The 55,748-nt window shown below is 68.2% G+C and carries 54 protein-coding genes and 1 tRNA gene (2 of these 55 running past the window's edge); 22 read left to right on the top strand and 33 right to left on the bottom strand.

Annotated elements, in window-relative coordinates; all coding sequences use genetic code 11:
* The 4 genes from ACTMTI_RS36870 to ACTMTI_RS36855 form a co-directional block, all read right to left on the bottom strand.
* On the bottom strand, nt 1-133 hold the 5' end (the start) of the coding sequence (locus ACTMTI_RS36870) for an MBL fold metallo-hydrolase (RefSeq protein WP_441125317.1). It extends 659 nt beyond the left edge of the window; only the first 133 of its 792 coding nucleotides appear in the window; it begins with the start codon at nt 131-133; its stop codon lies off the left edge, out of view.
* A gap of 138 nt (nt 134-271) precedes the next feature.
* The gene (locus ACTMTI_RS36865; RefSeq protein WP_441125316.1) at nt 272-1,075 is read right to left on the bottom strand and encodes an NUDIX hydrolase; all 804 of its coding nucleotides are present in this window, start codon (nt 1,073-1,075) and stop codon (nt 272-274) included.
* A 24-nt stretch (nt 1,076-1,099) separates the two neighbouring features.
* Nucleotides 1,100-1,558, bottom strand: a complete 459-nt coding sequence (locus tag ACTMTI_RS36860) for a RidA family protein (RefSeq protein WP_441125315.1) — start codon at nt 1,556-1,558, stop codon at nt 1,100-1,102.
* Nucleotides 1,555-1,710 carry a DUF4177 domain-containing protein gene (locus ACTMTI_RS36855; protein WP_217708645.1) on the bottom strand — a complete coding sequence of 52 codons (156 nt, stop codon included), beginning with the start codon at nt 1,708-1,710 and terminating at the stop codon, nt 1,555-1,557. Before ACTMTI_RS36855 ends, ACTMTI_RS36860 begins: the two co-directional genes overlap by 4 nt.
* A 77-nt stretch (nt 1,711-1,787) precedes the next feature.
* Here ACTMTI_RS36855 and ACTMTI_RS36850 point away from each other — a divergent pair, with 77 nt between their 5' ends.
* Nucleotides 1,788-2,789 carry an ArsA-related P-loop ATPase gene (locus tag ACTMTI_RS36850; RefSeq protein ID WP_441125314.1) on the top strand — a complete coding sequence of 334 codons (1,002 nt, stop codon included), beginning with the start codon at nt 1,788-1,790 and terminating at the stop codon, nt 2,787-2,789.
* On the top strand, nt 2,786-3,913 hold the full coding sequence (locus tag ACTMTI_RS36845; protein WP_441125313.1) for an ArsA family ATPase: 1,128 nt from the start codon (nt 2,786-2,788) through the stop codon (nt 3,911-3,913). The genes ACTMTI_RS36850 and ACTMTI_RS36845 overlap by 4 nt, the downstream gene beginning before the upstream one ends.
* Nucleotides 3,914-3,963: 50 nt before the next feature.
* On the opposite strand, the gene ACTMTI_RS36840 is transcribed toward ACTMTI_RS36845, so the two are convergent.
* Nucleotides 3,964-4,260 (bottom strand): WhiB family transcriptional regulator, encoded by a 297-nt coding sequence (locus ACTMTI_RS36840; RefSeq protein WP_441125312.1) that lies wholly within the window; start codon nt 4,258-4,260, stop codon nt 3,964-3,966.
* Nucleotides 4,261-4,503: 243 nt separating this feature from the next.
* Here ACTMTI_RS36840 and ACTMTI_RS36835 point away from each other — a divergent pair, with 243 nt between their 5' ends.
* Nucleotides 4,504-6,792: a transglycosylase domain-containing protein gene (locus ACTMTI_RS36835; protein WP_441125311.1), complete on the top strand. Its 2,289-nt coding sequence runs from the start codon at nt 4,504-4,506 to the stop codon at nt 6,790-6,792.
* A 436-nt stretch (nt 6,793-7,228) separates the two neighbouring features.
* Here ACTMTI_RS36835 and ACTMTI_RS36830 read toward each other — a convergent pair whose 3' ends face one another.
* On the bottom strand, nt 7,229-7,687 hold the full coding sequence (locus ACTMTI_RS36830; protein WP_441125310.1) for a GatB/YqeY domain-containing protein: 459 nt from the start codon (nt 7,685-7,687) through the stop codon (nt 7,229-7,231).
* Nucleotides 7,688-7,776: 89 nt separating this feature from the next.
* On the opposite strand from ACTMTI_RS36830, the gene ACTMTI_RS36825 reads away from it, so the two are divergent.
* Together ACTMTI_RS36825 and ACTMTI_RS36820 are read left to right on the top strand one after the other, a co-directional pair.
* Nucleotides 7,777-8,640 carry a metallophosphoesterase gene (locus tag ACTMTI_RS36825; protein ID WP_441125433.1) on the top strand — a complete coding sequence of 288 codons (864 nt, stop codon included), beginning with the start codon at nt 7,777-7,779 and terminating at the stop codon, nt 8,638-8,640.
* Between the two features lie 64 nt (nt 8,641-8,704).
* Nucleotides 8,705-8,778: transfer RNA gene (locus tag ACTMTI_RS36820), tRNA-Pro, on the top strand.
* A gap of 78 nt (nt 8,779-8,856) precedes the next feature.
* On the opposite strand, the gene ACTMTI_RS36815 is transcribed toward ACTMTI_RS36820, so the two are convergent.
* Complete coding sequence (locus ACTMTI_RS36815) at nt 8,857-8,982, bottom strand: hypothetical protein (RefSeq protein WP_441125309.1); 126 nt, start codon at nt 8,980-8,982, stop codon at nt 8,857-8,859.
* A 91-nt stretch (nt 8,983-9,073) separates the two neighbouring features.
* Nucleotides 9,074-9,199, bottom strand: coding sequence for a hypothetical protein (locus tag ACTMTI_RS36810; RefSeq protein ID WP_269433553.1), 126 nt, complete (start codon nt 9,197-9,199; stop codon nt 9,074-9,076).
* Between the two features lie 249 nt (nt 9,200-9,448).
* On the opposite strand from ACTMTI_RS36810, the gene ACTMTI_RS36805 reads away from it, so the two are divergent.
* Nucleotides 9,449-10,078: a class I SAM-dependent methyltransferase gene (locus tag ACTMTI_RS36805; protein WP_185110958.1), complete on the top strand. Its 630-nt coding sequence runs from the start codon at nt 9,449-9,451 to the stop codon at nt 10,076-10,078.
* Nucleotides 10,079-10,135: 57 nt separating this feature from the next.
* On the opposite strand, the gene ACTMTI_RS36800 is transcribed toward ACTMTI_RS36805, so the two are convergent.
* The 10 genes from ACTMTI_RS36800 to ACTMTI_RS36755 all read right to left on the bottom strand — a co-directional run bounded on the left by ACTMTI_RS36800 (nt 10,136) and on the right by ACTMTI_RS36755 (nt 22,690).
* Complete coding sequence (locus ACTMTI_RS36800) at nt 10,136-12,601, bottom strand: tyrosine-type recombinase/integrase (protein WP_375133449.1); 2,466 nt, start codon at nt 12,599-12,601, stop codon at nt 10,136-10,138.
* Entirely contained in the window at nt 12,598-13,887 is a 1,290-nt protein-coding gene (locus ACTMTI_RS36795) for a tyrosine-type recombinase/integrase (protein WP_375133450.1), read from the bottom strand. The genes ACTMTI_RS36800 and ACTMTI_RS36795 overlap by 4 nt, the downstream gene beginning before the upstream one ends.
* Nucleotides 13,888-13,896: 9 nt before the next feature.
* A complete protein-coding gene (locus ACTMTI_RS36790) occupies nt 13,897-14,808 on the bottom strand; it encodes an endonuclease domain-containing protein (RefSeq protein WP_441125308.1) in 912 nt (303 codons plus the stop codon).
* 77 nt (nt 14,809-14,885) lie between these two features.
* Nucleotides 14,886-16,040, bottom strand: a complete 1,155-nt coding sequence (locus ACTMTI_RS36785) for a tyrosine-type recombinase/integrase (protein WP_441125307.1) — start codon at nt 16,038-16,040, stop codon at nt 14,886-14,888.
* Complete coding sequence (locus tag ACTMTI_RS36780) at nt 16,040-16,261, bottom strand: helix-turn-helix domain-containing protein (protein ID WP_350759781.1); 222 nt, start codon at nt 16,259-16,261, stop codon at nt 16,040-16,042. Before ACTMTI_RS36780 ends, ACTMTI_RS36785 begins: the two co-directional genes overlap by 1 nt.
* On the bottom strand, nt 16,258-17,391 hold the full coding sequence (locus tag ACTMTI_RS36775; RefSeq protein ID WP_441125306.1) for an AAA family ATPase: 1,134 nt from the start codon (nt 17,389-17,391) through the stop codon (nt 16,258-16,260). Before ACTMTI_RS36775 ends, ACTMTI_RS36780 begins: the two co-directional genes overlap by 4 nt.
* On the bottom strand, nt 17,388-18,275 hold the full coding sequence (locus tag ACTMTI_RS36770; protein ID WP_441125305.1) for a bifunctional DNA primase/polymerase: 888 nt from the start codon (nt 18,273-18,275) through the stop codon (nt 17,388-17,390). Before ACTMTI_RS36770 ends, ACTMTI_RS36775 begins: the two co-directional genes overlap by 4 nt.
* 16 nt (nt 18,276-18,291) lie before the next feature.
* A complete protein-coding gene (locus tag ACTMTI_RS36765; RefSeq protein WP_441125304.1) occupies nt 18,292-18,543 on the bottom strand; it encodes a hypothetical protein in 252 nt (83 codons plus the stop codon).
* Between the two features lie 141 nt (nt 18,544-18,684).
* The gene (locus ACTMTI_RS36760; protein ID WP_441125303.1) at nt 18,685-20,883 is read right to left on the bottom strand and encodes a cell division protein FtsK; all 2,199 of its coding nucleotides are present in this window, start codon (nt 20,881-20,883) and stop codon (nt 18,685-18,687) included.
* 217 nt (nt 20,884-21,100) lie between these two features.
* Nucleotides 21,101-22,690, bottom strand: coding sequence for a DUF2637 domain-containing protein (locus tag ACTMTI_RS36755; RefSeq protein ID WP_441125302.1), 1,590 nt, complete (start codon nt 22,688-22,690; stop codon nt 21,101-21,103).
* A 210-nt stretch (nt 22,691-22,900) separates the two neighbouring features.
* Here ACTMTI_RS36755 and ACTMTI_RS36750 point away from each other — a divergent pair, with 210 nt between their 5' ends.
* Together ACTMTI_RS36750 and ACTMTI_RS36745 are read left to right on the top strand one after the other, a co-directional pair.
* The gene (locus ACTMTI_RS36750; RefSeq protein ID WP_441125301.1) at nt 22,901-23,662 is read left to right on the top strand and encodes a GntR family transcriptional regulator; all 762 of its coding nucleotides are present in this window, start codon (nt 22,901-22,903) and stop codon (nt 23,660-23,662) included.
* Nucleotides 23,659-24,447 (top strand): hypothetical protein, encoded by a 789-nt coding sequence (locus ACTMTI_RS36745; RefSeq protein WP_441125300.1) that lies wholly within the window; start codon nt 23,659-23,661, stop codon nt 24,445-24,447. The genes ACTMTI_RS36750 and ACTMTI_RS36745 overlap by 4 nt, the downstream gene beginning before the upstream one ends.
* A gap of 221 nt (nt 24,448-24,668) precedes the next feature.
* Here ACTMTI_RS36745 and ACTMTI_RS36740 read toward each other — a convergent pair whose 3' ends face one another.
* Nucleotides 24,669-24,926: a hypothetical protein gene (locus tag ACTMTI_RS36740; RefSeq protein WP_441125299.1), complete on the bottom strand. Its 258-nt coding sequence runs from the start codon at nt 24,924-24,926 to the stop codon at nt 24,669-24,671.
* A gap of 104 nt (nt 24,927-25,030) precedes the next feature.
* Between ACTMTI_RS36740 and ACTMTI_RS36735 the strand changes: the two genes are divergently transcribed.
* The 3 genes from ACTMTI_RS36735 (at nt 25,031) to ACTMTI_RS36725 (ending at nt 29,175) form a co-directional block, all read left to right on the top strand.
* Nucleotides 25,031-26,254 (top strand): XRE family transcriptional regulator, encoded by a 1,224-nt coding sequence (locus ACTMTI_RS36735; protein ID WP_441125298.1) that lies wholly within the window; start codon nt 25,031-25,033, stop codon nt 26,252-26,254.
* Nucleotides 26,255-26,637: 383 nt separating this feature from the next.
* Nucleotides 26,638-28,140, top strand: coding sequence for a HEPN domain-containing protein (locus ACTMTI_RS36730; RefSeq protein ID WP_441125297.1), 1,503 nt, complete (start codon nt 26,638-26,640; stop codon nt 28,138-28,140).
* Between the two features lie 237 nt (nt 28,141-28,377).
* Nucleotides 28,378-29,175 (top strand): hypothetical protein, encoded by a 798-nt coding sequence (locus ACTMTI_RS36725; RefSeq protein ID WP_441125296.1) that lies wholly within the window; start codon nt 28,378-28,380, stop codon nt 29,173-29,175.
* A 412-nt stretch (nt 29,176-29,587) separates the two neighbouring features.
* Here the strand turns inward: ACTMTI_RS36725 and ACTMTI_RS36720 are convergent, their stop codons facing one another.
* A complete protein-coding gene (locus ACTMTI_RS36720; RefSeq protein ID WP_441125295.1) occupies nt 29,588-30,124 on the bottom strand; it encodes a tyrosine-type recombinase/integrase in 537 nt (178 codons plus the stop codon).
* Here ACTMTI_RS36720 and ACTMTI_RS36715 point away from each other — a divergent pair.
* The 3 genes from ACTMTI_RS36715 to ACTMTI_RS36705 all read left to right on the top strand — a co-directional run bounded on the left by ACTMTI_RS36715 (nt 30,114) and on the right by ACTMTI_RS36705 (nt 32,089).
* Nucleotides 30,114-30,326, top strand: coding sequence for a hypothetical protein (locus ACTMTI_RS36715; RefSeq protein ID WP_441125294.1), 213 nt, complete (start codon nt 30,114-30,116; stop codon nt 30,324-30,326). The two genes, ACTMTI_RS36720 and ACTMTI_RS36715, sit on opposite strands and share 11 nt — an antisense overlap.
* Before the next feature lie 383 nt (nt 30,327-30,709).
* Nucleotides 30,710-31,156, top strand: coding sequence for a hypothetical protein (locus tag ACTMTI_RS36710; protein WP_441125293.1), 447 nt, complete (start codon nt 30,710-30,712; stop codon nt 31,154-31,156).
* A gap of 6 nt (nt 31,157-31,162) precedes the next feature.
* Complete coding sequence (locus ACTMTI_RS36705) at nt 31,163-32,089, top strand: hypothetical protein (protein ID WP_441125292.1); 927 nt, start codon at nt 31,163-31,165, stop codon at nt 32,087-32,089.
* 18 nt (nt 32,090-32,107) lie between these two features.
* Here ACTMTI_RS36705 and ACTMTI_RS36700 read toward each other — a convergent pair whose 3' ends face one another.
* From ACTMTI_RS36700 to ACTMTI_RS36680, 5 genes are all read right to left on the bottom strand, one after another.
* Entirely contained in the window at nt 32,108-32,590 is a 483-nt protein-coding gene (locus ACTMTI_RS36700; protein WP_441125291.1) for a PadR family transcriptional regulator, read from the bottom strand.
* 438 nt (nt 32,591-33,028) lie between these two features.
* Nucleotides 33,029-33,913: a hypothetical protein gene (locus ACTMTI_RS36695; RefSeq protein WP_441125290.1), complete on the bottom strand. Its 885-nt coding sequence runs from the start codon at nt 33,911-33,913 to the stop codon at nt 33,029-33,031.
* Nucleotides 33,910-34,488 carry an RNA polymerase sigma factor gene (locus ACTMTI_RS36690; RefSeq protein ID WP_441125289.1) on the bottom strand — a complete coding sequence of 193 codons (579 nt, stop codon included), beginning with the start codon at nt 34,486-34,488 and terminating at the stop codon, nt 33,910-33,912. Before ACTMTI_RS36690 ends, ACTMTI_RS36695 begins: the two co-directional genes overlap by 4 nt.
* A 43-nt stretch (nt 34,489-34,531) precedes the next feature.
* Nucleotides 34,532-34,729 (bottom strand): hypothetical protein, encoded by a 198-nt coding sequence (locus tag ACTMTI_RS36685; protein WP_441125288.1) that lies wholly within the window; start codon nt 34,727-34,729, stop codon nt 34,532-34,534.
* A complete protein-coding gene (locus tag ACTMTI_RS36680; protein ID WP_441125287.1) occupies nt 34,726-35,727 on the bottom strand; it encodes a threonine ammonia-lyase in 1,002 nt (333 codons plus the stop codon). The genes ACTMTI_RS36685 and ACTMTI_RS36680 overlap by 4 nt, the downstream gene beginning before the upstream one ends.
* 122 nt (nt 35,728-35,849) lie before the next feature.
* Here ACTMTI_RS36680 and ACTMTI_RS36675 point away from each other — a divergent pair, with 122 nt between their 5' ends.
* On the top strand, nt 35,850-36,323 hold the full coding sequence (locus ACTMTI_RS36675) for an Lrp/AsnC family transcriptional regulator (protein WP_441125286.1): 474 nt from the start codon (nt 35,850-35,852) through the stop codon (nt 36,321-36,323).
* A gap of 725 nt (nt 36,324-37,048) precedes the next feature.
* Complete coding sequence (locus ACTMTI_RS36670) at nt 37,049-37,633, top strand: hypothetical protein (protein WP_441125285.1); 585 nt, start codon at nt 37,049-37,051, stop codon at nt 37,631-37,633.
* A gap of 99 nt (nt 37,634-37,732) precedes the next feature.
* Here the strand turns inward: ACTMTI_RS36670 and ACTMTI_RS36665 are convergent, their stop codons facing one another.
* Nucleotides 37,733-38,386: a class I SAM-dependent methyltransferase gene (locus tag ACTMTI_RS36665; RefSeq protein ID WP_441125284.1), complete on the bottom strand. Its 654-nt coding sequence runs from the start codon at nt 38,384-38,386 to the stop codon at nt 37,733-37,735.
* Between the two features lie 216 nt (nt 38,387-38,602).
* Between ACTMTI_RS36665 and ACTMTI_RS36660 the strand changes: the two genes are divergently transcribed.
* A complete protein-coding gene (locus ACTMTI_RS36660) occupies nt 38,603-39,775 on the top strand; it encodes an MFS transporter (RefSeq protein ID WP_441125283.1) in 1,173 nt (390 codons plus the stop codon).
* Nucleotides 39,776-40,028: 253 nt separating this feature from the next.
* Here the strand turns inward: ACTMTI_RS36660 and ACTMTI_RS36655 are convergent, their stop codons facing one another.
* From ACTMTI_RS36655 to ACTMTI_RS36645, 3 genes are read right to left on the bottom strand one after another with little or no spacing between them, the layout of a single operon-like run.
* Nucleotides 40,029-40,343, bottom strand: a complete 315-nt coding sequence (locus ACTMTI_RS36655; RefSeq protein ID WP_441125282.1) for a peptidoglycan-binding domain-containing protein — start codon at nt 40,341-40,343, stop codon at nt 40,029-40,031.
* Nucleotides 40,344-40,399: 56 nt separating this feature from the next.
* Nucleotides 40,400-40,747, bottom strand: a complete 348-nt coding sequence (locus ACTMTI_RS36650; RefSeq protein WP_441125281.1) for a hypothetical protein — start codon at nt 40,745-40,747, stop codon at nt 40,400-40,402.
* Nucleotides 40,744-40,911 (bottom strand): hypothetical protein, encoded by a 168-nt coding sequence (locus ACTMTI_RS36645; protein ID WP_441125280.1) that lies wholly within the window; start codon nt 40,909-40,911, stop codon nt 40,744-40,746. The genes ACTMTI_RS36650 and ACTMTI_RS36645 overlap by 4 nt, the downstream gene beginning before the upstream one ends.
* 730 nt (nt 40,912-41,641) lie before the next feature.
* On the opposite strand from ACTMTI_RS36645, the gene ACTMTI_RS36640 reads away from it, so the two are divergent.
* Together ACTMTI_RS36640 and ACTMTI_RS36635 are read left to right on the top strand one after the other, a co-directional pair.
* A complete protein-coding gene (locus tag ACTMTI_RS36640; protein ID WP_441125279.1) occupies nt 41,642-41,941 on the top strand; it encodes a hypothetical protein in 300 nt (99 codons plus the stop codon).
* 123 nt (nt 41,942-42,064) lie between these two features.
* Nucleotides 42,065-43,069: a carboxymuconolactone decarboxylase family protein gene (locus tag ACTMTI_RS36635; protein ID WP_441125278.1), complete on the top strand. Its 1,005-nt coding sequence runs from the start codon at nt 42,065-42,067 to the stop codon at nt 43,067-43,069.
* A gap of 31 nt (nt 43,070-43,100) precedes the next feature.
* On the opposite strand, the gene ACTMTI_RS36630 is transcribed toward ACTMTI_RS36635, so the two are convergent.
* On the bottom strand, nt 43,101-44,456 hold the full coding sequence (locus ACTMTI_RS36630) for an ATP-binding protein (protein WP_441125277.1): 1,356 nt from the start codon (nt 44,454-44,456) through the stop codon (nt 43,101-43,103).
* Nucleotides 44,457-44,691: 235 nt separating this feature from the next.
* On the opposite strand from ACTMTI_RS36630, the gene ACTMTI_RS36625 reads away from it, so the two are divergent.
* From ACTMTI_RS36625 to ACTMTI_RS36615, 3 genes are read left to right on the top strand one after another with little or no spacing between them, the layout of a single operon-like run.
* Nucleotides 44,692-48,327 (top strand): nSTAND1 domain-containing NTPase, encoded by a 3,636-nt coding sequence (locus ACTMTI_RS36625; RefSeq protein ID WP_441125276.1) that lies wholly within the window; start codon nt 44,692-44,694, stop codon nt 48,325-48,327.
* 29 nt (nt 48,328-48,356) lie between these two features.
* Nucleotides 48,357-49,007 (top strand): hypothetical protein, encoded by a 651-nt coding sequence (locus tag ACTMTI_RS36620; protein WP_441125275.1) that lies wholly within the window; start codon nt 48,357-48,359, stop codon nt 49,005-49,007.
* Entirely contained in the window at nt 49,007-51,499 is a 2,493-nt protein-coding gene (locus ACTMTI_RS36615; RefSeq protein WP_441125274.1) for an NACHT domain-containing protein, read from the top strand. Before ACTMTI_RS36620 ends, ACTMTI_RS36615 begins: the two co-directional genes overlap by 1 nt.
* Nucleotides 51,500-51,521: 22 nt before the next feature.
* Here the strand turns inward: ACTMTI_RS36615 and ACTMTI_RS36610 are convergent, their stop codons facing one another.
* The 3 genes in view from ACTMTI_RS36610 to ACTMTI_RS36600 are tightly spaced (at most 5 nt apart) and all read right to left on the bottom strand, a layout consistent with a single transcriptional unit that may run on beyond the window.
* Nucleotides 51,522-52,898 (bottom strand): NADH-quinone oxidoreductase subunit N, encoded by a 1,377-nt coding sequence (locus tag ACTMTI_RS36610; RefSeq protein WP_441125273.1) that lies wholly within the window; start codon nt 52,896-52,898, stop codon nt 51,522-51,524.
* Nucleotides 52,899-52,903: 5 nt separating this feature from the next.
* On the bottom strand, nt 52,904-54,361 hold the full coding sequence (locus tag ACTMTI_RS36605; RefSeq protein WP_441125272.1) for a complex I subunit 4 family protein: 1,458 nt from the start codon (nt 54,359-54,361) through the stop codon (nt 52,904-52,906).
* Nucleotides 54,362-54,363: 2 nt separating this feature from the next.
* On the bottom strand, nt 54,364-55,748 hold the 3' portion of the coding sequence (locus ACTMTI_RS36600) for an NADH-quinone oxidoreductase subunit 5 family protein (RefSeq protein WP_441125271.1). 427 nt of this gene lie beyond the right edge of the window; only the last 1,385 of its 1,812 coding nucleotides appear in the window; its start codon lies beyond the right edge, outside the window — the gene reads right to left on this strand; its stop codon occupies nt 54,364-54,366.

Genomic DNA, 55,748 nt, shown 5'->3' with positions numbered 1-55,748 from the left:
CTTCGCCCGTGCCGATGACCCAGGTGTTGGTGCCGTCGAGCGTCATGATCGACGGATTGGGGGCGAGCAGGTTCTCCGCGTGCTCGGTACGGGATCCGTCGGGCGTGCCGATCGGGATGTGCAGTCCGCTCATGGGGCCGCCTTCGCCGGCCCCATGAGCGACAGGCCGACTGCGCTGATTGATCGCTCGCTGCGCTCGCTCATGGGGCCGCCTTCGCCGGCCCCATGAGCGGCAGGCCGACTGTGTTGATCGGTCGCTCGCTGCGCTCGCTCATGTGGTCACCAGCCGCATCTCACCCTCGATCTCCACCGCCCTGGGCATGATGGGGACGATCTCCCGGTGCGCGGCCAGGACGTCCGCCACGCCACCGTACGCCGACAGCTCGGTCAGCGTGCGGTACGTGGGCGGCAACAGGAAGATCTCCCCCTGGTGCGCCAGCTCGACGGCCTCGGCGGGGCGCCGCCACGCGACCTGGTCGGCCTCCCCGCCGACATCGCGGGTGCGCTGCCCCTCGGGGAGCACGGCGACGAAGAACCGCGTGTCGAAGCGGCGCGGCTCGATCTCCGGCGTGATCCAGTGCGCCCATGGCTTGAGCAGGTCGGAACGGAGCACCAGTCCGCGCCCGGCGAGGAAGTCGGCGAAGGCCAGGCTCCGGTCGATCAGCGCCAGCCGGTCGGCCTCCCAGTCGTCACCCGTCGTGTCCGAGACCACGGAATCGGGCCCCGGACCGGCCAGCAGCACGCCGGACTCCTCGAACGTCTCGCGCACGGCCGCGCACACCAGCCCGCGCGCCACCTGCTCGCTCGCGTGGAAGACCGCGCCCCACTCCGCCGGGGACGGGCCGGCCCAGGCGACGTCGTGGTCGGTGTCGCGGACGTCCACCGACCCGCCGGGGAAGACGTACGCCCCCGCCGCGAAGGCCATGGTGGCCTTCCGCCGGAGCAGATAGACCTCGGGCCCGTCACGCAAGATCACCACCGTGGCGGCGTCCCGCGTCGGAGCCGGCTCGACCCGTCCGGCGATAACGTCCCGCGCCCGCGCGGCGAGCTCGGCTGCAAGCGGAAATCCGGTCACTCCGTTATCGTGACATATCCCCACTCACTCCACCTCGGCGATCAACTCCACCTCTACGGGGACGTCGAGCGGGAGTGAGGCCACCCCCACCGCGCTGCGCGCGTGCCTGCCCGCCTCACCGAGCACGTCGACCAGCAGCTCGCTGGCGCCGTTGCCGACCTGCGGCTGCTCGGTGAAGGCCGGATCACTGGCCACGAACACCACGACCTTGACGATGCGCACGACCTTCGCCAGGTCGCCGACCTCCGTCTTCAGCGCGGCCAGGGCGTTGAGCGCGCAGATGCGGGCCAGCGCGGCGCCCTCCTCGGTGGTCACCCCGGCGCCCAGCTTGCCGGTCCCCGCCAGCTTGCCCTCGACGAAGGGCACCTGGCCCGAGGTGTAGACGAGGTTGCCCGTGCGCACGGCCGGGACGTAGGCCGCCACCGGCTTCGGCACCTCGGGCAGCTTCAGGCCCAGCTCCGCGATCCGCTGCTCCGGGGTCACTGCTTCTCCCGCTTGAAGTAGGCGACGAGCTGCTCGGGCGAGGCACCCTGGACGATCTGGACCAACTCCCAGCCGTCGGCCCCGAAGTTGTCAAGGATCATCTTGGTGTTGTGGATGAGCACGGGGGCGGTGAGGTACTCCCATTTCTTCATGAACGTCAGGGTAGTGTGACCAACGTCAAAGGGTGGTCACCGGCGTTCGGCAAGTAACCGTTCGGTAGCCTCGAAACGTGGACTCTCCGGACACGGACTGGCATGACGTACGACTGCACGTCGTCACCGGAAAGGGCGGCACGGGCAAGACGACCGTGGCCGCCGCTCTTGCTCTCGCCCTGGCCTCGGGCGGCCGCAAGGTGCTGCTGGTCGAAGTAGAGGGCCGGCAGGGCATCGCGCAGATCTTCGACCTGCCGCCGTTGCCCTACGAGGAGCGCAGGATCGCCGTGGCGCCGTCTGGCGGCGACGTGTACGCGCTGGCCATCGATCCCGAAGAAGCCATGCTCGAGTACATGGAGATGTTCTACGGGATGCGCAGGGCCGGGCGGGCGCTGACCAAGATGGGCATCGTCGACTTCGCCACCACCGTGGCGCCGGGCTTCCGCGACGTGCTCGTCACCGGCAAGACGACCGAGGCGGTGCGCAGGCGGGCCAAGAACGGCCGCAGGGTCTACGACGCGGTCGTGCTCGACGCGCCGCCCACCGGCCGCATCACGCGCTTCCTCAATGTCACGCAGGAGGTCGCCGGGCTGGCCAAGGTGGGACCGATCAAGAACCACTCCGACTTGGTCAGCAATGTAGTGAAATCTCGCGAGACGGCGGTGCACTTCGTGACGCTGCTGGAGGAGATGCCCGTCCAGGAAACCCTCGACGGCGTCGCCGAATTGCGTGCCGCGGGGCTTCCGCCCGGCGGCATCTTCATCAACATGGTGAGCGAGTCACTGCTCCCGCAGACCGCCCTTGACACGGCTGTCAAGGGCCGTTTCGACGTCGGGGAGATCGCGCTCGGGCTCAAGGCCGCCGGAGTGGCCGACGGCGCCCGCGCCACGGCGCTGGCCGAGGCGCTCGCCGAAGAGGTGGCCGAGCACGCGCACCGTACCGAATTGGAGCGCGCCGAGCGCGAGTCACTGGCCGCGGCCGGGCTGCCGAGCTACGAGCTGCCGCTGCTGGCCGACGGCGTGGACCTGGCCGGCCTGTACGAGCTGGCTGAGAGCATCCGCACCCAGGGAGCAGCGTGAAGAAGCCCACCAGACTGGACATCGACGCGATACTCGACGACGGAGGCACCAGAATCATCGTCTGCTGCGGCGCCGGCGGGGTGGGCAAGACCACGACCGCCGCGGCGCTCGGGCTGCGCGCGGCCGAGCGCGGCCGGTGCGCGGTCGTGCTGACCGTGGACCCCGCGCGGCGGCTGGCCCAGTCCATGGGGCTCAGCGAGCTGGACAACACCCCGCGCCTGGTCAACGAGGCCGGGAACGGCGGCCAGCTGTACGCCATGATGCTCGACATGAAGCGCACGTTCGACGAGATCATCGAGGCGCACGCCGATCCCGAGCGGGCCCGCCAGATCCTGTCGAACCCCTTCTACCAGTCGCTCTCCTCCAGCTTCTCCGGCACGCAGGAGTACATGGCGATGGAGAAGCTGGGCCAGCTCCGCCGCTCCGACGAGTGGGACCTGATCATCGTGGACACGCCGCCGTCGCGGTCCGCGCTCGACTTCCTCGACGCGCCGGAGCGGCTCGGGCGTTTCCTGGACGGCCGGTTCATCCGGCTGCTGACGGCGCCCGCGAAGGCCGGAGGGCGCAACGCGTTCCGGCTGCTCAACGCCGGGTTCGGGTTGGTGGCCGGGGCGATGACCAAGCTGCTCGGCGCGCAGGTGATCAAGGATCTGCAGACGTTCGTGTCCGCGCTCGACGCCGTGTTCGGCGGGTTCAGGCAGCGCGCCGAGATGACGTACAAGCTCCTGCAGGCCCCGGGCACGGCCTTCCTCGTGGTGGCCGCGCCCGAGCGCGACGCGATGCGCGAGGCGTCCTACTTCGTCGAACGGCTCGCCGAGGAGCGCATGCCCCTGGCCGGCCTGGTGGTCAACCGGGTGCACCTGGCGCCCGCCGTCGCGCTCTCCGCGGCCCGCAGCGCCGCCGCGGCCGAGGACCTGGAGTCCAGGGGCGAGCATGAGCTGACCGCCGCCGTGCTGCGGCTGCACGCCGGGCGGATGCAGCTCACCGCTCGCGAGAGCCGCGAGCGGGAACATTTCATCTCCGCACATCCCACCGTCCCCGTGGCACAGGTCCGCGCCATGCCCGAGGACGTTCACGATCTTGCCGGCTTGCGGCAGATCGGGGAACTGCTGGCGAGCTCATGAAAGTACGGCCGGCGGACGGCGCCGGCCGTACTCGGCTCGCCGGGCTAGGGTCAGCCCGCGATCAGCTCATTGGTTCGTTCGTACTGTTCCTTGGCGGACTCGAGCAGCTCTCGCCACGAGTCCACGTCAGGCCGCCGTCGAAGCAGCGCGCGACGTTCCCGTTCGGTCATACCGCCCCATACCCCGAACTCGATGCGATTGTCCAGCGCATCGGCGAGGCATTCGGTGCGGACCGGGCAACCCCGGCAGATGAGCTTCGCCCTGTTCTGCGCGGCGCCCTGCACGAACAGGGCATCCGGATCCGCACCCTTACAGGCGGCACGGGAGGTCCAATCCGTGATCCACATTTTTCGACCCCACTCCCCTTAGGTGGTCAGTCGTCATTTGGGGCCGACGGGCGCGGGCGCCGAGCCTCCGTATTCAGTTGCCGCAGAGGAGAACGTACGCAACTTCACGTTCGGGCCGACAGACCCCAGAGGACCAAATTCTCGCGGCGCTCTTGACCGGGAATGACTAGTCACCCCCACCAGTCAAGGCGAAATGGCGTCCGGCTACCGATAAGGTCAGTCTTTCGACGTACCCTTGGTAGCGTGCAAGCGCAGCGCAAAGATCGCTCCAATCCCATCCTGGCCATCCTGCGTCTCATCATCGCCGGGACGGCCGCTGGGGTGCTCGCGGCCGCCGTGGCCCTCCCCGCGGTCGGCGGGGCCGGAGTGTCGGCGAAGAGCGCGGTGGAAGGGCTCAATCTCAAGCCCGAAGACCTCGACGAACCCCCGCTTCCCGAGCGCACGAGGCTGGTCGACGCCAACGGCAAGGAGATCGGGCGCTTCTACTACGAGAACCGCCAGTCCGTACGCCTTGACCAGGTCTCCCCGATCATGCAGACGGCGCTGATCTCGATCGAGGACTTCCGTTTCTACCAGCACGGGCCGATCGATGTGGAGGGAACGGCCAGAGCGCTGGTGAAGAACCTCACCACCGGTGGTGTGACGCAGGGCGGTTCGTCGCTCACCCAGCAGTACGTCAAGCAGGTGCTGGTCAACAAGGCCGAGACGCCGGAGGAGCAGGCGGCGGCCATCGCCCCGACGCTCTCCCGCAAGCTGTCCGAGCTGCGCTACGCGATGGCGATCGAGAAGAAATACAACAAGAACCAGATTCTCGAGAAATATCTGAACATCGCCTACTTCGGTGCCGGCGCCCACGGCATCCAGGCCGCGGCCAGGCGCTTCTTCGACAAGCCCGCCTCCGAGCTCAATCTCGTCGAGGCTGCCACGCTGGCCGGCGCTGTGCAGAACCCCGCCAGGACCGACCCCAACGTCGGCCCCGAATCGCGGGAGCGGCTGCTGCAGCGGCGCAACACCGTGCTCGACAGGATGCTCCAGCTCGGGAAGATCACGCCGCAGCAGGCCACCGAGGCCAAGGCGAAGAAGCTGGGCTACAAGGACGTCAAGTTCCCGGGCGGCTGCGAGGCCAGCAAATATCCGTACTTCTGCCTGTACGTCCAGTACGAAATCCTCAACAACGAGGAGTTCGGCAAAAATCCGGACGAGCGCCGGAAGCTGCTCCAACGGGGCGGTCTGACGATCAAGACCACAATCGACCCCAAGATGCAGGCCGCCGCCGAAAAGGCCATCAAGAAGTACGTCTCCACAAAGGACAAGCCGGTGGCCTCGCAGGCCATGGTCGTCCCGGGCACCGGCGAGATCAAGGCGATGGCGGCCTCGCGCAAGTTCGGCGGCAGCAAGAAGAAGAACGAGATGAGCTACAACATCGTGGCCGACGCGGCGCACGGTGGCGGGCGCGGGTTCCAGCAGGGCTCGACGGCCAAGGTCTACACGCTGGCCACGGCGCTGGAGGAGGGCCTGAAATACGGCGACGGCTTCCCCTCCCCGGCCGGATACAAGGCCGGCGGCTACAGCACGTTCAAGAACTGCAAGGGCCAGAACGTCGGAGACCCGTCGCACGAGGTGCGCAACTCCAGCGAGGGCGGCGGCGGCTTCAAGACCCTGGAGAGCGGCACCTGGGGCTCGGTCAACACCTTCTTCGTCAAGCTGGAGGAGAAGGTCGGGCTCTGCGACGTCGTCAAGATGGCCAAGAAGCTCGGCGTCAAGCGCTCCGACGGGCAGAAGCTGTCCGAGGTCGAGACGTTCACGCTGGGGGTCAACGAGGTCGACCCGGTCACGATCGCGAGCTCGTACGCGGTGTTCGCCTCGCGCGGGAAATACTGCAAGCCGCTGGCCATCACGGAGATCAAGGACCGCAACGGCACGGCCAAGCAGTACAAACCCAAGTGCTCGCAGGTCCTCGAGGAAGAGGTCGCGGACGCGGTCAACGGCATCCTGTCCGGCGTGTTCACCAAGGGCACGATGCAGGAAGTGGGCGGCATCGGCCGGGACGCTGCCGGCAAGACGGGCACGACCGACAATTACATGTCGGCGTGGTTCGCCGGCTACACGCCCAACCTGGCCTCCGCGGTCAGCCTGGGCGACCCGCGCGGCACCAAGAACAACGAGCTGATCAACATCACGATCGGCGGGCGCCACTACCAGTACGTGTACGGCGCGTCGATCTCTGGGCGGATCTGGAAGGACTCCCTGATCTCCGCCTTGAAGGGCATCGAGGCGGTGGAGTTCACGCCGGTGGATCGGTCGCGGTTCGGCGGGTGCACGGAGCACTGCGCGCCCAAGCCCAAGAAGGAGAAGAAGGACGACGAACGGCCCTGGGGGGACGGGGACCCGTTCGGAGACTTCGATCCCCGGGATAACGGGGACGGGCCGCCGGACGGCGGCGGGCCGGACAACGGCGGGCAGGACGGCGACGGGCCGGGCAACGGGCGGGGCCAATTCGGCGACGCGGGACCGATCGTTCCCGGCGGTTGATCCCCCGCCGTCCAGGAGCGCCGGGCGCCTTCACGACACGCCCGGCTTCCCGGACGGCGAGAAAAGGAACCCGGCGCGGGCGCCCCGGACGTCACGCCGGCGCCGGGCTTGCCCAGAGGCGGCGCCCGGCGCCAGACACACCCGGGCGCGAGGCCGGCTCGGTGGGCGCGCTCCCCAGCCAGAGACGCCCGCACGCGGGTATGGCCCTCAACGCCGCCCTGAGCGTCCCTGAGCCGCCCCGAGGGGCCGCCCGGCAGCGGAGTCAACGGCGACGGCAGGGCACCTCTCAGGAGGACGTCAGCCGCAACGAGAGCCCACAGCGAGCAGCCGAACCGTGAACCCGACCAGGACAAGGCCGTGCAACCGGAACTGGAACCCGAAGCCGCGACCGGACCGGTATCGGGACCTGGAACAGGAACAGGAGCCCGGACCGGGGCTAGGAGGCGGCGAGGCGGGCGCGGACGGCGGCGGCGACCCGACCGCCCTCTGCCCGCCCGGCGACCTTCGGATTGACGACCTTCATGACCTGCCCCATGGCCTGCGGCCCGGAAGCACCGGTCTCGGCGATGGCGGCATCGACCAGGGCGGCGAGTTCCTCATCGGACAACTGCGCCGGCAGGTATGCCTCCAGCACCGCCTGCTCGTCCAGCTCCGCCTGGGCCTGCTCGGCGCGCCCCGCGTTGCTGAACGCCTCGGCCGCCTCCCGCCGCTTCTTGGCCTCCTTGGTCAGGACCTTGATGATCTCGTCGTCGCTCAACTCCCTGGCCGCCTTGCCGGCGACCTCCTCGACGTTCACGGCGGCCAGTGCCATCCGAATCGTCCGGAGACGTACCTCGTCTCGGCTCTTCAGCGAGGCCGTGAGGTCGGCCTTCAGCTTGTCTTTCAGTGCGCTCATGCGCTCCATCTTGCCGTCTGTACGAACGCCTCGCGCCTGATGTCGTGCATCATGAGTAGGTGAGGAAAGCCGTCGCAGTGCCCTTGTCCATGCTCGGTCTCGGCCTGGCCGGGCTGGGTTACGCCTCCGTGGTGGAGCGCAACTGGTTCCGCCTGCGCCGCTTCGACGTACCCGTGCTGGAGCGTGGCCAGCGTCCGGTGCGCATCCTCCACCTGTCGGACCTGCATCTGACGCCGCGCCGTACGATGCTCATCAACTGGGTTCGCTCGCTGGGCGCGTTGAAGCCGGACCTGGTCGTCAACACCGGCGACTCGATCGCGCACCCGGACGCCGTACCCTCGCTCCTGCACGCCCTGGAGCCCCTGCTGTCCCGCCCGGGCCTGTTCGTGTACGGCTCCAACGACCTTTACGCGCCGAAGCCGAAAAACCCGGCCCGCTACCTGTGGCGCACATCCAGGAACGAGCGCCGCCAGCACGTGCCCACGCTGCCGTGGGAGGAGCTGGGGGCGGGCATGGCGGCCGAGGGCTGGCTGGACATGAACAACACCACGGCCCGCATCAAGGTGGGCGAGCTGGACGTGGCGGTGGCCGGCATCCACGACTCACACATCTCCCGCGACCGCTACGACCTGGTGGCCGGCCCGGCCCCGGCCGATGCCGACCTCCGCCTGGGCGTCATGCACTCCCCGGAGCCGCGCAACATGAGCCTGTTCGCCGCGGACGGCTACCAGTTCCTGCTGGCCGGCCACACGCACGGCGGCCAGCTCTGCGTCCCCTTCTACGGCGCCCTGGTGACGAACTGCGGCATCGACCGGGCCAGGGTCAAGGGCCTGAGCCGCCACGACAGCTCCTGGCTGCACGTCTCGGCCGGCCTCGGCACCTCGCCGTACGCCCCGGCCCGCTTCGCCTGCTTCCCCGAGGCCTCGCTCCTCACCCTCGTGCCCCGCCGCTAAAGGCGGTCACAACCACCTTGGGAGTCCGCTAGACTTTTCCAAGCACGCGCAAGACGGCGTGCGCCGGGGTGTAGCGCAGCTTGGCAGCGCGCTTCGTTCGGGACGAAGAGGTCGTGGGTTCAAATCCCGCCACCCCGACAGAGTTGCCGCAGGTAGAAGGCCGCTTCCGAAGATCGGAAGCGGCCTCTCTTGTCTCCTGAGTGACTACCTGCGTGACTACGCTTCTGCGACGTCTGGAGCCCGAGTCCCGGACCTGTGCAGCAAAATGTAATCGATCATGCGCTGCATGGTCTCCACGTTCTCGTAGAGGAGACCGAGCGCCTTGTTGCACTGCTGGCACAAGATCCCTTCTCCGAACTACCAGTGCGATCTTCCTCGTTGAGGTCGAGATGCACCGGGGTCGTCCGTCTGCCGGGTTCTGAGAGAGGGGCGGTCAGAGGGTGCTGGACCGCCCGGCGATCTGGTTGAAGGTGGGCAGGCCCAGGTGGATCACAGAAGGCTTGAGTGCGGCATCGAGCTGAGTCAGCTTCTCCTCGGCGCCCGCCAGGCTGATCTCCAAGCCCTCGACCTCGCCGAGCCAGCCTTCACGCTGAGCTTCGGCGATCCGATCAAACAGGTTGTCGCGGATCTCGATCAGGCGGTCACGCTGGGACGGTTCAGGCCGGAGGAGCGAACATCGGACGCAAGCTTCTCTGAACCAACGAGAGTGTGCCCTGTGATCAGGTGACGGGACGATCAGTCCTGAAGGGGAGATCCGGTGTGGGGCCGGAGAACGGGTGCGAATGGCGCGGGTGTTAGTTTCCTTCCCGTGTTAAAACACCAGGACGAGACCAGGGCGGCCTACGACGGGGTCGTCGAGCTGTACGCGTCGATGTTTGCTAATCGGTTGGAGACGCAGCCGTTCGCGCGGAACATGATCGGCACCTTCGCCGAGCTCGTGCGTGGCACGGGGAACCTGCGTGCAGCCGACGTCGGGTGCGGACCCGGGCATCTGACAGCCATGCTGCACGACTTGGGGCTGGACTCCTTCGGGCTCGACCTCTCCCCGGCTATGGTCGCCCACGCCCGGCGGGCCCATCCGACGCTGCGGTTCGACGAAGCGCGAATGGAGGCCCTGCCGATCGAGGACGGCGCGCTCGGCGGAGTGCTGGCCCACTACTCGATGATCCATACCCCACCTGGAGAATTGCCCGCGCTGCTCGCCGAACAGGTGCGTGTCCTGACGCCAGGGGGCCTGCTCCTGGTGTCCTTCTTCGGGACCGAGGGACCGGAGCCGGTCCGCTTCGACCACAAGGTGGCGCCCGCCTATAGCTGGCCGGCGGAGCAGTTTGCCGAGTTGCTGACCGGGGCCGGACTCGTCACGGTTGCTCGGTTGCTCCACGACCCAGCGTCCGAGCGGGGCTTCCTCGACACCCATTTGCTGGCCCGCCGCCCGTAGAGCGTGGCCCGTGGCCTGGGTCGGGGTGGTGTAGATCATCCGCGTGGATGAGCTCGGCTAACTTGAAGGTCCTCTTGCCGTACTGATTCGTGTCGCGATCTGGCTGAAGCGGGGCATGCCGAGATCAACCACTTGGCGTTGACGGACTTGCTCTGCATCGAGCTGGGCGAGCTTCTCCTCTGCGCTGGCGAGGCTGACTTGGAGTCCTTCGATCTCACCGAGCCATCCCTCCTGTTCAGCTTCGGTGATTCGGGCGATCAAGTTGTCGCGGATCTCGGCAAGCCGTGCCCGTTGGGCCGGGTCAGGTCGGAGGAGCGAGCATCTGACACAAGCGTGCTCGTGGATGCACGACGTTCCGAAGGCCCGAGCGCAGGTTCCCAGAGAGAGCTTGCGCTTCTCGAAGTGGGCGAGGAAGGCGTCCCACTCCTCGTTCGTCGGGGTCCGGTATTCCTCGCTGGGACGAAGCGATCGTCGACGGGCGATGAATGCGCGGTGCGCTTCGATGGCGTCTGCCGGGTAGATGGCGTTGTAGCCCATCGTGGTGTTGATGTCGGAGTGACCGGCCAGGACTTGTGCGATATGGGGCGGCAGGCCGCTGCGGATTGCGTCGGTGATGAAGATTCTTCGGAAGTCGTGAGGAGCGAAGTCGAGGGGCTCGCCCGCGGAGTCGGTGAGCCCGGTTCGTTTCAGGACCTCGTTAAGACCATCGCGGATCATTTGGCGGGACACCGGCGTGCGCTGGCCTCCGTATGTCCACTGGAACAGCAGCGGCATCGGCGGGTTCCAGATCTTCTCCGCAACGTCGTAGATGGGCAGCATCGGGATCGCGCCTGTTCGAGGGTCACGGACGCGGGCGATGACCGTGCTCAGGACGTCGGCCAGCTCTGGGCTGACAAGGAGAAGCCGTTCCTCGTCTGTTTTCGAGGGAGCGACCTGAAGCAGAGGCACTATGTCACCGCTGGTGGGCAGCTTGTATTGGATCAAGGCGTGATGGCTGGCCTCCAGCATCTCCTCGATCCGGACACCGGTGTGCTGCAGGAATTCGATCGTGGCCCAGGCCCAGAATGCCCGCTCCTCGAGCAGTCCCAGATGAATGCGTCGGCCGGACTCGTCGTAGGCCCGGAACGGAGTCGACGAGTCCTTCTTCTGGCGCGTGTAGGTCCTGCCTCTGAACATGAACTGGCCGCCGAGTGGGGCGACTCGGAGGGCGTCCATCCCCTCCTGGGCCTCCGTCCAATTCGCCCTGGCGGCACGGACAACGGTGGACAGCGCGGGCAGTCGTTCGCGGGTGCGCTGGTCCATCTTCGCCTTGCGGCGCTTCTCGTGCTTGGAGGTACTGGCATCGGCGGCGCTGACCGGGCAAGGAGCAACCCACGGGCCCCAGCGTTCTGGTTCCTCGACGGCCCAGTGGGCCAGGTCGAGGTAGAGGGCTCGCACTCCGAGCATGAGGCTGCCGTAGTTGGCGCGCTCCGATATTGCCTCGTGGACTGTGCCATCGGGCAGCCGGCGGCGCGTGACTTTCGTCCGGCTGGCCTGCTTCCATGCGCTGACGACCTCGGACGGCAGCCGGAGTGTGTCGATGCCGGGCTGAATGCGCTCAATCTGCAGCCAGAAGTTCCTCACGAGCGTCCGTGACGCGTCCTCCAAGGACGTGTAGTCCATGGTGGGCTGGCGTTCCTTGAGGTACTCGACCAGCAGGTCCCGGATCGGCTTGGACTGCGGCTGGTAGCGGTCGACGAGCTGCTCGACCGAGACTTGGCCGGACGTTCGGTGCAGGAGCCTCAGTGACACGGGTGCGTCGGGAGGCAGGTGACCCAGGCTCTTCACCCAGGAGTAGAACAGGCTTTGTCCGCCCGACGTGGCCCGTTGAGCTCGATGCTCCTCCATGTACTCAATGGCGTCTCCGACATTGATGTCGGCCAAGCCACCTCCCTTGGCGATGACTAGCTTGACCAGCACGTTCTTGGCGAGAATGCCGAGATGGGAGGACCATGCCTCTGGGCCCACCAACTCCTGAAGGCGGGCGAAGCCATCAGGGTCACGGTGCCGGGTGATGATGGCACGCAGATTGGTCGAGGTCCGGGTGAGCTGCCAGCGGAGCGATGGCCGGAGCACGTCGGCGCAGACCAGGGCGAACAGGCCGGTGTTGAGGATGCCGTTCGCATTCGCCGCGTTGTAGCCGACCCAGGTCGCGTTGAGCTCGTTCCACTGTGCCCCGGTGCCACTCGCCGCGGGAGATGCGTTCCAGCGTTGCTGCCAGGTGTCGCCCGGCTGCTTCAGGAGCCAGTGCAGAATGAGTGTTGCGCCCCGGCGCCGGTAGAAGTGGGTGCTCTCGCTCGCGGCCCGTAGCGGAGGTCGGTTCAGCCGGGCGACGACCTCGTCATAGGAATGGCTGGTGGCAGTCCAGTCGTCCTCGTAAGGCCGCGGCGGGAAACGTTTCTTGGCGGCCCGGAGGGCCTCGCCGGCGAGCGGCTGAGCGTCTCGGATGGCGGTCGAAGCGACCAAGGTCTCAGTGCTCGTCACCACGAGTTCCCGAAGAGAGTCTTCATCGAGTCGGAGTTGTAGCCAGGAGCCGGCGGCGCCGGTGGCCGGTCGCGCTGCTCGGCCCGGCGTGCATGATGGGCGCGGACGCGTTCGATTACCTCGTCCTGACTGGCCGGAAGGTAGAGCTGTGTGGTCGTCAGATGTGCGTGACCGAGGACCCATTGGACGTCGGTCAGAGGCATGTTGGGGTCGCGGGCGAGTCGGTAGGACGCGGTGTGGCGTAGATCGTGGAGCGTCCAGTTCGCTCCAAGAAGATCGTTGGTCCGGTTGAACATCGCCCGCGCCGCGTCGTAGTTCAGCGGACGCCACGGCCGCCTCAGCGTCCACCACAACGGCAGGTTCTTGCCGTGCGGGACGCCGTCTCGCCGGGCCTCCTCCTGGTAGAGCCGTAGCCAGACGAAGGCATCGGTTGAGCAGGGAAGCTGCTGGTAGGCCCGGGTTCCCTTCCGAATCACGCCGACCAACTGCTGACCGGGAAGGGCATCACGCTGCCGACTGGTAAGGAGCTCTTCGGCGCGGGCAGCGTTGGAAACCCAGAAAGCCAGCAAAGCGCGGTCCCTGTTGTGGCGGAGGGCGGCGAAGAGTGCATTGAACATCTCGTCGGGGATGCGCCGGGGTGCACGCTTCGGGATGACCGGCCGGTAGCGGCCTGCCCGTTCTGACTTAAAGGGCTGGTCAGGCTTGTGGTGGGCGTTCGCGCGGCTGCTGCGACGGGAACGGTCAAGCGGAAACGGGTTGATGATTGGCCCGGTGCCCTCGTCCAGGTGGAAGTCGTAGAACGTGCGCAGCACGGTTTCGCAGTGTGCCCGAGTCCTCGCGGCGTACTGCGGGCCGGGCGAGGCCTTGCCCGTGATGGCGTTCGGCGTACCGGGGATCTTCTTCCTCGTCATCCGCGGCTTCGGCGCCGTCTTCTCGGAGTAGCCGGCGTTCCGGTGTCTCCAGTGCAGGCGCTGCGGCTTGTTCGCGATCTGCATCCACCGGGTGAAGTCTCGTGCATCCGCACGAGTAGCCCGGTTCCACTCGATGTCGAGCGCCCACAGGAACCGCCACCAACGCAGCAGGTCCATGCCGTATGACCGGACCGTGGAGGCGGATTTGCCCTCTGCCTGCAGCTCGGCGAAGAAGGCCCGGACGGGGCCGACGACAATGCCACCCTGGTCGACTATCTGGTACGGCGCCCACTGATCGCCGGTCTTTTGTAGCCGGCCCAACTCGGGCAGGACGAACGTCGCCAAGTCCCGCTCGGGGACATCACCTTGAAGCATCCCGAGAAGCTAGCGGAGAAACGCGTTGACCTGCAAGAACACATGAGTTAGTTCGGTCAACGGGCCCCGTACCTGCCCCGTCTCGTGATCATGGTCAACATGAGCAGTGGTGCGTGTACCGTCGTGCTCGAATTTCTCGAAACACGTGAGACACCGATTGCCTTGGCGCTCCAGCATGGCCTCATACTCACCCCGGTCCAGGCCGTACAGCACCTTGCGCTGCGTAGCGATCCGGCACGGGCGGCAATAGCGAGACCCGTCTCGATTAGTACCACCATGCTCTTCGTAGGCATGACCCCATGGGCAATGCGTCTTATTGCCGTTCCAGATGCCACGCTCAAGCTCGTCCGGGTTTTTCCCCTGACTCCAAGTGGCGGATTCCCATCGGCACTGTCTACACTGCCTTCTCCCGCCATCGGCCCAATAGATGTTCTCCTCTGTGAGTTCATGTCCGTTTTGGCAATGCGTCTTGCGCGAGTTGATGCCCGCCTGCGTCCAACGACCGTTGGAAACCTTGGAGATGGAGAGGTGGCTCAGCTCAACACAGAGCCTCTCACCACAGACGCTCTCCACTATCTGCCCCTTGGGCCAGAAGGCTTCGTCCTGATCAACCAGCCAGCGCCGAACGTACACGAGCGCCTTGCCGCCGTGGGCATGACGGACCCCATCGAAGTACCGGGGATAACCATCACGATCCGTCTCACCTTTCCAGATCAGACAGCCCGTATCCAGATTGCGCTCCGAACTCTGGATGATGACTTCCTCCGATAAGGCGGGCTTGACGCCACGCCTCTCCGTCGAACCGTGCTTCCGCTCGTACCTATAACAAGCCTGGCAGTACTTACCCTCCTTTCCGTTATACATCTGTTTGTCGGTTTCTTTACCACAGCCTGCACACGTCTGCGACGTTGTTGGAGTCACCAGAACATAGTGCCAGATAAGCGCATAGCGGTGACCCCAAACCGGGGTCACCGCCCACGGGAGCTACCCCATATGCGTTAAGAGTCAGAATTCTTGAAGATCTGATCCATCATCACCGCACCTCTTTGAAGGACCGGTCGAATCTGCTTCCGGTAAACAGCCTCCGTCACGGAAGTACTGCTGTGGCCCACCAGTCGGGAGATCTCCTCCAGCGGGATGCCGTTGTCGGAGAGCAGCGATACGAAGCTGTGGCGGAGTTCCCGTGGCGTCCATTCCCTCGCGTCCAGGCCTTCCGCGTCCTTGATGGCGTTGCGGAAGTCACGCCGGACGTTGGCGGCGTCCAGTGGCTTGCCCGTGACCGACGCGAACACCAATCCGCTTTTCGACCATGCGTCACCTTGCTCGCGTTGCTGGTCGTCCCGGTGCTGGCGTAGGAGGTCCACGCAGCGCTTGGGGAGGGCAAGGGTACGGCGGGACTTCCGGGTCTTGGTGTCTCCCCCTGCGCGTACAGAGCGCCAGACGGCCACGTGCGGAGGGACGGGCGGACTGGCGTCCGGGAGGCCGTCCAGGTCCACGTGATCCCACGTGAGCGCCCGCAGTTCCTCCGTGCGCGCTCCGGTTAGCAGGGAGAGCACGATGTAGGCGTACATGCGGGAACTCTCGGCCGCCTTCAGCACGGCTTCCGCCTGGGCGAAGGTCAGCGCCTTGGACGGGCGTCCTTCCCTCCCCTTCGGTACCGAGCAAAGCGCCACGACGTTCCGCTTGACCTTGTCTCGGGCCATCGCTCGTTTGATTGCACGGTTGAGGCAGCCGTGGAGACCCTGAAGAGTCCGTGTACTGAGCGTCTTCGCCTTGGCAGCGAGCCACTTGTCCACGTCTTCCGCGCTCAGGTCCCGGAGCTTCCGAGCGCCCAAGGCCGGGATGATGTGGGTCCTGCACAGGATCGTGCAGGTCTTCACCGTGGCGGGGTCACGACCATTCAGGCCGTAGGCCAGCCAGTCGTTCACCGCGCGCTCCACGGTGTAGTCGGCCGGTGCGATGGCCAGGCCGTCTTCGTAGTCGCGGAGGACTTCCTTGAGCTTGTTCTTGGCTTCGGTCTTGGTTTTGCCGCTCCCCCGCTTCACGATCCGCTTGCCGCTGGGGTCGAATCCAAGGCTGGCGGTGGCGATCCAGCGTTGGCGCTTGTCGTCCCAGTGGAGGCCGCCGTCTCCTCTGCTGCGTCGCTTGGTCATCAGGCTGCTTCCTCTGCTTCCTTCTCCAGAAGGGTGATGTAGTCGCGGATGGCGCTGGCGGTGATGAGTCGGGCACGGCCCTGCTTGACGGAGCGGAGGCGGCCGGTGCGGATCTGGTCGTAGATGACGGTGCGGCTCATGCGGAGCAGGCGCATGGCGTCGGTGACGCGGTAGAGCTGGGTGTCGGCGAGCCGGACACTGTCCGGCGTTGAGGTGGTCACTGGTGGTTCTCCTCGTCGGCGGGGACAGCGGGGACGGGCAGCAGGGCCGGTTGTCCCTCGTGGATCTGGGCGTTGGTGCTGGTCGTGGTGTGGTCAGGGACAGCGGGGACGCCGGGGACGGCTGCCGGGGCGTCTGTACCGGGCAGCCGGTAGTGGCCTGTGGCGTTGACGCAGAGCTGGCCGTCGGCGTTCATGCGCTGGCAGGTCTTGCGGACGTTCTCGTAGGACAGTCCGGTGCCCTCGGCGATGGCCTTGGGTGTGCTGCCGGGGTGCCGGCGGACGTGGCGGGCGATGGCGGCGCGAGAGTCGGACAGGGCGTGGTCTTCGGGTGGGCCGTCCAGCAAGTGCCAGATGCCGGCGGCCGGTTGGAAGGCCATGGCGTACTCGGTCTCTTCGACGTCGCGGCCGGTGACGTGCAGGACGCCGTCAGCGGTGCCACGGGCGCGCTTGAGGACGAGGGTGGCGTCCGCTGCCCCGGCCAGGCCGTTGGTGCCGGAGACCTCGCTCAGGAAGTCTTCCGAGGCCATCTTGCGGACGTGGTGGATCAGGACGACGGCCACGCCATAGGCGTCGGCCAGGCGCTTGGCGCGGCTCATAGCGGCGTAGTCGGCGTCGTAGGCGGACAGGCCGGGCGGGGTGTTGCCTCGGATCTTGGCGAACACGTCGATGACGACCAGGCGGGCGTTCTGGTTACGGTCCAGCCAGCGGGCGATGGCTTCTTCCCCTCCCTGTGGAAGGGTGGGGCAGGTGGTGGCCAGGGTCAGATCCTTGGGTGCAGGCTGGCCACCCAAGATCTTGCCCATGCGGTTCTGGAGGCGGCGGGCGGTGTCCTCCAGAGCGAGGTAGAGGACCGGGCCGGGCTCCACGTCGATGGCTTCCAGGGCCTTGGCGCCGCTGGCGACGGCAATGCCCAGGCCGAGGCTGAGCCAGGATTTGCCCACCTTGGGCGGACCAGCGAGCAGGCTGAGCCCTTCGGCGATGATCCCAGGGACGGCCCAGCGGGGCTCCGGGAAGGTCATGGCCATCAGCTCGTCGGCCGTCCAGGAGGTACGGAACGGCACGGCCTGGGCGGGCGCGTTGACGGCATCACCGTTGACCAGGCGCAGGTGCGTGGTGCGGTCGTTGGTCATGCGGCCACCGTCCGGGGACGGCGGGCACCGGCGCGCAGGCCGGAAGCGATGGTGCGCCGGGCTTCGCCGTACGGCTGACCGATCTGCGTGGCTGCCTCCGTGAGCCACGACGTGACGGCGGCGGCGTTCAGCTCGCCTCCGGCGACGAGCTGGCCGAGGGCGACAGAGGCGAGGTAGAGGGCGTTGTTGTGGCCGTGTGGCGGCGAGTTGGTCACTCGGTTCAGCTCGCCGAGGACGGCGGCGCGGATGTAGGAGCCGCGCCGGTCGGACGCGAGCGGCACGGTGACCGGCTTCTGAGGCGGGAGCGGGGCCGGGCGTAGACGTTCGACCAGCCAGGCCGGGAGCGGAGCCGGTGTGATCGGGTGCAGAACTTCGTAGGTGCCGGTGGCGTCCTGGTCGCTGACGTGGCTGCCGGGGCCGACGACGTAGCCGCCGTTGGCGCGGGTGTCGATCAGCCAGCCGAGGCTGCCTCGGGTGTTGGTCAGGATGGCTCCTTCCGGTGCGGTGAAGTACAGGTGCAGGCCGCCGCGTCGGGTGCGGACTTGGAAGGTCTCCGGTGGTAGCGGCTGTCCGGCATGCTCACAGAGGTTGGCGAAGACGTCTGCGCCGTCGTTGATCCCAGGGCGGTTCCACTCCGGTGGCGGCTGCTCGCCGGGCTTAGGCCGGTCCAGGTCGATGACGACCAGGCGGGACGGGCCGGTGGCGATGCCGATGTTGTAGGAGCGCTCCCAGATGCGGCGGATGGTGGCTGGATCGGTGGTGGTGCGGTGTTGCCAGGCGGTGAGGCCGCGGGGCGGGGTCTTGCCGTTCGGGGCGAGCGGAAAGACGTGCCAGCCTCGGGCGGCGGCTGCGAGCGCGTAGCGGGTCAGGTTCGCAGTGGTCATAGGCGCTCCGTTCGGTTCAGCGGGTGGCGTCTCGGTGCAGGGCACGGGCGTGGTTCCAGAGGTGGCGGCCGATCCGCAGACGCAGGCCGGTGGCGCGACAGCGGCGGCAGTCGCGGGAACCGCGTCCGAAGCGGTTGGGCTTGCGGCCCTTGCCTTGGCAGGCGTGGCAGCGGCGGAAGGGCCGCATGTAGCACTCGACGGCGTAACGGACGGTGATGATCAAGGTGGCCACGATCACGGCGCTAGCGATGAACTGGGCAGGGGTCATGGCGGCCTCCTGGGCCGTTTTCGGGTGTAGTCAAGCGAGGGCGCTAGCGTGCTAACGTCCTGGCCAGGGCTTGTTTCGGGTGCTAGCGGGGGTGCTAGCGATAGCAGGGTCAGCCGCTAGCGCCAGCACCCCTCGACGGGGTCACCCAGTGCCGGTGCGTCGGTTACGTTCCGCGACGGCATCGGTGAGGTCGTCCAGGCGGATGCCGCGCCGGGTGACGGCCTTGCCGTCGATGCGGCGGCCGATCGCCTGCACGGGCACGCCGTGCGGCTTGAGCGCGGTGGTGAGCTGTTCGGAGGCCCAGCCGGTGTAGAAGTCGGGCCGGAGCTCGGCCAGGCGGGCGCACAGGGCCTCGTTCCAGGCGGCGGTTTCGCCTGCGGGCCAGATCTCGGCTAGGTCGGACAGCAGGTCGAACGTGGGCGCGTCGGTACGAGTCTGGGTGCCCTCATCGGGCAGGGTGCCGGCCAGGCCGCGTAGCTGCATGGCGCGGGCCACGACCTGCTTGGCCTTGTCGGTGTCCACCTCAAAGGAGCGGCGGGCGGCGGGCTTGCCGAGGCCCGACAGGATGCCCCAACCGGCCTCCTTGACCGGTTCGAAGATGGTGGCTCGGTAGCCGTTCTTGTACATCGAGGTGCCGAGGATCATGTCGTTGGCGACCTGGTCGGCGACGCTCATGCAGTAGCGGGTGTTGACGTTGCGGGTGATGCCGGTCGGCAGGCTGTCCTTGTCGGGGATCTGGGTGCCGATCAGCAGGATCACGCCCAGGGCGCGGCCCAGCTTGATGACCTTCTCCAGGATCTCTCCGGCTTCCTTGCCGTACTTGGGGTGCAGGAACAGCTCTTGGATCTCGTCGATGGCGACGATCAGCGGGTGCAGGCCGGAGTCCTTGAGCGAGGCGAGTTCCGGGGTGACCTTGTTCTCCGGGGCCTTGCCGAGCTGGGCGTAGTGGGCGATGCGCCTGGAGCGGTGCTCGCACTCCTTGTACAGCCAGCGGATCATCCCGGCGCAGCGGGCGATGGTCTCGTCGTCGAAGCCGTTGCCGTACTCGGTGCAGACCGGTTCCAGGACCTTGAAGTCGCCGACGCCCTTGAGTTCGTAGATGCGCAGCTCGGCGCGGGGGTCCAGGCTGGCGGCGAGGACGGCCAGGCGCAGGGCGAACGTCTTGCCGGAGCCGGGCTGTCCGCCGACGAGCCAGTTGCGGAACATCAGGGAGGCGTTGACCGTGTCCATGCGCGGGGTGGTGGCGAACGGGAACGGCTTGAAGACGTCCACCTTGCCGTCTCGCAGCAGCGGCCAGGCGGGTTGCTTCATCTGGGAGGCGGGCTCGTAGCCAACCCACAGCGCGAGCCGCCCGGGGTGGCCGTCGCCGGGCTCGGGCCAGACCTGGTCGAGCGGGAGACGCATGCCGGAGGCCAGCCGGCCTCTGCGGGCCACCACATCGGCGGCCTCCACGCCGAAGGGCAGGTCCACGACGGCGAGGTGGCCGGGGCCGACGCGGTGGATCTCCTGCGGGAAGCTGATGGCGTTCGGGTCCTTGCTGACGGCCTGGTTGATGCCGGAAATGCCGCAGGACAGCAGCGCGCGGCGGACCAACTCGGCGGTGAGCTTGCGGTAGCGCGGTCCCTCGGACACGCGGTCGGTGATGGGCTTGTCCGTGGGCCTACCGGCGCGGGCCAGCAACGGCACCGCCACGGCGACGGCCAACAGGCGGCCCCACGTCGGGACGTCGGCGAGCAGGAACACCAGCAAGCCGATCAGGACGGTCACGGCGAGAGCGGCCACGACCGTCCAGCGCCACCGGGACTGCCGCTGACGCTGCCGGTCCAGCTTTAGCCACGTCTCCGGGTCGTTGCGGTCAGCGGCGTACTGGCGCAGCGCCCAGTTACCCTCCTCCGCCGTCGCCCAGTGCAGCAGCTTGCCGGTAGCGCGGAAGAGCCCGACCGGGGCGTACAGGGCGGCCTTGACGGTGTACTTGGGCGTGCGGACGGCGTGGTAGCCGACCACGTATCCCGCGTCCTTGGCGGCCCAGACCAGCATGGAACGCGTGCCCCTCCAGGACCGCAGCGTGGCCGGGATGATCGGGGCGCGGTGCCGGTCGTTCCGCGGCCGGTAGGGCGCGTCGTCATCCGGCGGGTCCACCGGAGGGCCGAAGACCGTGCCTTCGATTGCGATGGTCTCGCGGTCGAAGAACTCGTCCTCGTCGCGGTCGGTCTCCTGGTCGTCAGCGCGGCGGGCGCGGCGGCGGGCCGCGTCCAGCGGGACGACCTCGCCCCCGGAATCCGGCCCGCCCAGGGCGGTCGGGTCGTCATTGCCTTCGTGCTCGTGTGGGTGATGCGTCATGATGTGTGCACCTCGTGTGCGTAACTGCGGGCGGGGTTGCGGGGCGCGGCCGGAGTCTTGGCGGATGAGGCCGCGTCCCGTACTGAACTGGTCGGGGACGGGGAGCGGTCGGACCGCGTCTCGTCCGTGCGGGCGGTGGAGTCGGGGTCAGCGGTCGGCTCGTGCGGTCGGACCGGTGACGGCTGGCTCCTCGGTGAGCCGGTACGGGTGAGGTCCATCAGGCCGCCTCGCGTCCTGTGGTCTCGGCGGTCGGACTGGTCTCCGACCGCAGGCGGGCGAGCAGCGCTCCGGCGCGGTCGGTGGAGACGGACTGGCCAGTCTGGCGGATGGCGTCGCGTAGCCGGTCCCGGGTCAGCGTGACGCCACGTGCCTTGTGGTCGGCGGCGATCTGCCAGCCCAGCGGCATGAGGTCGTCCACGTCGGACGGGGCGATGGCCTGGCGTGCGGTCCTGCGCTTACGTGACGACGACTTGCGGACGGGTGCGGAAGTCAGGGCTGGACGTTGCGGAGGCGTGGTGAGCCGTACCGTCACGGCGTCGGCCGGGGCCAGCTCGCCGAGCTTGTACAGCGCGCGTTCTCGGCGGGTGGCCTTGAACTGCCACAGACGGCCGTAGCGGTCCTGAAGATCGGTCTTGGCCAGGATTCGTTCTCGCTCGCGGTTCAGGGCGTCGGGGTACGAGCGCACCTCCCAGAGCACCATGCGCCGCCACAGCGCGAACGTGGGCAGCGGCGACAGCAGCCAGCGCGAGACGCGGATGCTGTCGAGTCGGCGTGACGAGCCGGCGAGGTTGGCGCGCTTGCGTACGGCGTGTGTGCCGATCTCGACGGCCACCACCCACAGGCCGGGCAGGATCGCGTGGGCGACGACGGCGAACCAGTCGGGCCCGTTCGGTGCGTTGGCGTAGGCGGCGACGTTGAGGTACACGGTGGCGGCGGTGAGCGTCCATGGGATGAAGCGCAGCCAGCGCACCCGCATGTCCAGCCGGGCCAGGACGATGTCCAGCGCGGAGAACACCCCTATGCCCAGGTCCACACCAAGGGGCAGCATGAAGGCGAGCGGGCCGAAGGTGGGCTTGGCCGCGTTCATGACGGTGGCGAACGAGATGATGAACCCGATCAGGCCCAGCGCGCCGACAGCGGCGGCGGTGACGGAGATCAGGGTTCGCTCTCCTTCCGAGAGCGGGCGCGGGCCGGTGGCAGGCCGGTCGTCCACGGTGGTTGCTCCGTTCGGTGAGTTGTGGATGGGGTTCATCGGCCCCACCGCCGTCCCCAGCAGCGCGGGCAGCTGGGCTTGTTGCACCAGTTCCGCCGGGGACGCGGCCCAGCCTCGGGCGACGACCTCAAGGGAGCCGCCCTGGCGGATTGTGTGGTGGGCCACCTGCCACTGCCGGTAGCGCTCTTGGCCCACGCGTACGAGTTCGATGAACAGTCCTCCGGCGAGGAAGGCCAGCAGGTAGACGAGGACAGAGATCACGGTCAGCTCCACTGGGAACGGGTGAGCAGGCGACAGACGCGGCAGCCGGGCACGCAGCGCACGCCGTGAACGGTGCAGCGCTGGAGTTGGCGTCCGGCCGAGGTACCACAGCGGCGGCAGCCGTAGGGGCTGGCCGATCGGGTGCCGCAGTCGAGGCACTGGAAGCGGCAGCTCATCGACCACGGCGAGCCGGATGCACGACGGGCATAGGAGGGGCGACGGCGGTTCGTAGCCGGGCGCGGTCTCCTCGATGCCGTCGCACACCAGGCACGTCCACTGGACGCCTTCGGCCGGGATGGTGACGTACTGCAGGTTCTTGGACCCGTAGGTCATGATGAAGACACCTCTCTTGATGGGGCGCCGGGGTGCGGATCTCGTTTGGCGACAGGACCGCGCTCCGGCTTTCTGTTGCAGCACGAAGCTCGTCGAGCTAAGTACGTACTCTCCGTACTCCGTGCTGTGTACGTACTCTGCGTGATTGCTCGATTACTGTCAAGCCTCTTGGTACGGTGAGTACGTACAAGTCGTTCAAGGAGGACTCACGTGCCAACCGGATCCGACTCCCGCGCGCTGTACGAACGCGTCGCGGACGCGCTGCGCACGGCGATAGAACGAGGTGAACTGGCGCCGGGCGACACGGTGCCGCCCGAACAGGAATTGGCGGAGACTCACGGCGTGTCGCGTCAGACGGTGCGGCAGGCGTTGCAGCAGCTCACCAACGAGGGGCTGCTCAGCAGCGGGCGAGGCCGCGGCCGTATCGTCCGCTCACAGACGCGCCTACGCTGGCACCTCTCCCACTTCGAGAACCAGAGCAACCACCGCGCCGACGCGGACGCATGGGCCACCGAGGTCCAGGAGCAAGGCCGCGTCCCCCTCCAGGAAGTGAGCGTTGGCCTGGAGATTCCACCACCAGCGGTCGCCGAACGCCTCAACCTCGACGCCGAGAAGGACATCGTGGTGGTCCGGCGTCGGGTGCGGTACGTGGACGACGTGCCCTTCCAAACGGCCGACAGCTACTTCCCCGAGGACATCGCCAGGGGCACCCCGCTGATGCAACCGAAGGACGTGAGCGCCCCAGGCGGTCTACTGGCGTCCATCGGACGGGGACAGACCCGGCTGGTGGACGAGATCCAGATCCGGATGCCGACCAAGGACGAGTCCGCCCGACTCGGGCTGCCCGCCGGCACCCCGGTGGCCGAGCACATGCGCACCGGCTACGACGCCGAAGGCCACCCCGTACGCGTCATGATCACCGTGGCACCAGGAGACCGACACACCCTCGTCTACGAGCTGGACGCCTCGTGACCGAAACAGGTCTCTTCCACGACGACCCCATGTCGCGCCCCCTCACCTATCCGGGCCGCATCCCCACCACCTCCGGCGTGCTGGTGGACGACGAGTACCTGCCGTTACTCCCCGTCGGCGGGACTCCGGCCGAGGAGTGGCAGGCCGGGGACGAGACACTGGGCAAGCTTCTGGTGCGGCTGGGCTGCTCACCCATGTCGGAGCGCCATCCGGTGGTCGCGGTGGGCTCGAACGCCTCGCCCAGCCAGATGCGGCGCAAGTTCGTGAACCACGCGATCCGACCGGTCATCCCCATGACCCTGGCCGACGTCGAGGGCATCGCGCCTGGTGTTTCAGCCCATGTGAACCGGTGGGGGTACGTGCCCGCGGTGCCGGTGGAGGCGCCGGGGGAGACCGCGCGGCTGTTCGTGCTCTGGCTCGACGATCGCGAGCTGGCGACGCTGGACGTCACCGAACCCAACTACTGGCGTCGCCGCCTGCCCGCCGACCGCCACCCGGTGACCCTGGAATCCGGTGTCCGGCTGCCACCGTGCTTCGTCTACGTGGGCCGCCACGGCTGCCTGACGAACGGGGATGGGCAGGCTCGACGCCTGGTCGATCAACCTACGTTGATCCAGAGCCTTCTGGACGACTCCCCTGAACTGCGCCGTCTGTGCGGCGGCACTCCCGAGGAGTTCGTCGCACGCGTGCGAGACGAGGCGATCCGTGAAGCGGTCTATCGGGCCTTCCCCGCAGAGCGGCGTGTCCTGTCGCAGCCTGCGCTGGTGGACCTGCCGTCGCTCTAACGCCGGGAGGTGTGCCGATGATTGCGGATAAGGGCTTCCCAGACAGGCCGGGCCTCGGCATAGCGGCGCCGGGGCGTCGCCTCGTAGCCTTCGCCGTTGCGACGCAGAACGAAGTACAAGCCAGCCTCACAGCACCACTCGTACTCCCCACAGCACGAGGTCTCCCGCACCCGCAGCGTGCCGCCGCGCTGCGCGTACGGCTCCCACTCCGCCACGGTGGTTCACTCACCCCGGGCGATCATTGCCTGCTTCGCGCGCCGCAAGCGCAGCACGGTAGGGCCATAGACGTAGGAGGGCTGCCGGGCCATGCGGTCCAGCCGCACCACGCGGACCACGCCCATGGCCCCGGGAGCCAGCGAGCCGAGCGACTGGCTCAACAAGGCAACTGCCCGCTCATGCTCACCTGTGACACCGCACGCGCCCCGGCCACATTCGTCGCTGGCCGTCCACTCGTAGAAACCGTCGCTGTCGCCGAACATGCATACATCCCAGCTACAGGCGGTAACAGCTCAACAGAGGACACTGAGAGGCGACCTGGGATGTCCGCCCCGTGTCCGCTCCTCTCCCCTCGGAGGTGTGCCGGATGAACGAGCCCGTCCCGTACTGGGCCGCCCGCCTGCTTGCGGCCCGCAAGACGCGCGGCTGGTCACAGCGCGATCTGGCTCGCGAACTGGTCCGCGTGTCAGACAAGCCTCTGCCGGAGGTGGACAGCCTCATCCGGCGCATCCGGGGCCACGAGACCGGCGAGCACCGGCCGGACGCCTTCTACACCCGGCTCTACTGTGGCGCCTTCGGCATGGCCGAGGACCAGCTCTTCGGCACGACCACCACGCCGATTCCCGCGCTGGCCCTGCCTTCCCTGGCTCCGGACGCAGATCTGTACGAGCGCATCACCCGGGCCATCGAGCAGCCGCGCCGCGTCGACCTGGCGACCGTGCAATGGCTGGAACACTGCCTGGCCGAGCATCGCCGCGTCGAGGACACCATCGGCAGCCGCCCTCTGCTGCCCATCGTCCACGCCCAACTGGCCACCGTCGCCGACCTGGCCCGAGGCGCCCGAGCCCCGCTCGCCGACCGGACGGTTGCCGTGCTGGCCCAGTACGCCCAGTTCATCGCCTGGATGTGCCAGGACTCCCGCCAGCACGCCGCCGCGTTGGCCTGGTACGACCGCTCCCACGCCTGGGCCGTCGAAGCCGGAGACGCCTGCCTCGCCTCCACCACCCTGAATATGCGCGCCCACCAGGCATGGAGCCTCGGTGACGCGTCTCGCTGCGTCCGCCTGGCCGAAGCCTCCCGTTGGCACGACGGCCGCACCGCCTACGGCATCCAAGGCATGGCCGCACAGATGGCCGGCCGAGGTCACGCCCAACTGGGCGAAGCCAACCAAGCCCGCACCCGACTCGCCGAAGCCGAAGACCTCATCCGAACCGCCGCTGAGCGTCCCGAAGACGAGCCGCCCTGGATGTACTTCTACAACGAGGGCTGGTTCCTCATGCAACGCGGCATGGCCGAACTGGAACTCGGCGACGGCCGCCGCGCCGCCGACTACCTCGAACGCGGCCTGTCCACCCTGCCCGACCACTACCGCCGCGACAGAGCCTGGTACGGAGCCTGCCTCGCCCGCGCCCAGGCCATCCAAGGTGATGCTGATGCCGCAGTCGCCACGGCGCTGGACGTCGCCCCGGACGCCACAGCGCTCAACGCCTACGCCGTGACCGAACTCAACCGTGCCGCCTATGACCTGGCCGCGGCAGGCGCTCCCGGCTTTCAGGCGATCCAAGAGTCGTTGCGAGGCTCGACGCCGTAGCAGGTGTCCCTGCTGTCCCTGCTGTCCCTCATCCCCTCTCGAAGTGCGGAAATCCTCGAAGCCAGCGGGGGACAGGTCGGGACAGCGATGTCCGTGCTGTCCCTGGAGCCTGCTGGAACACTGGTCTCGAGCGCTACCGGTGCCCTGGTGTTTCAGCACACGTGCATCGGTGGGTTTACGGGTTCGCTCGCGCCGCTGCGGACGTCGGGCATATGTACGATCCCTGACGGCAGGGTCGGCCTATAGGCTTCTAGGAAGCCCTGGACCGTCGTTAGCCTTCCGACCACATGTGGCGACCGACCACACATACGTACGGAAACCGCGCTAAGGTGCTTTCTGCGGTATTGGTGTTCCAGTGAGAACTCAAGCGACTTGGAGGATCTATGGGCCTCAAGATTGGCGAAGTAGCTCCTGCCCAATGGTGGATACCCGGAACAGGAAATGATGATCCCATTCCAGGTGTATGTGAAATTGCTGAAGATGGCCGCATAGCTGCACGACTGCATCGCAATCCATCTCAGCCTGCCGATCGTGCGTCGCTGATGTTCGAGCCACTCAAAGAGATCCCTGTACTGCACGGCATTGTCTTCGGCACCCCCGTCACCCTAATTGATTGCAGAACAGGAAAATCAAGATCGGGATTAACGCCGCAGGCCGATATAACGCTTCGCCCGTGGTTTGCTCTCGAAGGCTTGCTGCTGGATGAGGAGGACCTCATAGCATCCAAAGCCGAAGTGCGACTGCACGGACAGCGCGAATGGGCAAACTGGACTGCATTCTCATATCAATTCGAGGAGCCGCTCCCGAAGCCGAAATCGCTCACCTACGCACCACCTCCTTCTCGGAGTACAAAAATCCCAGGCGGGACACTCACTGTCGCCGATGACTCCATTCTTTGGCCCCAGAATGGTGACGCAACCTTAAAGACTCAATGTAAGTTCATAGTGGAGTTGGGCTCCCCTATCGCAATTCGGGAGTTTTTTAATAAATATACCCTTCCCCTCGAAGTTCTGATGTCGCTAGCCATAAGCTCTCCTGCGCCAATCGAAAGTCTTTATGTCGGCGACGAACGATGGGAGGATATGGCGCGTGAGCAGGGGCGCCCCAACTGGCTCCGCGTGTGGTTCGGGATTCCGCGGTCAAGTGTAGCGCCTCGCAAGCCAACCGGAGAAGACCTGTTCTTCTATATCAGCGACTATCGCTGGGAAGAGCTCGGCGAGCAGATGTTCTCAGTGATCGCGAATTGGCGATATATTATCGACCAGTGGGTCACTCTTATCAATCGCCAGTACAGATGGCCTGTGCCGAGATTCCTTACTGCAGTGACGATCGTTGAGGCCATAGATCGCTTACTGCATCCCGACGTGCAATCTGGACGCACTCAAGAGTACCAAGAGATAGCCGACGATGTAGATAAAGCGCTTCGCGGAATCGAGAAATTGAATTCGAAGAGGCGAGCGCGAATCAAAAAACTTATAGCCAACTCGTATGAACCATCTCTCGAAGATCGCCTCAATCGGTTGTCGAAGCGTGTTGCGCCAGCGATGGAAAACCTCGAACTCGCGGAGGATTGGGCGAGCCGAGTCGCTAGACTGAGGAACCAGATAAGCCACGGGCTACCTGGGGTGCATGACCTCGCAACAGATCATCGGGGCGCGCGGGTGGGTGAAGCGATTCTCCTACACCTCCTGGAATCGCTCTTTCTGCAAGAACTAGGCTTCGATGAAGCGGAGCTTAGGAGCGTGATGGAGCGACGAATCCGTCTTGGTTACCGAGGTCTATTGTCGCTCATGGATTCGAGAGTCTGCCGCGTGGTGATTAGAGGCTGGCTTAACACGTGGCGCCAGTACACGGTCCTGGCGGGAAGGCTGAGTCGTGAGGCCTGAGTGCGCGGACCGAGTGGCGGCCGCGCGAGAACGGCCTTCAGCCTCACGCGCCGCGCTATGTAGGCCCACGTGCATTCTCCGCCGTACGGCCCGCTGGCGAGCCAGATCGCCGACGTTCCCGCAGCCACTCGGCGCCCGGAACCGCCGACCCGGCGCTAGGTCTAGTCACCGCCCACAGCGTGATCACAATGAGATCTGTCGCTGCGAAGATCCCTGGCTATGAAGCGACGAGTGGTCGTGGCAGTTCTCCTGATGGCCGTACCCATGGTGATAGTGGGACCGGCCGCGCAGGCCGAGGCGGTGTTGGATCCGGCGGATGCCATCCAGCGCCAGTTCGTCCCGGGCCATGGAGTAAAGATCGTCGAGCGTTCTCAAATGTTTATGCTCGGCAGTTGGTCTTCCGTCAAGCCGGTGCGAGGCGTTGTGGGCTTCGGCAAGGGAAAGATCGTTGCGACTGACATGAGGGACCCCAACATTGGGCTTCGCGGCACTCGTAACATCTGTATTGGCAAGCAAGGCTACGAGTGGTATGTCAAGCAAGACCCTGACGATCCATTGCCGCCGGGCAAAACCTGGGTCGCTTACGACTGGCCGCCGTGCCAGCTTGATCTGAAGTCCGGCCATGTCAGCCTCAGGGACCCGGCCACACTCAAAGCGGTGCTGGCCACCACCAAGGACACACGAGCCGGGGGCGTCTACGACGGTGTACGCACCACCCTCTACCAAGGCACCATCACCTTCGCCCAGCTCCGCAAAGTGAACCCGGACATGAGCATCGGCTTCCGCAGCAAGCCCACAGGTAAGTACGCCGGATGGAAGGTGTCCTGGCGGTTGTGGATCGGCGGTGACCAACTCGTCCGCAGGGCGTGGAGCACCTGGCGAGAACCGAACGACGCTCGCAACAGAGCCCCCTACGAGGAACCGTACGTAGGTTTCGTCGAGGACCTGCGTCTGTCGGACTGGGGAATGAAGGTGCACATCAAGCCGCCACCCGCCGAGGAAACGGTGCCGGTGGAGGAGTTGTTGGACGACTGACTTGAGTGTGCGTGGACCTCGCGCCCAACCAACTCTTTCGTCCGGTGCAATGGCACGGGTGGCTTGGCCAGCGCCTCAGCTCTGTAGCCGCGCGCTGAGTGACGTACTGCGTGACAACCGGCTTGGACGATCACGAACACCAGCGCACGTTCCCGCATCGTTCGTACAGGTCAGTCCAATACGCACGCGCCTGGGAACCGGTGCTCGAATTGCTTCGGGACGAAGAGGCCGTGGGTTCAAATCCCGCCACCCCGACCCAGTTTGACCAGGTAGAGGGCTTGATCCGTTGAGCGGATCGGGCCCTTTTCCGTTCTGGAAGTCGATAGGAGCAAATCGGGGAGCCATCTCACTCGGACTCAACCCGTCGGCTTGTCGCCGAAGACGGTGTTCATCGTGTGGGCGCCCTTCGTGATCACCGGCTTGAGCTGATGCCGGTAGACCGCTTCCGTGACGCTGGTGCCCGCGTGCCGACGAGATCGGCGATGGTCTCGATGGGTACGCCCTGGTCGCTCATGATCGAGACGAACGAGTGACGCAGTTCGCGAGGTGTCCAGTCGGTTCCGGTGCCTGCGTTCTTCGTGATCTGCCGGAACGCCCGTCGGACGTTCGCCGCGTCGAGCGGGGTGCCGACGTTCGTGCAGAACACCAGGTTGTGATCTTGCCATGCCTCACCCGCCTTGAGCTTGTGTGCGGCCTGGCGCGTGTGGTGTTGCCGGAGTGCCTCAGCGGCGAGCTCGGGCAGTTCCAGCGTGCGACGTGACTTGCGGGTCTTGGTGTCACCTCCTACTCGGTCGGCTCGCCACACGTAGATGGCGAACCTGGTGTGCTTGAACCCTGCCTCGGTCACCGGTTGCCATGCCTTGAGGCTGGGGATCCAGGCGACGACGTGATCCCAGCGCAGTGCACGGGCTTCCTCTGTACGGACGCCCGTAGTGTGGGTGCTCGGCAAGCACGCCGCCGACCGGATCGCGGCCGCTCTGGGCGTCGGGGCGGCCGATGGCCCCTACCCGTGGGGCTTCGTGTCCGGGCCCAGTGAGAGCATCGTCCGCGACGGCGTCCGGCTCGACAGCGGCCGCTACCCGCCCCGAGGCCAGGGCGAGCCGTTCCGAGGCTGCGGCTACAACACCGAACTGGACGACGAAGACGCTTAACCGCCAGCTCCCCTTGTAGTCCTGGGATTGAAAGGTCGCTGACACTCCGGGCCGAACGCTCGCCTCTCGGGTAGGGGCGGGCTTGGTAGGGCGGATCACTACGAGCCGCCCTACCAAGCGAACGCTCCAGATCCCGGGTCACAGGGGGCGCCCATCGCAGTCGTAGTACTCGCCCGAACCCCGCACGTGCGGCACGCCCGCGACTTCCAGGCAAGGCCTCATATAGACAAGACGCCCGGGAGGCGATGAACGGTTGGGGCATTCCCGAAATCCGTACAGACATGATCATCTACGGCCGGGCATGCCACCGACATACCACCGATATACCACCGCTCCCTTACGATCCTTTGACGGATGCTAGTCAAGGTAACGGAAAGGGCATCATGCGACTGAGCACCATACTTCGGCATGCGGCGATCGTCGGGACCGCGGGACTGACGTTGTCGATCGTCGGCGGCGGCGCTTCCGCCTCTGCGTCGGCTGACAAGACTCTCAGCGGCAGTTGCTCGTCGGACCCCAAGGGTTACAGCGGCTCGGCGCGCTACTACTACAACAGCGCAGGGAGTGACGTCTTCACCAAGTTCACGTACACGATTGGCGGTCGCGCTGGATCGAAGACCGACGTGGCCATCGATGTCTATTCGGACAAGAACAACGCGGTCGACAAGTGGCACGGCGGTTGGGGCACCGACAGCGCCAAGGTGGGCACGAAGAGCACGACCGTCCACATCATCAGCCCGGCGAAGGACAAGGTCTACGTGAAATTCTGGGTGCGCTGGGACCTTCCGGGCCTCGACCCCACGTGCAGCTTCCAGACCAAGCGGATCTAGCGGCCGATGAACCACCGCGCACTTGTCGCGTCCCTGCTGGCGCTGGTGGCGGTCACGTCGTGTTCCACCGGCGGTGAGCAGGAAATTCCGCCGGTCTTCGTCGCCGCCTCCTCGACGGGGGCGATCGTGTACGACCCGCAGACCGAATCGCACCTCGGGTACGCCTCGGACGGGCGGCACGTGTGGACGGACAAGCAGGCTGCCGTCTGCGCGGCCCGGTGCCCTGAAGCGGCCTTCTCCACCGCTACCCGGAAGGTGCTGAGCCGGCGGGGCGATGCGGACACGGTCGTCGCCGAGGGAGGCACGCTCCAGATCCAGCGTTCGGACGGCAAGAAGGAGAGCCATCAGGTCGCTGGCGTGGAGAACGTCCTCTGGCGGGAGAGCCCCGACCGGACGACGGCTCTGCTGCTCTACGCCGACCCCACGCTGCCCGGCGGGGAGATCCTGCGCTTCCGGCGCGACGCTCACGGATGGCGGGCTACAGGGGAGCGCGTGCCCGCTGGGGGGTTCTGGGGTGGCTGCGTCGGCGGAGACTGGGCGGTCCTGACCGGCGAGCGCGGAGGGATACTCAAGGACGGGACCGTCGTTCCCCTTCAGGTCAATCTCGACCAGCCCGGGGAATGCGTGGCCGGTACGCGAGGGGGCGCGGTGGTGTCCCGCTACGTCGACCAGCGCGGAACCCATCACACCGAGGTTCGCGGCATCGACCCGAGCGGGCGGCAGACGTGGTCGCGCGATGTCGCCGCTCGGGCCGGTGTGATCGCCGATCCGTCCGGTACGGCGGTCGGCCTGGTCCACGATGGTGAGCTGGAATTGCTCGACGTCAAGGGGGAGGTCCGCGAGCGGCGCGAGGACGTCGTCGCGGCCAGCTTCACTGAGACGGGCCGCCTGGTGACGGTGAACGCCGACGGCAAGGTCACCTGGGCTGCATAAAGCTCACTCATCCGCGTGTCAGACGGCGTGTACGCCTGTGCGAACGTGCCGGGCCAGTTCGGCCAGCCCACAAGCCTCATCGCTGTGCAGCGAGATCTCATCGGCGTGACGATCCCAGCGCTGTAGCACCCACACCACCTGGGGCGGCGCATCGTTCGGAGGGCCCTGAGGGGCGCTCGCTTCGGTCGACGGCCTCAGGCGCAGCCGCAGGCGGCGGCTCGCCTCCTGAAGGGTGGCGCGCAACCGTACCGTCTCCTCGGCCAGCGCATCGGTACCCACATCGGTCAGCGCGTAGTAACGCCGGTGCCGTCCCTCAACGACCTCCTCACCGACGATATGCACCCAGCCTTGCTGTTGCAGGCGGGACAACGCGGCATACAGCGTTCCGGTTCGAAGCCGGACCCGCCCACAGGAGATGTCCTCGACCTCCTTGATGAGCGCGTATCCATGCCGAGGCGCATCGGCCAGGGCGGTGAGCAGAATTCCGAGGTTCCGGCACACCGCAAGGTCGGCCTCTCGTTCGGGTCGCCGTCACTGGGGGCAAAGCAACGTGTTCGCCCAGGTCACGGGCGTCTCAGAACCGTCTCTCAAAACTTTCCAGTGCTAAGGAGTTCTGTGAGCGGTGACCTAGGCGAACACCTCGCTGAACGAGGTGGGCGTCCATGGCGCTGACTGGCCGCTTCGGCCGCACGCGAGGTTGGTATCCAACGGGCGTCGACGGAGCGGGGATGCGAAAGCCTGTGGACTTGACTTGGTCGGACGACCACCGAGTGCGCTGTCGAGTATCAGAGGTCAGCCGGGCAGAGCCCCCAGACCGGCGAGCAGCTCGTCGCGCTCCAGCTGTGGCAGCGCCTGGTAAATGGGCTCATCCAGGCGGTTGGTCTCGTCCTCGATCCCCGTCGCTGCGGGCTGTCCACGGGCAGTACCCTCAGCTGAGCATCAGTCGCGCGCGGAGCCGCCCGTGGCCGATGTGTTCAGCTGCGCGCTCGTCCGGCCGGTGAGCTCCTCCAGGGAGACGCTGTGCCGCGACCCGTCCTGGAGGATTGCCGTGACGCTCTTGACGCCGCCACGAGGTGAGGCGTTCTCGCGCTCCTCCGTCGTCGGCGCGTCCGGCCACCAGGCTGCGAAGTAGCCGCCGGTGACGGTCGCGGTCACGCTGCCTTTCGCCTCCGTGGAGAGCTCCAGACCCACCACCCGGGCACCGACCCTGCCGGTCACGATACGCACGCTCTCCTCACTCGTGCTCATGACCGAGCCGAGGGCGGCCCGCGCCGACCCCGCGGGAACCGGCGGAAGCAGTTGTGCGTCGGGCCCCGGCGTGCTGCCCTGCGAGCCGACGAGGTCGCCATCGCGGAGCAGGCAGGTGATCTCGGCCAGGTGGCTGCTGTCGTCGTTGACGTAGACGAGCGTCCATGGCCCCCGGCCCTCGGTCACCACGGGCCGGAAGCCGAGCTCGCGCCCGGTCGTGCTCTTGGCGGTGTCCCGGGCGCTGTCGAGGCACTTCTCCTGGGCGTCGGCAGCCCGGTCACCGCTCACCGGGTGCGGCGTCGCGCTCCACGCTGCCATCGCCGAGCCGCCGCCGAACAAGCCGGGCAGCAACAGCGCCGCCGCGATGCCAGCAGCCACCCCTCCGCCGACAGCGGTGAGCCGCCAGGCGGTGAGCAGGCGAGGGCTGCGGGTCGTCGGTGCGGGCGCCCCCATCGGGTCGGTGGCCACCACCCGGGCCAGCAGGGCCCGAGCCCGGGGGTCGGTGCTGGTGTCCAGGTCGGCCGGGGTGACGGCCGGGTCGAGGTCGCGCAGGGCGTGGTCGAGGGTGTCGTTCATCGCATGCTCCGGGAGTCCAAGGTGGCGGTCGCCACGGGCTGGGTTGTAGTGGCGGGGGCCGCGTCGGCGTGGTGGCGCAGGGCACGCCGGGCCCGGGTGAGCCGAAGCCGGAACGCGACGGGGGAAATGCCGAGCACCCGCGCGGCCTGTGGGGCTGTGAGGCCGTCCCACACGGCCAAGGCGAGCGTCTCCTGGTGGCGCGGGCTGAGCCGCCGCCACGCCTGGACGAGGTCGAGCCGACGTGCCACCAGCTCGGGGTCCAGCCCGGCCGCCGCGGCGCCGGTCAGCCGGCTGTCGGCGATGCGGACGGTGAGCGCCTGCCGCCGCTGGTCGGCCCGCAGCCCGTTGCGGAGAGTGCGGTGCGCGACGCCGAACAGCCAGGCCCGCGCCTCGTCCGCCGCCAGCGGCACCTCGTCCAGGCGCCGCCAGGCGACGAGGAACACGTCGGCGACCACGTCCTCGGCGTGGGAGGGGTGGACGCGACGCTCGACGAACCGCAGCAACGCGGCATACGTCTGCTCGTAGAGGTGGGCGAAGCGCTGGGTGCGCGGCGGCCCGGTGTCGGTGACGTTCATGCCTAGGTCATGTCCGGCAGGCTCACAGGTGTGTCGCGAACCGTCACGATGAGGCGTCGGCCACGGCAGCCTCCTCCGTGCTCTCGCCGGTGACATCGTGCGCCGCCCCGGCCAGCAGCGTCGACCACATCCGGATCGCCATGACGTTCGCAGACGGCCCGCAACCGCGGACGACGAGATGATGGCCGCGCCGGCGCAGCTCACCAGGAGGGCCCGGTTTTGCACCGAGTGCGGCGTTCACCGGACCTCCCCTCGCACACGGGAAGCGGGGTCGAAGAGGTGCGCCAGTCGAGGCACAAGCTCGTGCAACTGCTGGGGGCGCGGGTTCGCGCCGGTCAGCACCGTTGCCAGGTGATCGCCTTCGACGCTGCCGCCGGCGATCGCCGCCAGGCCGGCCACACCCGCCGGTTCCAGGAGGATCCCCAGGGTGTGTGCCGCCAGGGCCATGGCGTCGGCGAGTTCCTCGTCCGTCACCAGAACGATCTCGTCCACCAGGGCCATGGCGCGCCGTACCGACGCGTCAAGGGGGGCACGCACCGCGATCCCGTCGGCGAAGGTGTCGACCCGGTCCAAGCAGACCGCGCGGCCGGCCCGCAGACTGTGCAGCATCGAGGGAGCACCCATGGCGTTGACTCCTACGATCCGGGTGCAGGGGGCGTGCGTCTTCATCCACCGTGCCACGCCGTTGATCAACGCGCCGTCGCCGACCGGGAGCACGACCGCGTCATAGTGGTGGCCCGGAACACGGGTCAGTTCGACGCCGATGGTTCCGGCGCCTTCTGCGACGGCCGCCTGAAGGCCGTCCTGCAGATAGACCAGGTCCGGGTGACGTCCGGCATGGGTGGCGGCGGCCGCGCGGGCCTGCGAGCCATCCGTCCCAGCCAGGATGATCCGTGCGCCGAAGGCCTCTATCCGTTCCCGCTTGGCGGGATTGACCGTCTCGGGCACGAAAACTTCGACCGCGATGCCTCTTGCCCGGCCAGCGTAAGCGACTGCCTGTCCGAAGTTCCCCGAACTGGCGCATACCACCCGTGCGCCCCGCGGGAGCGAACTCAGCATCAGGTCCGCGCCCCGGCCCTTGAAACTGCGTACCGGATTGGCCGTTTCGAGCTTCACGGTCACCGTACGGCCCAGCGCCCGGCACAGCTGCTCATCGATGTACTGGGGGGTGTCGAGGAAAAGCGGATCGATCACCCTCAGGGCTTTCTCGATCCGCGCCACGTCCAAGTCCAAGTCCATGAAGCCGCCTTCTGTCGGGGACAACCAGCAAGGCGACGCTAATCGAACAGGTGATCAATGCGATTGAAAATATTTGCATCGCGACGCAATAATATTGCATGACTCGGCAACCGCCTCTCCACTTGGACGCGATCGACACGCATCTGCTCGACCTTCTCCAGCTCGACGCCGGCCGCACCCTCCTCGACCTCGGTGAACAGGTAGGGCTGTCACCGAGCGCCGTGCAACGGCGGATCGCCCGCTACCGCAAGGAAGGGCTCATCACCCGGCAGGTCGCCGTCCTGGACCCGCATCGCCTCGGCTCCGCTGTCCTGGCCCTGATACTGGTCACCCTCGTCCAGGAGTCATTCGAGCACCACCGCGCCTTCGCCGACCGAATGCGCTCCGAGCCGCAGGTCCAGCAGTGTTACCGGGTCGCCGGGCCCTGGGACTACGCCGTCATCCTGGCGGCCAGGAGCACGCGCGACTGCAGCAGACTCGGGGATCGCCTGTTCAAAAGCGATGACAACATCAGGCGCTACGAAACCCTAGTGGTGTTCGACACCGTCAAGACCGGCCTGGCCTTCTCTCTGTTGGATGTGGAGCGGCAAGTATGAGCCGCAAGGATCGGCCCCCTCCTTGCCAAAATGGACAGAGACCTCCCGTAACGCTTGTCGTCAAGCGGCGACAGGGATTCGCTCTGACGTTCGCCGGATCCAGCGCTGCGATCTGCGCGTTCAAGGCGATCAACAGCGAGGCGTGTGCGCGGATTGTGGCGGCGTAGGCGGCCACCGGCACGGGCCGGCTCAGCTGCTCGGCGCTCAGCGCGGCCTCGATGGCCGCGGCCTGGCCGAAGGCGTTCGCGGACATGTACGCGCCGGTCAACGGGCGTCCGTCGGTGCCGCCGGACCTGTCGGCCCGAAACTCGGCGGGTAGCCGGGACGCATTGCTGCGCCGTTGGTTGTAGTCGGCGCCCCGTGCCCAGCCGCTTGGAGGGCCTCGCAGGCGGCTGTCAGCCGCTGGTCGGAAAAGCGCGGGTGCGTCAGGAGAGCCGACTTGATCCCCTTCGGCAGTCACGCGGCGTGGCGCCCACGCCAGCGGGCTTCTGTGACCATGGCTGATTTGTGGTTGGCGGTGCGGCCCAGGCTGCCGCCGCTCGGCACTGGCCCTCAGGCCGCATGCACCAAGCGGCGGCGGGCGAAGGCGGGCCGTGTACGGCGGCACGACGAGCTGCCGCTTGATGCCCGCAGAAACTTCGGCAGTGGTGCCAGCGCTGCCACGCCGTCGGCCACCCGGTTTGGTGCGCTGTGCTTCCTCAAGGGCGTCTGGCTAGGCTTCCCTGGTGAGCTTCGGCAACTATGCCCGTAGGGTGCGTGACTCCGGCCTGCCGCACCAACGGCGGGTTTCGGCGCTCCGCTCCTGCGTGCAGTTGTATCGGCCGCTTGGCTACAACGCGACGCTGAGTTACCTCGAGTCGAAGGCCGGGAGATTTCAGTCTGATGAGGCGGCACTGCTCGGTGCCCTTGACGTCATCGAGGCCAGCCGTGCTGTTCTTCGTGTCGAGCTTCAGGCTTATGCGGTAAGGCGCCGGGAGGCCAAAAGGCAGGGCCGGAGATCTCCGCGTGCGGAAGATGCCAACCCGAACCTGCAGTTCCGCTGGTACTGGTATGCCGCTCCTCGGGAGGCCGCGCGGCATGCGTTGTGGTTCTGGTGGCGGCAACGCTTCCCTCGCCTGTCCCTTTCCGATACTCCGGCTCTTTCGAAGCTGAGTGAATGTGTAAGGGAGTGCCTGGATGCCGGTGACGTGCTCACAGAGGCGGAGCGCGGACTTCTTGGTGCCCGGTTGAAGGAGCTTGAGCAACAGCTGCCAACGTCGGATCTGCTGCATGTGGTGCGGCACATCGAGGTGGCATCTGGTCTGCGGTAGCGGCTGGACGCGTTTCGTGGCGCATTCGGGCAACGGGCGTGCCTGTTCCGTGCCAGGCCGCCCGTCTGGTGTGCGGTGCCGGGGCCTATGGCGCGCGCATCAGCACATGGCGGCGGCTTGTCTGCGCATCAGCAAGTGGCCGCGGCGGAATCGTTCATCCTCCAAAGGCTCGCGCAACATCCGCGCCACCTCGACGAACTCTTCCTTGCGGGCCAGGTCGGCCAAGTCGTCGATCGGCCACCGGTAGGCCGGCGTGACCTTATGGTCGAACTGCAGCACCGGACCGCCCTCGGATTCGAAGAAACCGAGCAGGAGGTAACCACCCGGGGCCAGCACCCGGCGGAACTCGGCAAAGTACGGCGGCAGCTCCGGTGGTGGGATGTGGATGACGGAGTACCAGGAGAGCAGACCGCCCAGCTCGCCGTCGGCCACGTCGAAGGCGCCCATCGAACCGACCTCGAAACGCAGGTCAGGATGGTCTTTGCGGGCGATGTCGATCAGTGCGGGAGACAGGTCGATGCCGAAGGCGTCCAGTCCGAGGTTACGCAGGTGCGCCGTCATGTACCCGGGACCGCAGCCGGCCTCGGCGACGGTCCGGGGTCCGGCGGCTTGTACGAGTTCGGCGAACACGGCGACCATCGCACGATCCAGTGGCAGGCGATCGAGCGAGTCTCGGGCGAGGTCGGCGTAGAGATCGGCGACGGCGTCGTACGCGTCCGCCGTCGCGGTCAGATAGGAGGAGGATTCGGCCATGGCGGACGACTGTAGTCCATCGGTCGGCAAAGGTCGTCGATCATCGACCAGTCGGCGCCGGTCCCGCACTCTCGCTGCAGGTCACAGGGCTGGTTCGGCCCGCTTGAATGAGTGTTTGCCGGGAGTGGCACCATCTTTCCGGTCCGGGTGGGTGGACGGTGGGGTACCCCGCTGGGCTCGGCAACACGTGACACAGCTCAATCTCGATCATGATTCGTGGGTCGCGCCGATGGACGTGGTCCGGGTGCCCACCGGCGGGCCGACACAGACGCTGGCCGCTGTCGAGCAGATCCGCGCTCCGACGAGCACCACGGCCAGATCGAACGCCTGCCCGGCGGACGCGGCCCGCAGCGCAACCGCGCGCTGGCAATCTGGGGTGGGGCGGGGGCCAGCGTGCTGAGCATCGGAGCGCTGTTGGGCGGCGTGCTCACCCAGAGCTTCGGTTGGCCGGCTGTGTTTTACGTCAACGTCCCGCTTGGTTTGATCGTCGCAGTCGCCGCACTGGCGGTGATTCCTCGCGATGTACGGCAGCGCGAGCGGCGCCGGTTCGATCTGCCGGGGTCGCTGACGGTAACCGGTGGGGCGACGTTGCTGGTGTTCGGCCTGGTCGAGGGCCCCGAACTCGGCTGGGGGAACGGGCTGGTGATCGGCGCGTTCGTGCTGGCCGTCGGGCTGCTTGCGGCCTTCGCGGCGATCGAACGGCGCAGCGCCGACCCATTGATGCCGTTCCGGCTGTTCCGCAACAGGAGCCTGACCGCTGGGATGGGCATCACGTTCATCTACATGGCGACCTTTGGCGTCCTGCCGTACTTCCTGACCGTGCTCATGCAAAGCGTGTGGGGGTTCAGCGCCCTGCAGACCGGGCTGGCCTTCCTCGTCCCCTCCCTTGCGATCGCCGTCGGCACCCAACTCGGAGAGCGGCTGGCTAGCAGGATCGGCAACCGGCCGACGCTGCTGATCGGGTTCGCGGTCGGCATCGTGGGTACGGCGGGAATGGCTTTCGGGTTCGTCGCCCAGGCGAGCTACGGGCTGCTGGTGCCGGGGCTCATCGTGTCGGGCGTCGGCCAGGGCATCGTCTGGACGGCCATGTGGATAGCCGCCGCCACCGGCACCGCAGCGCACGAGCAGGGCGTCGCCAACGGCATCGCCTCGACCGCACTCAACCTCGGCAACTCCATCGGCCTGGCGATCTTCGCGGCCCTCGCCGACCTCGGTACCGCAGGCAAGACGGGCGAGGCACTGCGCACTGCCACGGCCCACGGCGAATTCGTCGTCGTCCTGCTCACCGCAGCCGGAATGATCGTCGGACTCCTCGTCGCGCTTGTCTTGCCGCGCGTGACCGCAGCGTCTTCGGCCCCGGAGTCGAGCGAGAGTCTCGCCGTCCGCTGAGTAGAGGACCTATGGGCGGCGATCCTATCTCCGAGGATCGCCGCCGCCAGCGGAAGGCACTTGGCCCATTCACGAACCGGTGTAGAGGCGGTCAAGGTCTACCGGTTCAAATATCGCGTCCGCGCAGTCAGGCATGCCCGTCGTACGTTCGCCGCGTCCAGCGGCCCGCCGCCGGTTCATCGCGAAAGGGAGAACCCCCGCGCGGTGGCGGAGGTTCGGCGGGTCCGACGAACCCGCAGGGCCGCACGGGCCGTCAGTGCACCGCAAGCAGTACGGGCCAGGTCTGCGGCCCGACGACGCCGTCGACCTCGATGTCCGCGGATGTTTGCAGGTCGCGGATGCCCGCGGAATGGGCCGGGGTGAACATGGTGTCACTGACACCTTCCAGCCCCTGGACATCCCTGGCGAGCATCAGGTGATGCATCGTGCGCACGTGCGGCCCCTGGTCGCCCTGCCTGAGTATCGGGAGCTCTCTCACGATGGCCTCCGTCCAGCTCTCGCTCTGCTCGTAGTCGGGGTTCCAGAACCCGGCGATCACAGACGCGCCACGTACGCGCCGCTTGCACACGTCGCCGGTGTTGCCCTCGATCGTCTGGATCCTGCCGTCGCCGAGATTCCTCTCGACTAGGCCGATGTGGTCGATTCGGCCGATGGCGTCGGTGCCGCCCCGTCGAAGAACACGAGCGCGCCGGGCCGCGCGTACTGCTTGATGTTGGCCGCGGTCCCCGCATGCCAGCGACCCCCCCGTTCGCCGTCCTGCGCGTGCCACACCGTGTAGGCGCGATCGCCCTTCGGCAGGACCGCCGCGGCGTTGTCGGAGTGCCGTGCCCAGTACGTGATGGCCATGTTGCACCACGGTGCCCGCAGGAACTTCGAGCCGTTCCGTTCTGCGTACCAGCGTGTGATGACGTTCGGGCGGCCCGACAGGCCGAGGTCGTCGCTCGCCCGTCTTATCATCTTCTCGGCGGTCACGACGGCGCCCTCCTTCCGTTCGGTCCCTGCTCGTAGATGCCGGTCTCCGGGTTGAGGACATAGCCCAGCGAGACCAGGACCTGCTCTTCGTCCGGCTCGGTGGGACCCCACTCGTGGGTGTCCACGGCTTCCGCCACGAGTTCTGCTTCCGGTCTCTTGCTCATGATCAGCCTTCCTGGTCGGGACGCGACGCCCCTGACGCCAGGCATGAAATGACGATCGGCGAGCGCCACCCAAGAACGTCATGAACGCCGCGACTCATCGGCATGGAAAAGCTGGACGGTATCGCCATCGGCTCCAGCAGCCAGGCCGTCCGGGCAGGCGACATGCCGCGAAGACGGCGACGGCACAGGTACGTACCTGCCTGACGGGCATGCCCTCCATCGACCAGGCAAATCCCCTCAAGGCGACCAAATCATCATCAACATGCCCAATTCGGATATTTTCCATTGCGGGGCCCTTTGGATATGCGCCAGGCACGCTCGCCACCACTGGCAGCAACCGGCTGGCCCGACCGCCGCACTCTTGGGGCCAAATCAGGCGCGACTCCGAGACAGAACTCACAGGATCAAACGCCCACTAATGTCCGCATAATTACCGGCCACTGCCCTCGACTGTTCCCCGCTCAATGGACGAATATCTCTCAGTAAGTTAAAGCCTGCGCCGAGGACCCCACCGCGATGAGTTCCAGCGAGGAACAGTCAAGGCCTGTGGATCGGCGTGCCACGCTCTTCTTCCCGCCCGCCGTGTTGCTGACCACGCTGGTCTTCGCCACCGTCTTGGCCGTGGTCAAGTCCTGGGGCCGCATCCGGGGCGGCCGGACTCCAGGAGTCCAACGGCGAGGTTTCCAGTCTGTATCCACACACCCGGTCAACCGCACTCGAGGAGAGCATCATGACCGCTACCTACACCTTCGACGTCTTTTGCAGCCTCGACGGCTACGGCTCCTACAACAGCAGCGGCGACTGGGGCGGCTACTGGGGCAAGCAAGGTCCCGAGTTTCTCGACCGCCGCCTCGCCTTGTACGGCGAGGAGCAGCGGATGGTCCTCGGGGCCAACACCTTTCGGCAATTCGTGCAGGTGCTGGGCCCGAGCACCGAGGAGTCCAAGGTGAGTGACCCAGTGAACACCCGGATGAGGAACCTGCCGACAACGGTGGTGTCGACGACACTGGCTGTACTTCCGGTGCCGTAGCCGTACGGCGGCGTACGGCGGTGGGAGTAACGCGTACTGGCTCCGGCCGTATGACGACGGCGGCGGACCCCGGCGGCGAGGATCGAGGCTCCGCATCGCACGACCGTCGAAGGGCCCCGATCCATGTCGTCACTGGTACGCCACGTCACCCCTGTCTCCCCGGATCGCGCCAGCGGCGTGGTGGCCGAGGTTTACGCGCAGGTCAACGCCGAGTTCAGCAGCATCGGCCCGGCCGTGATGATGATGTCCCCCTCGCCTGAGCTGTTGGCGGCCGGATGGTCGCTGATGCGGGAGGCCCAGCTCGCCGGCGGGGTCGCGGCGTTGGAGAAGGCCGTGGTGGCGCTGGGGGCGGCGCAGGCCAACGACCTCGAGTACGACGTCCAGGCGTTCCTGTCCATCCTGCGCCTCCTGGGTCGGCCGGAACTCGCCGACACCGTCGAGCGTGGCGACCCGCCCGCCGACCCACGGCTGGCGGCCCTGTTGCACTGGGCGGTCGCCACCGGAAGCGGCCCGGTGGAGGCGCCGTTCTCCGGTGACGGCGCCGCCGAATATGTCGGCACGGTCCTGTTCACCCACTTCGTCGACCGCGTGGCGGCCGCCATGCTGCCTGCCGGACTCACCCCGGGCAGTATGGATCCCGACGACGAGCCGCCGTTCGAGGGCGCCCCGGTGCTCCGCGACCTCGATCAGGACCTGCGGCCGGGCGCCACCATGCCCCTGCTGGACGGGCTGCCTGCCGGCAAGGAGCCGGCATGGGCGATCGACTCGCCGATCGGTACGGCGTACGCCACGCTTGTCGCCACCGCCGCGCAGGGCGCCGGCCTGCTCACGCCCGCCGCGGCTGAGGTGGTCGACAAGACCATCGCCGAACACCGCGGCCGCCGCTGCCCCGCCGGCGACTGGCTGGACGGGCCGCTGTCGGCGCTGACGGAGCCGGAGCGGGCGGGGGCGAAGGTGGCGATCCTGGCGGGGCTGGCGCCGGAGGCCGTGACCGACGAGCAGGTCGCCGCCTGGCGTGCCACCGACCGCCGCCTCAGCGACCACTGCACGGTGTTCCTGCTGGCCTACGGCGCCATGACCGCCGTCACGCACATCGAGGCCGACATCGCCGCAACACTCGCCTCATAAGGCAGCGTTCTCGCCCCTCACCGGGTCGTCCTCATGCGGACGCTCGTACGGCGGGGTTCGTCCTCCCGGCATGCACGGCCGAGGCGTGGTCGCGTACCAGGTCGTGGAGCCGATATCGGCTGGGGGCGGGCTCCTGCAGGAGATGAACGTCCGACAGCTGGTCGAGGAGCCGTCTGGCCTGGAGCGCCGTCGTGCCCAGGAGGGCGGCGGCCGCGTCGACGCCGAAGTCCGCACTGGTGCGCGAGCCCAGCAGCCGGTATGCGCGTCGTTGGTCAGGAGAGAGCCTTCCGTAGGACAGGTCCAGGGCGGCGGTGACGCTGTGTCGTCCGGCCTTCAGTTCGGCCAGCGGGTCGTCCGCCAGCCGGTCCAGCAGATGCCGCACGCTCCAGGCGGGATGCGTGCGAAGCCGGACGGTGGCGATGCGGATGGCGAGGGGCAGCAGCCCGCAGCGCTGCACGACCTCGGCGAGGACGTTCAGCGGCGCGTCGGTGACACGCTCCCGCCCGGCCATGCGGGTGAACAGGGCGACCGCCTTCGCCACCGGCAGTGTCTCCAGCGACAGGCTCCGTGTCTCGCCCAGGCAGGTCAGACGGCGACGGCTGGTGACGATCACCCGGCAGCCCGGGCCGGCGGGCAGCAGCGGATGGATCTGGCGTTCGTCGGCGGCGTCGTCCAGCACGATCAGGACCTTGCGGTCGGCCAGCACGCTGCGGTACAGCGCGGCGCGGTCATCGACATGCCCGGGAATGTGCTCGCCGGGGACGCCGAGTGTGCGGAGCATGCGGGCCAGGGCCTCACCCGGCTCGACCGGTGTCATGGCCTGGGCATGGCCGTGGAGGTTCACGAACAGTTGCCCGTCGGGAAATCGGGGCGCGAGCCTGTGGGCGGCGTGCACGGCCAGCGCCGTCTTGCCTGTTCCCGCCATGCCGTCGAGGGAGACGACCGTCACCGTGTTCGCGCTCTGGTGCCTTTCCAGAACGGCCAGTTCGCGCCCTCGGCCCACCAACGCCGCGACATCGGCGGGCAACTGCCGGGGAATGGTCACCGCTGCCGGATCATAGCTTTCGGCGGGAGCCGGCAGGCCGCGAGTGGCGGTGGCCAGCGTAGCCCGCTCTTCGGTGTCCAACTCCAGCGCCTTTGCCAGCAGCAGAATCGACTTGGTACGAGGCTGCCAGAGCGCGCCGGTCTCCAACCGGCGAACGGTCCGGACGTTGAGGCCGGCCTTTTCGGCGAGTTGTTCCTGGGTCAGTAATGCCCGTTCCCGCCATCCGCGCAACAACGCCCCCAAAGGCGGCTCGGCGCCGCGTACCGGGTGGAAAGTGTCTCCCTCATGCGTCCAGCCCGCGATGCCTGGAGCCAGCCCTTTCGTCGAGGCGATGATCGGCACCTCTTTCTCGTCGTCGCTCCGCCGGTGAAGAAAGCACGGCCATCGAAACTGTTTTCGCGCTGTTCAGGCCACTGGTCGGACGATATTGGACGAAATCGGACGGCAGGCGGGCCGGACAATCGCTACTCGCTGTGATTTACGGCTTGTCATCCGTCATCACCGGATCGCCGCCCAACGGCACTACTGGCCGGAATGTGATTGATGGGCATAGCCGCGATTAGCCAGAATGAGCGCCATGGGCAAGCGGGAGGAGAGCGGCCACCAGTGGCCGCGGGCACGACCGCAGCGGGGAACGCCGACAGACCTTCGACCGCCCCGGATCCGCGGCGAACCGCAGTCGTCCGACCCCTCGGACGAGCTGTGCCCCTACCAGGGTCTTGTGCCGTTCGAGACGGGCAAGGCCGAGCTGTTCTTCGGACGCACGCGGGCCACGCGCAGCCTCCTCGAACGCCTGGGACGGCGTCTGACGGAGCACGGGTCCATCCTGATGGTCTCGGGCGCCTCCGGCGTGGGCAAGTCGTCGCTGTTGCGGGCGGGGGTGATGGCGGCGCTGGCGGACGGAGGTCTGCCGATCGCCGGCTCACGGCATTGGCCGCGCCTGCTCGTCACGCCGACCGCCCAGCCGTTCCGCGCGCTCGCCGAGGCGTGGGCCCGGACGTTCGGCGGGCGCGTCGAGACGGTGACCGAACGATTACGCGACGATCCGCGCCGGGCGCTGTCCGAGACCCTGCCCTCGGCCGGCCGTCTCGTCCTGGTGGTCGACCAGTTCGAGGAACTGTTCACCCTGGTGACCGACGAGCAGGAGCGCCAGTCGTTCGTGCGGGCCCTGCAGGCCATGACCGAGGGCCCGCGCGGCGCCGGAGTGGTCGTCGGTGTGCGCGCGGACTACTGGAACCGCTGCGCCGCCTACCCGCAGTTCGCCGAGGCCATCCAGGACGGTCAGGTCATCGTCGAGCCGATGACGGAGCCGGACCTGCGGCTGGCCATCACCGGTCCCGCGGCCGCGGCGGGCCTGGAGATCGAACCGGGTCTGGTGGAGACCATCCTCGGCGAGCTGGGCGCCGGGGATCGTGATGAGGCCGGGACGCTGCCCCTGCTGTCGCAGGCTCTCCGCAACACCTGGGAAAGACGCGAGGACGGCGCCCTCACCGTCCGGGGTTACGAGGAATCCGGCGGGGTCCGCGACTCCGTACGACGTACGGCCGACGAGGTGCTCGAACGGCTGCCGCCGGAGGACCGCAAGAGCGCGCTCAGGCTCTTCCGGCGGATGACAGTGATCACCGCGGGCGGGCAGGTGGCGCGGCGCAGGGCGACGCTGGCCGAGATCCACGCCGCCGCGTCCGCGCACTCGGCGCAGCGGCGCGAACAGGTCGAGGCGCTGCTGTCCGCGTTCGCCGACCGGCGCCTGGTCACCCTGCACGAGGACAGCGCCGAGATCGCCCACGACGCGCTGCTCACCGCCTGGCCCACCCTGCGGCAGTGGCTCGAACCCGACCTCGCCGCGCAGGAGGTGTACGACCGGCTCCTGGACGCGGCCGCGCAGTGGGCCGAGAACCACCGCGACCCCGCCTTCCTGTACCGGGGCGCGCGGCTGCTGGCCGTCCAGGACAGCCGTCCCCGCTGGGACCGCGACCCCGACAGCTTCCCCCCGCCCGGCCCCACCGCCGAGGGCTTCATCGCGGCGTCCACGAGAGAGGCGCGGCGGGCGAGCCGGCGCCGCCGGCTCGTCATGACCGGCCTCGCGGTGCTGTCGGTGCTCGCCCTCCTCGCGGCCGGCGCCGCCGTCAACGCGGCGAACGAGGCCGAGCTGCACCGCCAGGATGCGAGCTCCCGCCAGCTTTCGGCGCAGGCCGAGGTCGCCGGCGACCCCGCCATGGCGGCGATGCTGGCCGTGGCGGCGTGGCGGATCTCCCAGACGGACGAGGCCCGCAACCGCGTGCTGTCCGCGGCGACCGGCACCGGCCGGGGCACCTTCAGCGGGGACACCAGAGGCCTCACGGCGCTGGCGTTCAGCCCCGACGGCTCGATCATCGCGACGGGAAGCGACGACGGCACCACGCGGCTCTGGGACACGGCGTCACGGCGGCCGATCGGCGCCCCGATCACCCGTCCCAAGTACGAGTGTTCAAGCGTCGACCTGGGCTTCAGTCCCGACGGCCGGACGCTGGCGACGGCCTGTTACGACGCCGTCCGGTTCTACGACGTGGCAACCCATCGCGAGGTGGGCGCCCCGCTGAAGCCCGGGACGGTCGTGACGGCGTTCGCGTACAACCCGGACGGGAAGACCTTCGCGATCGGGAACAGCAAGGGCGTCGTCCGGCTGTGGGACGTGGCCACGCGCCGCCCGTACGGCGCTCCCATGGTCCACCCCCACGGCAGGCCTGACCACACACGTCCCATTCACAGGGTGACGTTCAGCCGGGACGGGAAGACCCTGGCCACCGCCGGCGGCGACGGGACCGCACGGCTCTGGGACGCCGCCACCTCGCGCCAGCTCGGCGCCCCCTTCACCGGGCACACCCAACCTGTCGCCGACGTCGCCATCAGCCCCGACGGCACGGCCCTCGCGACCGTGAGCTGGGACCGCACCGGCCGGCTCTGGGATGTGGCCACGCGTAGGCAGACGGGCCGGCTCAAGGACCGCGCCGCCGGTTACCATTCGATCGCCTTCAGCCCCGACGGCACGCGGATCGTCACCGGCGGGGACAGCGGCCGCACCGTCGTATGGGACACGGCCAGCCGGCAACAGCTGTTCGCGCTCGCCGTCAACTTCAGCAGTGTCGACGGCGTGGCGTTCAGTCCGGACGGGAAGCTGCTCGCCGCCGCCGGCAACGACGGTGTGGTACGGCTGGCCGACCCGCAGATCCACCAGCAGATCGGGACCCACATACCCGCGCAGGCGTCCGTCGCGCTGAGCCGCGACGGACGGACCCTGGCCACCGGAGTGCCTGGCGAGAAGAACCCCGCGATCCAGCTTTGGGACGTGGCCACCCAGCGTCCCCTCGGCCCTCCGCTGATCCCCAAGGGTCCGCGCCGCGCGGTGTACCACCTCGAATTCACTCCCGACGGGCGGATGCTCCTGACGTCTCATCCGGACGGTCTGCGGCTCTGGGACGTCGCGGGGCGCCGCGAGCTCGTCCATGACGGGACGCTCAAGGGTGTGGCCAGGATCAGCTCCGACGGCAGGTTCGCCGCCGTCGGTCAGGACCAGGCCATAGCGTTCTGGGACATCGCGCTCCGCCGGGAGACCGGGCCGCGCATCCGCGTGCCCGGCCACACCGACGTCATCACGGCGATGGCGATCAGTCCCGGCGGCGCGCTCGTGGCGACCACGGGCTTCGACAACCGGGTACGGCTCTTCGACGTGGCCACCCGCCGCGAGATCGAGGGCCCGTCGATCGCGGGCGGCGGCGGCATCGTCAACGCCCTGGCGTTCAGCCCCGACGGACAGAAACTGGCCATCACGGCCGGCGACCACAGCGTCCGGCTCTGGGACATGGCGCGCCGCCGCCCGGTGGGCGTCGGCCTGATCGTCAAGGACGGCATCACGAACACGCTCGCGTTCAGCCCGGACGGCGAGGCCCTCGCCACCGGCCTCACCACCGGCGATGTGCAACTATGGGACCTACGGACGTACCGGCGGCTGGGCCTCCCGATGACCGGTCACACGAGCGGCGTGACCGCGGTCGGCTACAGCAGGGACGGGACGACCGTCGCCTCGGTCGCGGGCGACGACACCGCGCGGCTGTGGAACGTCCGCACGCCCCCCGACCTGGTGGCCGCGGCGTGCGCCACCGCGGGCCGCTCCCTCACCCGGGAGGAATGGGAGAATCTCGTGCCGCAGGAGATGTACCGCCGGACGTGTCCGTGACCCCTGGACCCACCACGGAGAGGGCGAGCATGTTCCTGCGAGGCTTACGGCGCCGGACGGGCAGGCCCGTCCCGGAACTGGTCGGATTGTTCCGTTCCATCGTCGACGGCGGCCGCCAGTTCCACCCGATCGCGTCCGATTTCCTGGAACACTTCATGGACGGGGCGGGCGCCTCCAGGACGATGTCCCTGCGCTGGCTGCGCTCGTTCAAAGTGATCAAGAAGGCCGAGCGCAAGAACCGGCGCCGGTTCGAACGGCAGCTCGCCCGGGAGGCGAGGCTGCTCCGCGACGGCGCGTCCACCTGGTTGCACGACTACTGGGACGCGCGGATCAACGCGTTCATCGGCACGGAGCTGTTCTACGTCAGCAGGATGAGCCTGCTGCGCTCGCAGGGCTCGTTCGTCCTCATTCGGGACGGACGGGAGGTGCGCGTGTCCGGCACGGTCCGCCACCGCTGGTTCGACCCTTATGACTGGGATCGGGGCCGATGGGTCTACATTCCCCGGCACGGGTTCGTTCCCATCGCGGTCGGCCGGGAACTCGTAGAGGCCGACGAGGCGCGCAACTTCCTGATGGAGTCACGCCACGTCCAGGCACTGGAGGGCCTCTGGCAGGACGGCCGGTGGCCGCGGCGCGGCAGGGCGAGGTTCGAGTGGTCGCTGGTGAGGACGGCGCATTGATGCCCGCAGACCGTCCCGGTCCGCCCAATCCCCTGGAGGCCTCCAGTGCGGAGGACTTCGTGCGGTCGCTGACCCGGCTCAGACAGTGGGCCGGCGAGCCGTCCTTGAGCAGGTTGCGCTCTCTCGGCGGCCAGACGGTGGCCTCGGACGGAGCCGTGGTCGACGCGTTGCCGAAGAGCACGACCTCACACGTCCTCCGGCAGACCGACAAGCTGCCGCGGTGGGAGTTCGTGCGGGCCTTCGTCACCGCCTGCCTCCGCTCCTGCGACTTCCCGGCCGAGCTGATCCCCGGTGAGCTCGAACGCTGGCGTGCCGCCCGGACGGCCCTGGCCGAACCGCCGCCCCCGTCCGTCGCGCCGGAACCCGTGGCGGAGCTTCCGGAGACCGCCGATCGTCCCGGGCGGGATCACGCGGTCGAGCTGCTGGTGCGGCGAGTGGTCCGAGAGGAGGACAGGGCGCGCAAGGGGCTGCTCGGCGGCTACACCATCGCGCCGGTCTCCTTCGAGGTGTACGCCGACTCCACCCGCGGCAACGACCTGCACGCGATCGGCCGGTTCTTCGACGGCCTGCGACCGCGGCGCCTGCTTGTCGTGGGCGAGTCGGGCGCGGGCAAGACGATGCTCGCCATCGAGCTGGTGCTGCAACTGCTGGAGTCCCCTCCCTCCGGAGGACGACCCGGTCAACCGCTGACAGTGCCGGTACGTGTGAACGCGGCCCGATGGACCCTGGGAAGGCCGTTCGAGCCATGGCTGGCCGAGCAGCTCGTGCAGGACTTCGGGCTCGCGGTCAAGGACGCCGAGCGGGTGGTGCGCGACCGCCGGGTGCTGCCGGTGGTGGACGGACTGGACGAGCTGGACCCCGAGCCGTCGGCGGGCTCGCCTCGCCGGGCGATCGGACTGCTGGCCGAGCTCAACCGGTACAGCGACCTGTCCGGGCGGCGGCCGGGCGCGGTCGTCGTGACCTGCCGGGCCGACCGGCACGCCGAGCTGCGCGAGGCCGGGGCCGGGCTCGACGACGCCACCCGGATCCATCTCCAGAACCTGACCACCGAACAGATCGGCACGTACCTGCATGCTCGCTGGCCGGACGGTCATCCCTGCGTGAGGCACCGCGACGGCATCCACGCCGCACTTTCCGGACCGGCGGGAAAGGCCGTTCGCATCGCTCTGGCCACACCGTGGCGGCTGTTGCTGATCGTGACCGCCGTGGAGTCCGGCGCCGACCCGGCCGAGTTGCTCCGCGCCGATCCGGACGCCGACCCCCATGAGGGAGCGGACCGGATCGGCCGGAGGCTGCTGGAGGCGTACGTCCCGGCGGCGACCGGCCTCACGCCCCGCACCGCCCACGGCACCCCGTACCAGCCGGGCCAGGTGCGCGCGTGGCTCGTGCATCTGGCGGCCCACCTGCGGTGGCAGGCCGCCCGCACCGCCGAGGCGGATCGGCCGCCGCCCGGCCTGACGGCGATCGACATCGTCCCCCACCTGCTGTGGCCGATCGGCGGCCGGCGCCGGGTCCGGGCGCTGCACTGCCTGTGCTGTGTGATCCTCGCGGTCATCGCCATGCTGGCCTTCTGGACGGGCTCGGCGGTCGACAGCCTCGGCGACCTGCGCGGCGGGCTCCAACCAGATCGACTGCTCACCTTGGCGCTCATGGCGGGCTGGGTGAGCATAGCGACCGGCCTGTCGCTGTCGCCGTGGCCGACCGCGGCCGGTGGGCGGGCCGATGTCCCCCGCGGGGTGCGCATGACCGGCGGTGCGCTCGGTGCCCTGACGGGCGTCCCCGTCGGAGTGCTCGGCGGCCTGGCCGGGCTCGTCCTTACCGGAGGGACGATCTTCGGCCCCGTCTTCGCCGTCGGCGCAGGAGGAATCGGAGGGCTGGCGCTCGGAGCGGTCATCGGGCTGACCGCCGCCGGTCGGCGGGGAGCCGAGCGCATGACCGTGTCCGAGGCGGTCCGGGCCGAACCCGTCACGCTGCTGGGCTTCGGGCTGTGCGGCGCGCTCACCGGGCTGGCGCCGCTGCGGCTGGCCAACGCCGGCCCGGTGCCGCTGGCCGCGGGCGTGGCCGGGGCCTTCCTGCTGGCCTTCGCGCTCGGGGTCGCCTTCACGATCGCCACCGGAGGCTGGAGCAAGGACGCGGAGCTGGCCCATCCGCGGGAGGCTCTCCACCGCAACGCGACGATCGGGCTGGCTTTCGGCCTCACCGGCGGTGTCGCGGCCTTCCTGGTGTTCGTCATGAACCAGGACGTCGTCGAGTCGCTGGTGTGCGCGCTCATCGGCGGCGTGACCTTCGGCCTGGCCTTCGGCGCGATCGCCTGGACCCGCACCATGATCGGCCTGGTGGTCGCGGCCACGCGCGGCCTGCTTCCGCTCCGGCTGTGGACGTTTCTCGACTGGGCCTGCGAGGCACGGCTGCTGCGCGTCAGCGGCGCCACGTACCAGTTCCGGCACCGCGAACTGCAGGACTTCCTGACTCCGTCCGGCCGAACCGACTGACGCCCGGCCCCGGCGTGCCGCACTACGCGACATAGGAGGCACTGGCCAGTACGACGCCGCTGCCCGCGCCGAGGAGGAGCGAGACCGCCGCGGCGACGTAAGCGATCCGGGCCTCGCGCCGGGCGACGATGATCGCGCCGCCGGGTTGGAAGGCGGGCCGAATCCAGCGGAGGTAGTAGAAGACGCTCGCCACAGTGTTGATCGCCGCGACCACGGCCAGCCAGGCGTAGCCGCCGTCCCAGGCGGTGGTGAAGACGAGCACCTTTCCGACGAAGACCGCTGTGGGTGGAGTGCCGACCAGTCCGAGCAGGCAGACGACCAGGGCGAAGACCAGACCGGGCGAGGTGCGGGCCAGTCCGGCGTAGTCGGCCAGCAGGTCCTTGCCAACAGCCAGGACCACCGCGAAGGCACCGAGGTTGGTGATCGCGTAGGCGGCCACGTAGAACAGCAGTGCCGGTTCGGCCAGCTCGCTCCGCCCGGCCACGGCGATCGGGACGAGCAGATAGCCGGCCTGGCTGATGGTCGAGTACGCCAGCAGGCGGCGCACGTTGTCCTGGTAGAAGGCGGCCAGGTTGCCCAGCGTCATCGTGGCCGTGGCGATGATGGCGATCAGCGGCCGCCAGCCGGTGTCGAGGCCGGCGAAGACTTCGACGGCCAGACGCAGCAGAGCGACCAAGGCGCCGATTTTTGGGACGGTGGTGACGAAGGCCGCGACAGCCCGCGAAGCGCCCTCTGTCACATCGGGCACCCAGAAATGCGCCGGCACTCCCCCGGCTTTGAACAGCAACCCCGCGAGCAGGAGCACCACGGCGAGCCCGGCCGCGCCACCCCGGATCGAGCCGATCTCCTGGTAGGCCGTCGTACCCGCGAGGCCGTAGAGCAGGGTGACACCGGCCAGCATGAGAACGCCGAGGAAGGCGCCCATCAGGTAATACTTGAGCGCGGCCTCCGTGCCTGCCGCGTCCTTGGCGAACCCGGCCAGCGCGTAGGCGGGGATGCTGGCCAGCAGGTACGCGGCCACGAGGACCAGCAGGTCGCCGGCGCCCGCCAGGATGACCGTACCGAGCGCGGCGAGCATGATCAGCACGTGGATCTCGGCCTCGCGGCTGTTGCCCCGGGCCCATCCAGCGGCCAGGAGGACGGCCAGCAGGGTCGCGACGATGACCGCGGCTCTGGCCACATGCGTCAGCAGATCCAGCGAGTACGCCTCGAATGCCATCATGTCCGGCCGGAACGCCGCGACCGAGGTGGCGGCCAATGCCGCCACCAGCGCGATCCCGCAGATCCACCCCACCACCCGTTGCCGTCCACGCGGCAGGAACAGCCCGGCGAGCAGGCCGATCACGGCTCCCGCCAGGATGAGCAGCTCGGGCAGGAGGTCTAGGGGATTCTCGTTCATGCCGGTCATCGGCTCACCCAGGTCACGAGCGCCGCCGACAACGGTTCGATGAGATCGAGCAGCCAGCGCGGCGCGATGCCGATCACCAGGGACAGGGCGAGCAGCGGGGCGATCGAGGCCACCTCGCGCGGCTGGGCTTCCGAGACGTTGAGCTCACCAGGGGAACCGAGGAACGCCTTCTGCAGGAGCCGCAGCAGCAGCGCGGCCGTGATCAGGATGCCGACGATGCTCAGCCCACCGGCCACGACCGCGCCGGCCATGCCGGTTCCTATCACGCCTGCGAAGATCTGGAACTCGGCGATGAAGCCGGACAGCCCGGGCAAGCCCAGTGAGGCGAATGCGGCCACGACCGTCATCAGGGCGAACGTCCGGGCGGTCGCCGCGATCCCCCCGAACCGGCCGAGGTCGTAGCTGTGCGCCCGGTCCCACAGGATGCCGGTGAGCAGGAACAACGCACCGGTGATCAAGCCGTGGCTGACCATCTGGGTAACCGCGCCGGTGACCGCCAACTGCCTGGCCTGCACGTCACCCGCCGCGAGCCCGGCGGCGCCCAATGCCAGCACGATGTAGCCCATGTGGTTGACAGAGGTGTAGGCGATCAGCCGCTTGATGTTCTGCTGCGCCAGGGCGACCAGGGCGCCGTACAGGATGCTCACCACCCCGACAATGATGATCACCCATGCGTACTGCCGCCACGGGCCGGGGAGCATGGGCATGGCGATTCTGGCGAAGCCGTACGTGCCCATCTTGAGCAGGATCCCCGCCAGGATGGCCGACCCGGCGGCGGGGGCATCGGTGTGAGCCGGAGGCAGCCACGTGTGGAAGGGCACGGTCGGCGTCTTGACCGCCAACCCGATGCCGACGGCCAGCAGCACCAACGCCCCCGCCTGCGGCGGTTTCGCGGTCAGCTCGACGATGTCGAAGGTCCGCGGATCGCTGCCGAGGTAGAGACCGATGAACCCCAGCAGGAGGGCGAGGGAGCCGAGGAAGGTGTAGAGGAAGAACTTCAGCGCCGAGCGCGCCCGGTCCCCGTGGCCCCAGCCGACGATCACGAAGTACATCCCCACGATCGACAGGTCGAAGAAGACGAAGAACAGCAGCAGGTCCAGAGCGGCGAACAGGCCCGTGGAAACCGTCTGCAGGAACAGGAAGAGCGCGGCGTACGACTTCGGCCGCTCTGTGTGATTCAGCGAATAGATCGCGCACGCGAGGAACAGCACCGCCGTCAGCGCGATCAGCGGCAGAGACAGGCCGTCGACGCCGACGTGGTAGCCCGCGCCCACCGACGGGATCCAGCGCAGCCGTTCCTCGTAGCCGACCCCACCGGCGTACCCGAGCCACATGACCACGACCAGCACCAGGTCGGCGGCTGCGGCGGCCACCCAGATCCACCTGGTCGGCAGCCGAGGCACGGCCAGGAGCGCGGCGGCGAGCAGCGGCAGGAAGATGGTCAGCGAAAGCATGGTCACCTCACCAGCACGATCATGATCGCCAGAAGGGCGACGGCCACCGTCGCTTGGGCGAGGTATGTGTGGACCTGGCCGGTCTGCGGCTTCCTGGCCAACCCGCCCAGGCGCCCGACGGCCGCCGCCATCGCCCGGACGACGCCGTCCACGCCTGCCTCGAAAGGCGACCGGGCCAGCCTGGCGACCGCCATTCCGGCGCGCGGTACGGCACGCACCGCGCCGTCGATCACCCTGTCGTCGAATCGAGCCAGCGCCTTGGCCACCGCCATCAGGGGCTGCCAGACCACCGCGACCGCGAGCCGCTCCAGACGCAACCAGTCGGCCAGGAAGGCGCCGCCGTCAAATCCCGCCGGGCGGCGCAGCCGTACCCAGCTCACCAGCATCACCGCGGCCAGCGCCAACAGGCCCGACACGGTCAGTACGCCCGTCTCGGGCGCCGGTCCCGGCGCGTCGAGCAGCCGGGCCCAGCCGTTGAAGAGGACCGGGAGGCCGATGATCCCCAGCACCGCGGCGAGGAGGGCGAGCGGGGGAAGCGGAAGGCGTTCGAGCAGTCCGATCTGTGCTCCGTCTCGCCGCTCCGGACCGGGCAGCCATACGGCGATCACCGCCTTGGCGGCGTACGCGGCGGCGAGCACGCCCGCGGCCAGCGCCACCGCATGCAGGGCGGGATCGTTCACTGCGGCGAGCACCGCGTCTTTGGTCACCCACAGCGACAACGGCGGCAACCCGGCCAGCGCCAGGGCGCCGACCCCGAAGGTGATCCCGACAAGGGGGTAGCGCCGCGCGGCGCCCTGGAGCTCGGGCAGTTGCTTGGTGCCGAGGGCGGTCAGCCAAGCTCCGGCCCCGAGGAAGAGCAGGCTCTTGACCGCCGCATGCGCGACCAGGTGAGCCGTCCCCCCGGCGACCGCCGAGACGCCCGCGGCCAGCACCATGAACCCGATCTGCGCGCAGGTGGAGGCGGCCAGCAGTTGCTTGAGGTCACGTTGCGCGAAGGCGACCGCTCCGAGCAGCAGCGCGGTCAGCGCACCGGCCCAGGCCACCAGAGTCGCCGCCCAGCCGGTCGCCGCCAGCACGGATGCGGTGCGCAGGAGCAGATAGGCGCCCGCGGCGACCATCGTGGCCGAGTGCAGGAGCGCCGAAACCGGGCTCGGGCCCGCCATCGCGCGCGAGAGCCAGAAGGAGAAGGGCAGTTGCGCTGACTTCCCCAGCGCGGCCGCGACCAGGCCGGCCGCCACGAGGTCCAGCCATGGAGAGCGCATTGCGGTCAGGCTCGCCAGGTTCAGTGCGTGGCTCCCCGCGATGGCGCAGCCGGCGGCCAGGTAAAGCCCCATGTCGCCCGCGCGGGTGGTGACGAAGGCGATCGTCCCCGACCGCACCCGATCCC

Source organism: Nonomuraea sp. H19, assembly GCF_052068215.1.
In the GTDB taxonomy this organism is placed as follows: domain Bacteria; phylum Actinomycetota; class Actinomycetes; order Streptosporangiales; family Streptosporangiaceae; genus Nonomuraea.
Note: the sequence above shows the minus strand (reverse complement) of the source record. Positions and strands in the feature narration are given on the sequence as shown.

What these genes read in the sequence shown, in the direction of transcription:
- ACTMTI_RS36605 (WP_441125272.1), bottom strand. Translation starts at nt 54,361, where the DNA reads ATGCTTTCGCTGACCATCTTCCTGCCGCTGCTCGCCGCCGCGCTCCTG.
- ACTMTI_RS36775 (WP_441125306.1), bottom strand. Translation starts at nt 17,391, where the DNA reads ATGACCAACGACCGCACCACGCACCTGCGCCTGGTCAACGGTGATGCC.
- ACTMTI_RS36705 (WP_441125292.1), top strand. Translation starts at nt 31,163, where the DNA reads ATGAACCACCGCGCACTTGTCGCGTCCCTGCTGGCGCTGGTGGCGGTC.
- ACTMTI_RS36615 (WP_441125274.1), top strand. Translation starts at nt 49,007, where the DNA reads ATGCCCGCAGACCGTCCCGGTCCGCCCAATCCCCTGGAGGCCTCCAGT.
- ACTMTI_RS36710 (WP_441125293.1), top strand. Translation starts at nt 30,710, where the DNA reads ATGCGACTGAGCACCATACTTCGGCATGCGGCGATCGTCGGGACCGCG.
- ACTMTI_RS36690 (WP_441125289.1), bottom strand. Translation starts at nt 34,488, where the DNA reads ATGAACGTCACCGACACCGGGCCGCCGCGCACCCAGCGCTTCGCCCAC.
- ACTMTI_RS36770 (WP_441125305.1), bottom strand. Translation starts at nt 18,275, where the DNA reads ATGACCACTGCGAACCTGACCCGCTACGCGCTCGCAGCCGCCGCCCGA.
- ACTMTI_RS36645 (WP_441125280.1), bottom strand. Translation starts at nt 40,911, where the DNA reads ATGAGCAAGAGACCGGAAGCAGAACTCGTGGCGGAAGCCGTGGACACC.
- ACTMTI_RS36825 (WP_441125433.1), top strand. Translation starts at nt 7,777, where the DNA reads ATGCTCGGTCTCGGCCTGGCCGGGCTGGGTTACGCCTCCGTGGTGGAG.
- ACTMTI_RS36760 (WP_441125303.1), bottom strand. Translation starts at nt 20,883, where the DNA reads ATGACGCATCACCCACACGAGCACGAAGGCAATGACGACCCGACCGCC.
- ACTMTI_RS36635 (WP_441125278.1), top strand. Translation starts at nt 42,065, where the DNA reads ATGTCGTCACTGGTACGCCACGTCACCCCTGTCTCCCCGGATCGCGCC.
- ACTMTI_RS36755 (WP_441125302.1), bottom strand. Translation starts at nt 22,690, where the DNA reads ATGACCTACGGGTCCAAGAACCTGCAGTACGTCACCATCCCGGCCGAA.
- ACTMTI_RS36730 (WP_441125297.1), top strand. Translation starts at nt 26,638, where the DNA reads ATGGGCCTCAAGATTGGCGAAGTAGCTCCTGCCCAATGGTGGATACCC.
- ACTMTI_RS36840 (WP_441125312.1), bottom strand. Translation starts at nt 4,260, where the DNA reads ATGTGGATCACGGATTGGACCTCCCGTGCCGCCTGTAAGGGTGCGGAT.
- ACTMTI_RS36680 (WP_441125287.1), bottom strand. Translation starts at nt 35,727, where the DNA reads ATGGACTTGGACTTGGACGTGGCGCGGATCGAGAAAGCCCTGAGGGTG.
- ACTMTI_RS36765 (WP_441125304.1), bottom strand. Translation starts at nt 18,543, where the DNA reads ATGACCCCTGCCCAGTTCATCGCTAGCGCCGTGATCGTGGCCACCTTG.
- ACTMTI_RS36665 (WP_441125284.1), bottom strand. Translation starts at nt 38,386, where the DNA reads ATGGCCGAATCCTCCTCCTATCTGACCGCGACGGCGGACGCGTACGAC.
- ACTMTI_RS36740 (WP_441125299.1), bottom strand. Translation starts at nt 24,926, where the DNA reads ATGTTCGGCGACAGCGACGGTTTCTACGAGTGGACGGCCAGCGACGAA.
- ACTMTI_RS36735 (WP_441125298.1), top strand. Translation starts at nt 25,031, where the DNA reads ATGAACGAGCCCGTCCCGTACTGGGCCGCCCGCCTGCTTGCGGCCCGC.
- ACTMTI_RS36695 (WP_441125290.1), bottom strand. Translation starts at nt 33,913, where the DNA reads ATGAACGACACCCTCGACCACGCCCTGCGCGACCTCGACCCGGCCGTC.
- ACTMTI_RS36620 (WP_441125275.1), top strand. Translation starts at nt 48,357, where the DNA reads ATGTTCCTGCGAGGCTTACGGCGCCGGACGGGCAGGCCCGTCCCGGAA.
- ACTMTI_RS36625 (WP_441125276.1), top strand. Translation starts at nt 44,692, where the DNA reads ATGGGCAAGCGGGAGGAGAGCGGCCACCAGTGGCCGCGGGCACGACCG.
- ACTMTI_RS36610 (WP_441125273.1), bottom strand. Translation starts at nt 52,898, where the DNA reads ATGAACGAGAATCCCCTAGACCTCCTGCCCGAGCTGCTCATCCTGGCG.
- ACTMTI_RS36830 (WP_441125310.1), bottom strand. Translation starts at nt 7,687, where the DNA reads ATGAGCGCACTGAAAGACAAGCTGAAGGCCGACCTCACGGCCTCGCTG.
- ACTMTI_RS36785 (WP_441125307.1), bottom strand. Translation starts at nt 16,040, where the DNA reads ATGACCAAGCGACGCAGCAGAGGAGACGGCGGCCTCCACTGGGACGAC.
- ACTMTI_RS36640 (WP_441125279.1), top strand. Translation starts at nt 41,642, where the DNA reads ATGACCGCTACCTACACCTTCGACGTCTTTTGCAGCCTCGACGGCTAC.
- ACTMTI_RS36855 (WP_217708645.1), bottom strand. Translation starts at nt 1,710, where the DNA reads ATGAAGAAATGGGAGTACCTCACCGCCCCCGTGCTCATCCACAACACC.
- ACTMTI_RS36795 (WP_375133450.1), bottom strand. Translation starts at nt 13,887, where the DNA reads ATGCTTCAAGGTGATGTCCCCGAGCGGGACTTGGCGACGTTCGTCCTG.